Origin of the sequence: Hymenobacter elongatus (assembly GCF_004745955.1) — a bacterium.
In the GTDB taxonomy this organism is placed as follows: Bacteria; Bacteroidota; Bacteroidia; order Cytophagales; family Hymenobacteraceae; genus Hymenobacter; species Hymenobacter elongatus.
The window spans coordinates 1-57,671 of sequence record NZ_SRLD01000007.1; the positions used below are offsets into that span (position 1 = coordinate 1).

45 protein-coding genes and 1 other RNA gene (1 of these 46 running past the window's edge) are annotated in these 57,671 nt (G+C 58.5%); 18 read left to right on the forward strand and 28 right to left on the reverse strand.

The genetic code is table 11. The features are described 5' to 3' along the window. Positions 1–416 precede the first annotated feature (416 nt). From aroF to E5J99_RS05100, 9 genes are all read right to left on the reverse strand, one after another. Entirely contained in the window at positions 417–1,433 is a 1,017-nt protein-coding gene (aroF, locus tag E5J99_RS05060; RefSeq protein ID WP_135496638.1) for a 3-deoxy-7-phosphoheptulonate synthase, read from the reverse strand. Between the two features lie 73 nt (positions 1,434–1,506). Then, positions 1,507–2,289, reverse strand: a complete 783-nt coding sequence (trpA, locus tag E5J99_RS05065; protein ID WP_135496639.1) for a tryptophan synthase subunit alpha — start codon at positions 2,287–2,289, stop codon at positions 1,507–1,509. A gap of 14 nt (positions 2,290–2,303) precedes the next feature. Next, positions 2,304–3,524 carry a tryptophan synthase subunit beta gene (gene trpB / locus E5J99_RS05070; protein ID WP_135496640.1) on the reverse strand — a complete coding sequence of 407 codons (1,221 nt, stop codon included), beginning with the start codon at positions 3,522–3,524 and terminating at the stop codon, positions 2,304–2,306. 33 nt (positions 3,525–3,557) lie between these two features. Beyond that, positions 3,558–4,259 (reverse strand): phosphoribosylanthranilate isomerase, encoded by a 702-nt coding sequence (locus E5J99_RS05075; RefSeq protein ID WP_135496641.1) that lies wholly within the window; start codon positions 4,257–4,259, stop codon positions 3,558–3,560. Positions 4,260–4,270: 11 nt separating this feature from the next. After that, positions 4,271–5,104 carry an indole-3-glycerol phosphate synthase TrpC gene (trpC, locus tag E5J99_RS05080; protein WP_135496642.1) on the reverse strand — a complete coding sequence of 278 codons (834 nt, stop codon included), beginning with the start codon at positions 5,102–5,104 and terminating at the stop codon, positions 4,271–4,273. A gap of 192 nt (positions 5,105–5,296) precedes the next feature. Next, entirely contained in the window at positions 5,297–6,286 is a 990-nt protein-coding gene (trpD, locus tag E5J99_RS05085) for an anthranilate phosphoribosyltransferase (RefSeq protein ID WP_135496643.1), read from the reverse strand. A 117-nt stretch (positions 6,287–6,403) separates the two neighbouring features. After that, positions 6,404–6,982, reverse strand: coding sequence for an anthranilate synthase component II (locus E5J99_RS05090; RefSeq protein ID WP_135496644.1), 579 nt, complete (start codon positions 6,980–6,982; stop codon positions 6,404–6,406). 205 nt (positions 6,983–7,187) lie between these two features. Beyond that, a complete protein-coding gene (locus E5J99_RS05095) occupies positions 7,188–8,627 on the reverse strand; it encodes an anthranilate synthase component I family protein (RefSeq protein ID WP_135496645.1) in 1,440 nt (479 codons plus the stop codon). Between the two features lie 386 nt (positions 8,628–9,013). Next, the gene (locus E5J99_RS05100; protein ID WP_135496646.1) at positions 9,014–10,423 is read right to left on the reverse strand and encodes an alpha/beta hydrolase-fold protein; all 1,410 of its coding nucleotides are present in this window, start codon (positions 10,421–10,423) and stop codon (positions 9,014–9,016) included. A 631-nt stretch (positions 10,424–11,054) separates the two neighbouring features. Between E5J99_RS05100 and E5J99_RS05105 the strand changes: the two genes are divergently transcribed. The 3 genes from E5J99_RS05105 (at position 11,055) to E5J99_RS05115 (ending at position 16,530) form a co-directional block, all read left to right on the forward strand. Further along, positions 11,055–14,027, forward strand: coding sequence for a SusC/RagA family TonB-linked outer membrane protein (locus E5J99_RS05105; protein ID WP_135496647.1), 2,973 nt, complete (start codon positions 11,055–11,057; stop codon positions 14,025–14,027). Positions 14,028–14,051: 24 nt separating this feature from the next. Beyond that, positions 14,052–15,665, forward strand: coding sequence for a RagB/SusD family nutrient uptake outer membrane protein (locus E5J99_RS05110; protein ID WP_135496648.1), 1,614 nt, complete (start codon positions 14,052–14,054; stop codon positions 15,663–15,665). Between the two features lie 94 nt (positions 15,666–15,759). Next, positions 15,760–16,530: a SusE domain-containing protein gene (locus tag E5J99_RS05115; RefSeq protein WP_135496649.1), complete on the forward strand. Its 771-nt coding sequence runs from the start codon at positions 15,760–15,762 to the stop codon at positions 16,528–16,530. A 514-nt stretch (positions 16,531–17,044) separates the two neighbouring features. Here E5J99_RS05115 and E5J99_RS05120 read toward each other — a convergent pair. Continuing rightward, positions 17,045–18,271: a T9SS type A sorting domain-containing protein gene (locus E5J99_RS05120; RefSeq protein ID WP_135496650.1), complete on the reverse strand. Its 1,227-nt coding sequence runs from the start codon at positions 18,269–18,271 to the stop codon at positions 17,045–17,047. 423 nt (positions 18,272–18,694) lie between these two features. On the opposite strand from E5J99_RS05120, the gene E5J99_RS05125 reads away from it, so the two are divergent. Beyond that, positions 18,695–19,540: an N-acetylglucosamine kinase gene (locus tag E5J99_RS05125; RefSeq protein WP_135496651.1), complete on the forward strand. Its 846-nt coding sequence runs from the start codon at positions 18,695–18,697 to the stop codon at positions 19,538–19,540. Between the two features lie 80 nt (positions 19,541–19,620). Here the strand turns inward: E5J99_RS05125 and E5J99_RS05130 are convergent, their stop codons facing one another. After that, a complete protein-coding gene (locus tag E5J99_RS05130; protein WP_135496652.1) occupies positions 19,621–22,446 on the reverse strand; it encodes a DUF4961 domain-containing protein in 2,826 nt (941 codons plus the stop codon). 197 nt (positions 22,447–22,643) lie between these two features. On the opposite strand from E5J99_RS05130, the gene E5J99_RS05135 reads away from it, so the two are divergent. From E5J99_RS05135 to E5J99_RS05170, 8 genes are all read left to right on the forward strand, one after another. After that, positions 22,644–23,636: a DUF2279 domain-containing protein gene (locus tag E5J99_RS05135; RefSeq protein ID WP_135496653.1), complete on the forward strand. Its 993-nt coding sequence runs from the start codon at positions 22,644–22,646 to the stop codon at positions 23,634–23,636. Between the two features lie 133 nt (positions 23,637–23,769). Continuing rightward, positions 23,770–24,882 carry a Smr/MutS family protein gene (locus E5J99_RS05140; RefSeq protein ID WP_135496654.1) on the forward strand — a complete coding sequence of 371 codons (1,113 nt, stop codon included), beginning with the start codon at positions 23,770–23,772 and terminating at the stop codon, positions 24,880–24,882. A 111-nt stretch (positions 24,883–24,993) separates the two neighbouring features. Further along, positions 24,994–25,878 carry an alpha/beta hydrolase gene (locus tag E5J99_RS05145; RefSeq protein ID WP_135496655.1) on the forward strand — a complete coding sequence of 295 codons (885 nt, stop codon included), beginning with the start codon at positions 24,994–24,996 and terminating at the stop codon, positions 25,876–25,878. 159 nt (positions 25,879–26,037) lie between these two features. Next, a complete protein-coding gene (locus E5J99_RS05150) occupies positions 26,038–27,906 on the forward strand; it encodes a M1 family metallopeptidase (protein WP_135496656.1) in 1,869 nt (622 codons plus the stop codon). 35 nt (positions 27,907–27,941) lie between these two features. Then, positions 27,942–28,355, forward strand: a complete 414-nt coding sequence (locus tag E5J99_RS05155) for a hypothetical protein (RefSeq protein ID WP_135496657.1) — start codon at positions 27,942–27,944, stop codon at positions 28,353–28,355. Positions 28,356–28,685: 330 nt separating this feature from the next. Further along, the gene (locus tag E5J99_RS05160; protein WP_167851999.1) at positions 28,686–29,360 is read left to right on the forward strand and encodes a response regulator transcription factor; all 675 of its coding nucleotides are present in this window, start codon (positions 28,686–28,688) and stop codon (positions 29,358–29,360) included. Between the two features lie 109 nt (positions 29,361–29,469). Next, positions 29,470–29,870, forward strand: an RNA gene (gene rnpB / locus E5J99_RS05165) — RNase P RNA component class A. 494 nt (positions 29,871–30,364) lie between these two features. Continuing rightward, the gene (locus tag E5J99_RS05170) at positions 30,365–31,522 is read left to right on the forward strand and encodes a sigma-54-dependent transcriptional regulator (RefSeq protein WP_135496659.1); all 1,158 of its coding nucleotides are present in this window, start codon (positions 30,365–30,367) and stop codon (positions 31,520–31,522) included. Positions 31,523–31,771: 249 nt separating this feature from the next. Here E5J99_RS05170 and E5J99_RS05175 read toward each other — a convergent pair whose 3' ends face one another. The 8 genes from E5J99_RS05175 to E5J99_RS05210 form a co-directional block, all read right to left on the reverse strand. After that, positions 31,772–32,161, reverse strand: coding sequence for a thiol-disulfide oxidoreductase DCC family protein (locus tag E5J99_RS05175; RefSeq protein WP_135496660.1), 390 nt, complete (start codon positions 32,159–32,161; stop codon positions 31,772–31,774). 105 nt (positions 32,162–32,266) lie between these two features. Then, positions 32,267–32,794 carry a hypothetical protein gene (locus E5J99_RS05180; protein ID WP_135496661.1) on the reverse strand — a complete coding sequence of 176 codons (528 nt, stop codon included), beginning with the start codon at positions 32,792–32,794 and terminating at the stop codon, positions 32,267–32,269. Beyond that, on the reverse strand, positions 32,791–33,063 hold the full coding sequence (locus tag E5J99_RS05185) for a hypothetical protein (RefSeq protein WP_135496662.1): 273 nt from the start codon (positions 33,061–33,063) through the stop codon (positions 32,791–32,793). Before E5J99_RS05185 ends, E5J99_RS05180 begins: the two co-directional genes overlap by 4 nt. 11 nt (positions 33,064–33,074) lie before the next feature. Then, entirely contained in the window at positions 33,075–34,055 is a 981-nt protein-coding gene (locus E5J99_RS05190) for an HTTM domain-containing protein (protein ID WP_135496663.1), read from the reverse strand. Then, positions 34,036–34,710 (reverse strand): DUF5819 family protein, encoded by a 675-nt coding sequence (locus E5J99_RS05195; protein WP_135496664.1) that lies wholly within the window; start codon positions 34,708–34,710, stop codon positions 34,036–34,038. The genes E5J99_RS05190 and E5J99_RS05195 overlap by 20 nt, the downstream gene beginning before the upstream one ends. A 144-nt stretch (positions 34,711–34,854) precedes the next feature. Then, a complete protein-coding gene (locus tag E5J99_RS05200; protein WP_135496665.1) occupies positions 34,855–35,166 on the reverse strand; it encodes a hypothetical protein in 312 nt (103 codons plus the stop codon). A gap of 43 nt (positions 35,167–35,209) precedes the next feature. Then, a complete protein-coding gene (locus E5J99_RS05205; RefSeq protein ID WP_135496666.1) occupies positions 35,210–35,527 on the reverse strand; it encodes a hypothetical protein in 318 nt (105 codons plus the stop codon). Between the two features lie 825 nt (positions 35,528–36,352). Beyond that, positions 36,353–37,354 carry an acyl transferase gene (locus E5J99_RS05210; RefSeq protein WP_135496667.1) on the reverse strand — a complete coding sequence of 334 codons (1,002 nt, stop codon included), beginning with the start codon at positions 37,352–37,354 and terminating at the stop codon, positions 36,353–36,355. Between the two features lie 115 nt (positions 37,355–37,469). Here E5J99_RS05210 and E5J99_RS05215 point away from each other — a divergent pair, with 115 nt between their 5' ends. Next, positions 37,470–38,045 (forward strand): hypothetical protein, encoded by a 576-nt coding sequence (locus tag E5J99_RS05215; protein ID WP_135496668.1) that lies wholly within the window; start codon positions 37,470–37,472, stop codon positions 38,043–38,045. 78 nt (positions 38,046–38,123) lie between these two features. On the opposite strand, the gene E5J99_RS05220 is transcribed toward E5J99_RS05215, so the two are convergent. Next, positions 38,124–40,538, reverse strand: coding sequence for an alpha-ketoacid dehydrogenase subunit alpha/beta (locus E5J99_RS05220; RefSeq protein WP_135496669.1), 2,415 nt, complete (start codon positions 40,536–40,538; stop codon positions 38,124–38,126). A gap of 211 nt (positions 40,539–40,749) precedes the next feature. Here E5J99_RS05220 and E5J99_RS05225 point away from each other — a divergent pair, with 211 nt between their 5' ends. The 4 genes from E5J99_RS05225 to E5J99_RS05240 all read left to right on the forward strand — a co-directional run bounded on the left by E5J99_RS05225 (position 40,750) and on the right by E5J99_RS05240 (position 45,585). After that, positions 40,750–41,532 carry a DUF1573 domain-containing protein gene (locus E5J99_RS05225; RefSeq protein ID WP_135496670.1) on the forward strand — a complete coding sequence of 261 codons (783 nt, stop codon included), beginning with the start codon at positions 40,750–40,752 and terminating at the stop codon, positions 41,530–41,532. Positions 41,533–41,868: 336 nt separating this feature from the next. Further along, positions 41,869–42,996 (forward strand): alanine dehydrogenase, encoded by a 1,128-nt coding sequence (ald, locus tag E5J99_RS05230; protein WP_135496671.1) that lies wholly within the window; start codon positions 41,869–41,871, stop codon positions 42,994–42,996. Between the two features lie 67 nt (positions 42,997–43,063). Then, positions 43,064–43,666: an SMI1/KNR4 family protein gene (locus E5J99_RS05235; protein WP_135496672.1), complete on the forward strand. Its 603-nt coding sequence runs from the start codon at positions 43,064–43,066 to the stop codon at positions 43,664–43,666. Between the two features lie 14 nt (positions 43,667–43,680). Beyond that, positions 43,681–45,585 (forward strand): LTA synthase family protein, encoded by a 1,905-nt coding sequence (locus tag E5J99_RS05240; RefSeq protein ID WP_135496673.1) that lies wholly within the window; start codon positions 43,681–43,683, stop codon positions 45,583–45,585. Between the two features lie 285 nt (positions 45,586–45,870). Here E5J99_RS05240 and E5J99_RS05245 read toward each other — a convergent pair whose 3' ends face one another. From E5J99_RS05245 to E5J99_RS05280, 8 genes are all read right to left on the reverse strand, one after another. After that, positions 45,871–46,953 carry a tartrate dehydrogenase gene (locus E5J99_RS05245; protein ID WP_135496674.1) on the reverse strand — a complete coding sequence of 361 codons (1,083 nt, stop codon included), beginning with the start codon at positions 46,951–46,953 and terminating at the stop codon, positions 45,871–45,873. Between the two features lie 51 nt (positions 46,954–47,004). Then, positions 47,005–48,303 (reverse strand): cation:dicarboxylate symporter family transporter, encoded by a 1,299-nt coding sequence (locus E5J99_RS05250; RefSeq protein ID WP_135496675.1) that lies wholly within the window; start codon positions 48,301–48,303, stop codon positions 47,005–47,007. Between the two features lie 120 nt (positions 48,304–48,423). After that, positions 48,424–49,335 (reverse strand): AEC family transporter, encoded by a 912-nt coding sequence (locus E5J99_RS05255; protein ID WP_135496676.1) that lies wholly within the window; start codon positions 49,333–49,335, stop codon positions 48,424–48,426. A 140-nt stretch (positions 49,336–49,475) separates the two neighbouring features. Then, positions 49,476–52,364, reverse strand: a complete 2,889-nt coding sequence (locus E5J99_RS05260; RefSeq protein WP_135496677.1) for a TonB-dependent receptor — start codon at positions 52,362–52,364, stop codon at positions 49,476–49,478. A 93-nt stretch (positions 52,365–52,457) separates the two neighbouring features. Continuing rightward, positions 52,458–53,858, reverse strand: a complete 1,401-nt coding sequence (locus tag E5J99_RS05265; protein WP_245318717.1) for an MFS transporter — start codon at positions 53,856–53,858, stop codon at positions 52,458–52,460. 175 nt (positions 53,859–54,033) lie between these two features. After that, complete coding sequence (locus tag E5J99_RS05270) at positions 54,034–55,305, reverse strand: sensor histidine kinase (RefSeq protein ID WP_135496678.1); 1,272 nt, start codon at positions 55,303–55,305, stop codon at positions 54,034–54,036. Continuing rightward, positions 55,305–55,985: a response regulator transcription factor gene (locus E5J99_RS05275; RefSeq protein ID WP_135496679.1), complete on the reverse strand. Its 681-nt coding sequence runs from the start codon at positions 55,983–55,985 to the stop codon at positions 55,305–55,307. The genes E5J99_RS05270 and E5J99_RS05275 overlap by 1 nt, the downstream gene beginning before the upstream one ends. Positions 55,986–56,596: 611 nt before the next feature. Next, the gene (locus E5J99_RS05280; protein ID WP_135496680.1) at positions 56,597–57,055 is read right to left on the reverse strand and encodes a type I restriction enzyme HsdR N-terminal domain-containing protein; all 459 of its coding nucleotides are present in this window, start codon (positions 57,053–57,055) and stop codon (positions 56,597–56,599) included. Positions 57,056–57,244: 189 nt separating this feature from the next. Between E5J99_RS05280 and E5J99_RS05285 the strand changes: the two genes are divergently transcribed. Continuing rightward, a protein-coding gene (locus E5J99_RS05285) for an AMP nucleosidase (RefSeq protein WP_135496681.1) crosses the window boundary here: on the forward strand, positions 57,245–57,671 show its 5' portion. The gene runs 347 nt beyond the window's last position; only the first 427 of its 774 coding nucleotides appear in the window; it begins with the start codon at positions 57,245–57,247; the stop codon falls past the right edge of the window.

Here is a 57,671-nt window from a genome sequence, read left to right on the forward strand (position 1 = left end):
CTTTGCGCAGGCCGACGCGCTGGTGGTGCGGGCCTACAACCAGCTGCGCCCGCATGGCAGCTGCGACTTTCTGACGCCGAACCAGGCCCACGAGCAGGAAGGGCCGCTGGTGCGGCGCTGGAAAAATCACTATCAGCCGGCCGCTATCCCGGCCCCCACTTGACACCTGACCCCAGCGGCGGAAGAAAAACCGCTGCCTATCTTGTCTGCCTGTAAAGTCCAATCCGGATTACCAACCCGGCCTGTAAAGCGCAGGCCGGATTACTCCCTCCACCTGTATAGCTATAGCCGGACGAGACAGAGCGAAGTCGAAGCATCTCTACCGCAATGGTACTTACTTGACAATGCAACGACGCAGTAGAGATGCTTCGACAAGCTCAGCATGACCGCCTTGTGTAGCCTATTCGGATAAGCACTTAGTATTCCAGCTCCTGCCGCAGGGCGTATACCTTGCGCAAGTTGTGGATCAGGCGGGCCGACTCGGTGAAATTCAGCGTCTGCTGCCCATCGGAGGCAGCTTCTTCGGGTTTCTCGTGCGCTTCGTAGATGATGCCGTCGGCTCCGGCCATTACGCCGGCCAGCGCCATGGGCATCACGTACTCCCGAATGCCGATGCCGTGCGACGGATCGACGACGACGGGCAGGTGGGTTTTTTCCTTCAGAATAGGTACTGCATTGAGGTCGAGCGTATTGCGGCTGGCCGTTTCGAAAGTCCTAATTCCTCTTTCGCAGAGAATCAGCTTCTCATTGCCCCCCGAAAACACATACTCTGCCGACGACAGCAGCTCCTCTATCGTGCCCGAAATGCCGCGCTTAATCATTACCGGCTTATCGACCCCGCCCAGCGCGTCGAGCAGGTTGAAGTTCTGGGTATTGCGGGCACCCACCTGAAATACGTCCACGTAGTCGTGCATTTCCTCCACCTGCGACACCTGCATTACCTCCGTCACGATCTTGATGCCGCGGGCGCGGGCCATCTGGTGAAACAGCTTCAGGCCATCCATTCCCAGCCCGCGAAACGAGTAGGGCGACGAGCGGGGTTTGAATACGCCCCCGCGCATCAGGCGCACGTCGTTATCGACGAGGTGCTGCATGATTTTTTCCATCTGCGCTTCGCTCTCAATGCTGCACGGGCCGGCGGAAATGCTCAACGAGCCTTCCCCGATGCGCACCCCGTCGCCGAGGTCGAGCACGGTAGGGCGCACGCGCCACTTGCGGCTCACCAGCTTGTACTCATCCGACACGCGGTGAATGTCCAGTATGCCCGGCAACTGGCCCAGCGTGCGCAGGTCCACATCGGCCTTGCCAGTGCCCACCAGGTAGTTGGCGCGTTGGGTATCCACTTCCGTCACTTTGAACTTGGCTTCCTGGACGTGGGCAATGATATCGGCTTTTTGCTCAGCCGAAATGTTCTTTTCGAGTTGAATAATCATGGTGTATTGTGTATTCGTAAGTATCAGCCGCAGCACTGCTTGGGCCGACAGGCGGGAGCCTAAGCGGAAATGACTAGTGGAGAATGGACGAAACGAACTGCTTGGCGGCGGCCGGCGCATCGGGCGCGTCTTCCAGCGCCCGAATAAAGGCCGAGCCGATAATGGCTCCGTTGGCGTAGTGCGAGGCGTGGTCAAACGAGGCTTTGTCACCGATGCCAAAGCCGATCAGGCGCGGGTTGCGCAGGTTCATACCGGCGATTCGCTCGAAGTATGCCTCCTGAGTGCCAGCGGCCTGCGTGTTGGCGCTGCCCGTTGTGCCGGGCCCCGATACCAGGTACAGGAAAGCATTGGTGAGCGTATCCATATGGCGAATTCGCTCGGGCGCGGTTTGGGGCGTAATCAGAAACACGGGCTGCAAGCCGTACTTCTCAAAAATAACCTGGTATTCATCCTCGTACTCCAGTAGCGGCAAGTCGGGCAAAATCACGCCATCGACTCCGGCGGCGGCGGCTTCGCGGCAGAAGTTCTCCATGCCGAACTGCATAATCGGGTTCAGGTAGCCCATCAGCAGCACCGGCGTGTCGGGCACCGTGGCCCTGATTTCCTTCAGCTGCTCAAACAGCACATACAGATTCATGCCGTTGGCCAGCGCCACCGAGCTGCTTTGCTGAATCACCGGTCCGTCGGCCAGCGGGTCCGAAAACGGCATCCCGATTTCAATTAGGTCGGCCCCAGCTTCGGTGAGGGCCTGCAACAAGGGCACGGTATCGTGCAGCTTGGGGTAGCCGGCAGTAAAATATATGTTGAGCAGGCGGTCCTGCTTCCGGTCGAAGGTCCGGCTAATGCGGTTTTCCATAGTCTGAGGGAGCATTACGCGTAGGAGTTCAGCGCTTCCGCGTATTTCATGTAGGTGTCCAGGTCTTTGTCGCCCCGACCGGAGAGGTTGATGACGACCACCTCCTCGGGTCCCGCGCCAAGCTGGCCCAGGGCCGCCAGCGCGTGGGCCGTTTCCAGGGCCGGAATAATACCTTCCAACCGGCTTAGCTCGGCTACCGCCCGCAGCGCGTCCTCGTCTTCTATACTAATAAAGCGTGCCCGGCCCGAAGAGCCCAAATGAGCGTGCAATGGCCCAATACCCGGGTAGTCGAGGCCCGCCGACAATGAATATGGCTCCGTAATTTGGCCATGCTCATCCTGCATCAGCAGCGTGCGGCTACCATGAATAACGCCGGGCGTGCCCAGCACGGAGGTGGCCGCTGAGTGGCCGGAGTTGATGCCTTTGCCCGCCGCCTCCACGGCTACCAGCTGCACCGAGGGCTCATCCAGAAAGTGGTAAAACGCGCCAGCCGCATTAGAGCCTCCGCCCACGCAGGCCACCACGTAGTCGGGCAGCTCGCGGCCGATTTTTTCCTGCAACTGCGTGCGCATCTCCTCACTTATAATCGATTGGAGGCGCGCCACCAGGTCGGGGTACGGGTGCGGCCCTACCACCGAGCCGATGATGTAATGCGTATCCACGGGGTTGCTGATCCAGTCGCGAATGGCCTCGTTGGTGGCATCTTTCAGCGTTTGGCTGCCACTAGTCACGGCTACTACTTTGGCACCCAGCAGGCGCATGCGCTCCACGTTGGGGCGCTGCCGCTCGGTGTCGGTTTTGCCCATGTATACGATGCACTCCATCCCCATCAGGGCGCACACGGTGGCCGTGGCCACGCCGTGCTGGCCCGCCCCGGTTTCGGCAATAATACGGGTTTTGCCCAGGCGCCGCGCCAGCAGAATCTGACCGACCGTGTTGTTTACCTTGTGGGCCCCGGTGTGGCAGAGGTCTTCACGCTTCAGAAAAATGCGCGTGCCATACTTCGCCGACAGCCGCTTGGCCTCGAAAAGCGGCGTCGGGCGGCCTACATAGTCGCGCAACAGCGCCTGCTGCTCGGCCTGAAACGCCGGATCGGCTAGAATCTGGATGTATTGGTCGCGCAGCTCTTCCACGTTGGGGTAGAGCATTTCCGGGATAAAGGCGCCGCCAAATTCACCGTAGTAGCCACGGGCGCTGGGCGCGTAGGCCGAAGGAGTGCTTGAAATAGTTGCCATGAGAGTAGTTTTCAGAAAAAACAAAAAAGGCGCTCAACTGGCTGGCTGTTGAGTTAAATCAGGGGTTTGCCGGCGCAGCTGGCGCACCATGGGCCGCAGCCGCTCCACCGATTTCACCGCCGCCGCCGTTTCGAAGCGGCTGTTCAAATCGACGCCGTACAGGCCGGGCAAGTCCAGCGCCAGCAGCGAGGCGGCGCTTTCCAGGTTGAGGCCGCCGGCCAGCAGGTAGGGCACGGGTAGGGAGTAGTCGCGCAGCAGCTCCCAGTCGAAAGTGGTGCCGTTGCCACCGGGCTGGGGACCCTTAGTATCAAACAAAAAGTAGGCGCAATAAGGCGCATAAGCCGACAGCTGCGCCAACGAAAACGTGCTACCAACGCCGAAAGCCTTGATAACGGGCACGCCCGCCGCCTGCACCGCCGCGCACTGCTCGGGCGTTTCGTGGCCGTGTAGCTGCGCCAGGCTCAGGCCGTAGCGGGCCACTTGCCGGGTTATGTAGTCCAGCGGCGCATCCACGAATACCCCCACCTTTTTCAGCTCCGGTGGCAGGCGTTGCAGCAGGGTTTCATCCAGCTCCTCCCCCACGAAGCGCGAGGAGCCGGCGTGAAAGATGAAGCCCATAAAATCCGGTTCGAGGCCCGCCACATCGGCAATGTTACCGGCATACTTCATCCCGCACACCTTGATGCGTAAGGAAGCAGCGGCCTGGGGCGGAGCGGCGGGAATATGGGGCAGCATAGCGGGCATGGCTAAATCAGCGTGATGGGTTCGGTGGCGTGCAGCTCCTGTACCAGTACCGAGCAGGCTTTTTCGGGCCGACCGTTGCGCATGAAGGCCTCCCCGATCAAGAAGCCCCGGTAGCCGGCATCGCGCAGCATGCCGATGCTCGCTGCAGAGTTCAGGCCACTTTCCGTCACTTTCACGAAGTCCGCCGGAATCTGGTCGACCAGGGTCAGGGATGTGTCGAGGCTCAGGCTGAAGTCGTGCAGGTTGCGGTTGTTCACGCCTACCAGGCTCACCGCGTCGGGGTGCAGCGTGCGGGCCAGCTCCTCGGCGTTGTGCACTTCCAGCAGCACTTCCATTCCCAGCGAGCGGGCCAGCTGGCCGAAGCGCAGCACTTCCTCGGCCGTCAGAATGGCGGCAATCAGCAGCACCACATCGGCCCCAATGCTCTTGGCTTCCAGAATCTGGTACTCATCTATTACGAAGTCTTTGCGCAGGATGGGGCAATAGTTGAAGCGCCGGGCAATGGTCAGGTCTTCGTTCTTACCGCCGAAGAACTCCGCGTCCGTCAGCACCGACAGGCCCGAGGCCCCGGCCTGCATGTAGCCCAGCGTGGTGCGCTCCACCGGCGCGTGCTGGTTGATCCAGCCCTTGGATGGCGACTTGCGCTTGAACTCGGCGATGATGCCGTTCAAATCGTCGCGCAGCAGATATTTGCGCAACGACAGCGGCTGGTTATGAAAATACAGGCTGCGCTCCAGCAGCTTGGCGGGCACCAGGCTCTGCCGCTCGGCTACCTCGCGGCGCTTGTGGGCCACAATTTTGTCGAGAATGGTACCGGTAGTAAGGGAAGTTGTCATAAGAAAGGGGCGGCGAAACTATGCGCCATGAAGGAATGAGGGAGGCAGTTGTTGAACCTCGTAATAGAGAAAAAAGATACCAGCTACAGTGTTTTAAGCAGATCGGCTCCCGAGACACAACAGGGCAGGGAGCAGCACAGGCCCATCAGAAGCAGCCGTTTGCTGTACTGTGGGAGCCCACGAAAAAGGATATCAGCGGGCCAGCAGCTTGCCAAAGGCCTGCCGCGCCCGGCCCGAATCTAGGGATTCGCGGGCCTGGCCCAGCGCTTCGGCAAACGACAGCTCCGGCACCACACACCGCAGCCCTAGCGCGGCATTGGCCGTCACCACGTCGCGCTGGGCCGGGGTAGCCTGGCCGTCGAGCACCCCCAGAAACAGGGCCGCCGACTCAGCTACAGTGGTGCCGCCCGCAAGCTGCTGGGGCGCATACGTGGTCAGGCCGATATCCTCGGCGCTGAAAAATTCCTCGCCCCGCGCCGACATTACCTTCGCCGCGCCGGTGAGCGAAAGCTCATCGTAGCCATCCAGGGCGTGCACCACGGCGTAGCGCGTGGTGGTTTGCTGAAACAAATAGTTGTAGAGCCGCAGCAGCTCCAGACTAAACACGCCCGCCAGCTGCGCCGCAGGTCGCGCGGGATTTACGAGCGGCCCCAGAATATTGAAGAACGTGCGCACGCCCAGCTCCCGGCGCACGGGGCCTGCGTGGCGCATGGCCGGGTGAAAGGCCGGCGCGTGCAGGAAGCAGATATTAGCCTCATCCAGCTGCCACCGCAGCGTATCGGAGGACGCCTCGAAGTCGTAGCCGAAGTGGGCCAGAATGTTGGACGAGCCGCAGATAGACGACACGCCAATGTTGCCGTGCTTGGCCACCTTATAGCCCGCGCCGGCCACTACAAAGCAAGCCAGCGTGGAGATATTAAACGTGTCTTTGCCGTCGCCACCGGTGCCCACAATGTCCAGCACGTCGTGGGTGCCCAGCTGCGGGTCGCGGCACAGGTCGAGCAGCGCGTCGCGGAAGCCGGCCAGCTCGGGTACCGTAATGGGCCGCATACGGTACACGGTCATGAAGGCGGCCGTTTCGGCGGGGTTGACCGCGCCCTGCCCCAACTGCGACAAGGCTTCGTGCGCTTCGTCCCGGGTTAGGGTTTGCTGCTCGAAAAGGGTGGTGAGAAACTTTTTCAACGGGATAAATTGGGAAATAAGTCGTTGTAATTGCCCTCCTCAGATGCTGTTGCATATCACGCAAGCGGGAGACGCGGGACCATCCTTTTTGCAGAAGGGCGGGGAAGTATTATTCTGCTACTGGTCGCCTTCCAGCCAGTTTTTCAGCATCTGATGGCCGTGCTCCGTCAGGATGGACTCGGGGTGAAACTGCACGCCGCGCACGTCGTATGTTCGGTGGCGTAGGGCCAGAATCTGGCCGTTGGCGTCGCGGGCAGTTACTTCCAGCTCGGCCGGGAAGCTTTCCGGCGTCACCACCCAGGAGTGGTAGCGACCCACTTTGAACCGCGTCGGCAGCCCTTGAAACAGCCGTTCGTCGGTGGCCACGAGTTCGGCGTCGGTAGCAATGCCGTGCAGCACGGCGGGCAGATTATACAGCTCGCCACCGAAGGCTTCGGCAATGCCCTGGTGGCCCAGGCACACGCCTAGCATACGCTTGGTAGGCGCGTAGCGGCGAATCACCTCGGGCATCAGTCCCGCTTCCGAAGGCACGCCGGGCCCCGGCGACAGCATAATAGCATCGTACTGCTCGATGTCGTCCAAGTCAATTTTGTCGTTGCGGACCACCGTAGTCGTTGCCCCGTAGCCTAGCTCGCGCAACAGCTGCACGAGGTTATAGGTGAAAGAGTCGTAATTATCGAGAACTAGAATTTTCATGGCGTTTATCTTTTGTTGTATCGGGTACTCGTCATGCTGAGCCTATCGAAGCATCGCGCGTGCTGATGTTGTTGAGAAAAGAGCGTCATGTCGAACAGAGTGAGGTATCTCGCGAGCTGTCGTTGCAATGCCATTGATTAGCGGTGCACGCGAGAGTCCTCGGCTGCGCTCGGAATGACGGTCTACTACACGACGTTCTTTATTTCTAAACCGTCACTGTCAGCTTCTCTCCCACTAGCTCGGCAGCTTCCAGCGCTTTGCGCAGCGCGGCCAGCTTATGATGCACCTCATTCAGCTCCGAGTTGATATCGGAAGCAGCCACCACGCCAGCTCCGGCCTGATAGTAGAGCTGATTGCCGGTGCTCAGAAACGAGCGAATCATGATGGCGTGGTTGAAGTCGCCGTTGAAGCCCAGGTGGCCCAGGCAGCCGCCGTAGTAGCCTCGGCCGGTGGGCTCCAGCTCGTCGATGAGCTGCATGGCACGGTGCTTGGGTGCCCCCGACAGCGTGCCGGCCGGGAACGTATCGGCCACCACCTGCAGCGAAGCGGCTTCGGGGGCCAGCGTTGCATTTACCTCACTCACCAAGTGAATGACGTGGGAATAGAACTGAATTTCACGGAAGGTCTTGACGCGCACGTTGTCGCCGTGGCGGGCCAGGTCGTTGCGGGCCAAGTCGACCAGCATTACGTGCTCGGCGTTTTCCTTGGGGTCGGCAGCCAGTTGCTGAGCCAGCTCGGCATCCTGGGCATCGTGGCCGGTGCGGCGGAAGGTGCCGGCAATAGGAAACAGGCTGGCCTCGCGACCTTTGATCAGCAGCTGTGTTTCGGGCGAGGAACCAAATATTTTGAAGGTGCCGTAGTCGAAATAGAACAGGTAAGGCGACGGATTGACTGAGCGCAGGGCCCGGTACACGTTGAACTCGTCGCCGACAAACCCCTGCTGAAAGCGGCGCGACAGCACAATCTGGAAAACGTCGCCGCGGCGGCAGTGCTGCTGTCCGGCGGCCAGCGCGCTCAGGAATTCGGCGTCGGTCTGGTTGGTTTGCTCCTCGCCTACCGCCGCGAAGCCAAACTCAGGCAAGCTCGGGTTCCGGATCAGGTTGACCAGCCGCGTGAGGCCGTCGTGGTCGGTGGGCTCGTCGGTGGGCGTGTGCTCAAACACAAACAGCTCGTTGCGGAAGTGGTTGATGGCAATGACGTAGCGGTAGGTGCCGTACATAATATCCGGAATCTGACCCGCTGCTACTTTATCAGCATTCAGCGTGAGGTCCTCAAAATACTGCACGCCCTCGTAGCCGATGTACCCGAACAAGCCGCCGGTAATAAAGTCAAACTCCGATTTCTCCGTCCGAAAGCTGTCGGCAAACTCCTGTAGGCGCGTCAGGGCCAGGCGGGGCACCGCCGGGGTTTCGGTGGTTACGGTACCGTCTACCTGGGTTTGGCGCAGCTCGCCCCGGCTCACCTCGAAGCGGGCCAGCGGCTCAAAAGCCAGGTAGCTGAAGGCGTTCTGCTGGCCGTGGTAGTCGGAGCTTTCCAGCAGCAGGCAGTTGGTATACTGGTCGCGCAGGCGCAGGTAGAGTCCCACAGGCGTCACGGTATCGGCGAGCAGACGAACGTGGCGGGTTTTGAGGTGAACTTGTTTCATCAGCGTTGCCCGCAGGCAGCGGGCGGCAGGTTAGAAGGAAGGAGGAGAATAGGAGCGCCTAACGCGGCCGGAAATAAAAAAAGCCTGGCTGGTGGCCGGGCTCTCCTTTATGTGTTGAATGCGAGGTTCTGAATAAACAATGACCTTACCGCACGCACAGGCTTTCCCGTCCGGAGTTTCGGAGAGACCACCACCATGCTTGCTGCGTTACCTGAAGAGTCATTGAGAGTTGTTTATGCTGTTTTATTGTGCGGCGCTAACGCTGCAAATATAGACGGCGTTTTTAGGTTCGCCAACACCTTTTTGCTTTTTCTGCTGAAGAATCCGCAAGCCGGGCACGATCCGGGCACGGATTCCGCAGGCAAACCAGTGGCTTCTTGCGAAGTCTACTCCTTGATAAGCGTTTGGCTGCCCGCGAGCTTACCCGCCGTCAGGCGCATGAAATAAGCGCCCTTGGGCAAGGTGCTCACATCCACGGCCTGGCCAGTGCGCACCTTGCTTTTCAGCACGAGGCGGCCCGTCGAGTCCAGCACTTCCAGCCGGGCTTCTTTCACGCTCTCGGGCAGCTGCACGGTCACGGCATCTTTGGCCGGCACCGGATAAGCGCTGAAGGCCAGGGCCAGCTGCGAGTTCTTCGTAGCCGTGGGCGTAGCGGCCATCAGCCACCGGTAAGCAGCCCCAAACTCCCGCTTCCAGAACGATTCGCTGTGCTGACCATCGGCAATCGAATTGAAGCTCAGGTTCGTGGCCGGCACACCGCCGGTTTGCAGAGCGTCGCGCATGCGCTGCATCAGCGGCACCATGGTTTGGCTTTCCTGCGTACCGCTCACGAAGTAAAAGCGTGTGTTGGGATTAGCCGGATGCTCTTGCACGTACTGAAACAGCGGTTGCTCGGCAAACCAGAAAGCGGGCGAAAACACCCCCACCTTGCTATACACATTCGGATACTTCAGAGCCGCGTACACCGAAATCAGGCCGCCCATGCTGGAGCCAGCAATGCTGGTGTACTCGCGGCCCGTGAGGGTGCGGTAGTTGGTATCGATATAAGGCTTCAGCGTCTGGGCCAAAAAGTCGACGTACTGGTCGCCCTGGCCGCCGCCGTACTGCGGGTTGTTCCAGGGAGAATACTCGTTCAGGCGCTGGGCCCCGTCGTTGTCGACGGCCACCACGATGCAGCCCGTGGGGTCGAGGCCCTGCTGCTGCAGCTGGCTCAAGGTTTCATCGACGCCCCACTCGCCCGAAAAGCTGGTGCATTTATCAAATACGTTCTGCCCGTCGTGCATATACAGCACGGGGTAGCGCTTGGTGCTGGTAGCATAGTCGGCGGGCAGATAGAGCCACACGCGCCGCGTGCGGTTGAGCTGCGGAATCGGGAAGGCAGTGCTCATCACCCGCACGCTGGCCAAGGCCGACGACTGGCAGCTGCCCCCGCCCCCGGCCAGGTCCTCCCAGTTCAGCACTGTGTGCGTCACCGTGGCCGGCGCGGTGCCGAAGGTGTAGCTGCGGTTGGGTACCGAGCCATTGGTGGCGCTGGTTTCTACCGCGCTCCAGGCACCACGCGTAAATTTATACTCAATCGTGCCGGTGGTCTGGGGCAGGGTTATCTGGTAGGTGCCGTCGGCATTTTTGGTGAGCGTGTGCGCCGCGCTGCCCGGGTTCCAGTTATTGAAAGTCCCCGCCATGTACAGCGTAGCAGTAGCTGGCGTATTGGCCGGTACGCTGGTCAGTTTGAAGGTCACCTGGGCCTGAGCCGCAGCCGCGACCAGCAGCAGAAGGAAAGCGAAGCAGTGTTTCATACTCCAAAGTACTGGAATAAACGCTTCAAACCGGGTATTCAGGCGGGTACGACGGGCTTTTTTTACTGTAAGGTGCTAACGCCCTTATCAGTAGAACAAACTTTTATCCGGCAGAAACTTTCGCACGGCGGAATTGCATTCACCCCTTAGTCATTCCTTTTGCTTACATGCAGCCAGCCTGCCAGCCGCAACGAGTGGGTGAGGATTATTACGGCATATGAAAAATTCAAGATGAGTGACTTAATACTAAGCAGTAGGCACTGAGTAGTAGGTGACTGCGCACTCACTTTTCACTGTGTTTTTTTACTCTGCCCTCAAAATGAATTACCCCGATTTTTCGTAGCTTCTGGCCCGACAACTTCTTGCAAAGATGGATTTTGTGAACCAAGCGGCGGCTGGCCTGAAAATAGGCCAAAAACTATTTACTGCGGGATTCTACTCCGCCTTGTATTTGTGGTTTTCAAAACTTTATCTTGCGTAGTTTATTAACAAAAACGGCGATGTTGCGCAGGGGTGAAAGTAGACTAAATCGGGTTCAACTGGTTCCGACTTTGGTTTGCTTATCGTTGCGCGGCGGCCTCCCATCCCTGGCCTAGCCAGACACCAAATTCCCTCTCCTAACCCATTTTCAATGAAACACACTTACCTAGCGAAACTACTGTTTCTGCTACTGTTCGTCTGCACCGGATTTACTGGTGCATTCGCCCAAACCGGAGCCGTGAGTGGCCGAGTGCTGGACGAAAAGAGCCAAGGGGTACCGGGTGCGACCGTGCTGATTGAAGGCACTTCGCTGGGTAGCTCGACCAATGCCGATGGCACGTACCTGATTCAGAACGTGCCGGCTGGCTCGCAGACGCTGGTTAGCTCGTTCGTGGGCTACAACGCCAAGCGCCAGATCGTCACTATCACCGCCGGGCAGACGACTTCCCTGGGCGACATCTCGCTGGCCGAAAACACGACTCTGCTCAGCGAGGCCGTAGTAGTAGGTTACGGCACGCAGCGCCGGCAGGACATCACGGGCTCCATTGCCACGGTATCGGAAAAGCAGTTTGTGCAAGGCCAGGTAACCAACCCCGAGCAGCTCATTCAGGGCAAAGTAGCCGGGGTGCAGATTACGTCGGGCGGTGGTGCGCCGGGGGCTTCCTCCCAGATCCGCATCCGGGGCGGCTCTTCGCTAAACGCCAACAACGACCCGCTGATCGTAATTGACGGCGTACCAGTCGATAACTCCGAAAACAAAGGTGTTTCTAACCCACTCACGCTGGTAAACCCCAACGACATCGAAACCTTCACTGTGCTGAAGGATGCCTCGGCTACCGCCATCTACGGTTCGCGCGCTTCGAACGGCGTTATTCTGATTACAACCAAAAAGGGCCTGTCGGGTGAGAAACTCCGGGTAACGGTGAACTCCCAGGCCTCTATTTCGGAGAAGACCAAGACCATCAAGGTACTTTCGGCCGATGAGTTCCGTGACCTGGTGAACACTCGGGGCACAGAGTCGCAGCAGAATCTGCTCGGCACGGGCAACACCAACTGGCAGGAAGAAATCTTCCGCAAGGCGTCTACCTTCGACAACAACGTGAGCCTGATCGGCTCAGTAGGGACGCTGCCATTCCGCGCCTCGCTGGGCAACACCAAGCAGCAGGGCATTCTGATGACCAACAAGCTGGAGCGGAACACGGCTTCGCTGAGCCTCACGCCCAGCCTGCTCGACAACCACCTGCGGATCGACATCAATGCCAAAGGCAGCTGGGTCGATAACAACTTCGCCTCGGCCGATGCTATCGGCAACGCGGCTCGCTTCGACCCAACCCAGAACATCTTCAGCGGCGACGACACCCGTTTCGGCGGCTACTACGAATGGCTGAACGGCGACAACACGCTGAACACCAACGCAACGCGCAACCCCGTGGCGTTCCTGAACCAGAAACGTGACCGGAGCACCGCCAAGCGTGGCATCGGTAACATTCAGTTCGACTACAAATTCCACTTCCTGCCCGAGCTGCGGGCCAACCTGAACCTGGGCTACGACATGCTGCGCAGCAACGGTACGACCTTCGTACCCGCTATTGCCGCCCAGAACTTCTCCGACAAAGGGGCCAACAACTTCTTCGAGCAGAAGAAGGACAACAAGCTCCTCGACTTCTACCTGGAGTATGCCAAGCAGATTGCCGACCACCGCTTCACCATCCTGGGCGGCTATTCGTACCAGGACTTCATTCGCGACCAGCCGCTTGACTCCTACCAGGCTTCGGCTGATGGCACCAACATCAGGCCCGCGTTCCGGTTTAAGACCCAGAACACACTGGTATCGTTCTTTGCCCGTACTACCTACAACTTCAAAGACCGCTATTCGCTGACGGCAACAGGTCGTAATGATGGCTCCTCGCGCTTCCCGACAGGCAATAAGTTCGGCTTTTTCCCCTCTATCGGTACCGCCTGGCGCCTGAAGGAAGAGAGCTTCCTGAAAGATGTTACGGTTCTCTCCGAGCTGAAGCTGCGTTTGGGCGCCGGCATCACGGGTCAGCAGGACATCGAAGGGGCCGCCGGCAACTATCCTTTCCTGGCCCGCTACACTTTGGGCGAAGAATCTGCCTCGTACCAGTTCGGCGACCAGTTCATCCAGACGCTGCGTTCGGAAGGCTACAACACGGCGTTGAAGTGGGAAGAAACCACGACCTATAACGCGGGTCTGGACTACGGCTTCCTTGATGGCCGCATTAGCGGTGCCGTCGATGTGTACCTGCGTCAGACGAATGATCTGCTGGCCAAAGTTGCTCCCGCTGGCCTGACCAACCTGACCAACGAGATTATCACCAACATCGGTAGCCTGGAAAACCGGGGTGTCGAGTTCTCGCTGAACACGAATCCCGTTCGGAACAACGATATCAACTGGAACCTGAACTTCAACGTGGCCTACAACGAAAACAAGATCACCGACCTTGGTGCCACCTTGCCGACGTTCACGGGCTACGCGGTAGGCGGTATCAGCGGTGGGGTTGGCAGCAACATCCAGGTTAACTCGGTAGGCTTCCCTGCCAACTCCTTCTTCGTGCAGAAGCAGGTATATGATTCGAACGGCCGGCCAATTGAAGGTCTGTATACCGACGTAAACAACAGCGGCACCAGCAACATCGATGACCGCTACCGCTACAAGTCGGCGGCTCCGACCACGACGCTGGGCCTGAGCTCCAACGCCTCGTACCGCAAGCTCGACCTGGCGTTCAGCATGCGTGCCAACCTGGGCAACTACGTCTACAACAACGTGAATTCGCAGGCGGCCGCTCTGGCCAGCCTTTCGACCAACGGCTTCCTGCAGAACGTGACGCCGAACATCTACGACACCAATTTCCAGGGCTTCCAGTACTTCTCCGACTACTACGTCGAGAATGCTTCGTTCCTGCGGATGGACAACGTGACGCTGGGCTACAACCTGCGCACGTTTGCCGAAAACAAATCGAACATCCGGGTAACGTTGGCGGTTCAGAATGTGTTCGTTGTAACGAAGTACACGGGTCTTGATCCGGAGATTTCGAACGGCATCGACAACAACTTCTACCCACGACCGCGCACGGTGACGCTGGGGCTAAATCTAGGTTTCTAAATCGTACGTATGTACCAGCAAAAAATGAAAAAGTCGTTTGTAAGAGGCTTTGCTACCGTATCGGTGGCCGCTTCTCTACTCGCCGTTGCGACGTCCTGCGTAGGAGACCTCGACCGTGAGCCGTTCAATGAAGTTACCTCGGAGGTAGTCTATTCCGACCCGGCCAACTACAAGCCCATTCTGGCCAAGCTCTACGCGGGCCTGGCCCTGAGCGGCCAGACCGGCCCGTCCGGTAAGCCCGACTTGTCGGGGGTCGATGAAGGCTTCTCGAACTACGTGCGCCAGTACTGGTCGATTCAGGAGCTGCCCACCGACGAGGCGGTTATCGCCTGGGGCGACGACGGCCTCCAGGATTACCACCGCATGAACTGGACGTCGAACAACCCCTTCATCCGGGCCATGTACAACCGCATTTCCTACCAGATTGCGGCGTGCAACGAATACATCCGGGAGACGAAGGACGACAAGCTGAGCGGCCGTAACATCACGGGCACCAACCTGGAGAACATCAAGAAGTACCGGGCTGAAGCTCGCTTCCTGCGGGCGCTGAGCTACTTCCACTCCCTGGATTTGTTCGGTAACCCTCCTTTCGCCGACGAAAACGACCAGGTTGGCTCATTCCAGCCCCGCCAGATTTCGCGCGCCGAGCTGTTCTCGTACGTCGAGTCGGAGCTGAAAGCCATTGAAACGGAGCTGGTAGGTGCCAAGCAAAACGAATACGCCCGGGTTGACCAGGCAGCCGCCTGGACGCTTTTGGCTAAGCTGTATCTGAACGCGGAAGTGTACACGGGTACTGCCCGCAACACAGAGGCTATTACCTACTGCAAAAAGGTAATCGGCGCGGGCTACAGCCTGCAAAATACTCCTACGGCCAAGTTTTCGGCCTACGGTCGCAACTTCCTGGCCGACAACCACACGTCGCCCGAAGTTATCTTCCCGGTAACCTTCGACGGTAATTTCACCAAAGGCTACGGCGGCACCACCTTCATCATTCACGCCAGCGTGGGTGATAGTATTTCGGCGGCTGCCTATGGTATCGATGGCGGCTGGGGCGGCACCCGTACCACGAAGGCCTTGTTCAACCTCTTCCCCGACACGGCCGCTGACCGACGCGGACGTTTCCAGACGAAGGGCCAAAAGCTGGAGATTGACAATCTGACGGAGTACAAGTACGGCTATGCCGTGTTCAAATTCAGAAACATCGGATCGGATGGCAAAGTCGGCAAAAACATCACCTTCCCGGACACGGACTTCCCGATGTTCCGCCTGGCTGATGTGTACCTGATGTACGCCGAGGCCGTTCTGCGTGGTGGCACTGGTGGCGACCTGGGCCAGGCCCTCACCTACGTAAACCAGCTGCGGACCCGCGCCTTCAGCGGCACCAACGCTGGCAACATCACCGCCTCGCAGCTCAACCTGAATTTCATTCTGGACGAGCGCGCTCGTGAACTGCATTGGGAAGGCCACCGTCGGATGGACCTTATTCGTTTCAAAAAGTTCACTACTGCTGCCTATCTGTGGCCGTGGAAAGGTGGGCTGAAAGAAGGCCGGTCGGTTTCGGATAATCTGAATCTGTTCCCCATTCCGTCGACGGACTTGGTGGCCAACCCGAACCTGAAGCAGAACCCTGGCTATTAATCTCACTGGCGGAGGCAGCTACTCCGATGACGGCTCTGCTGTGACCACGCCGAGTAGCTGCCCCGCTTATTTACCCACCCACAAAAAAATTCCCATGAAAAACTGGTTTACCCGCACCGTCGGGATTTGTGCAGCCGTGATGCTCATGTCTTCGTGCGAGAAGGATGAGGTAAAAGTTACGGCCGAGCCCAGCGCTGCGCCTGCTCTGACCACGTCGGTTACGGCAGTTGATCTGAAAAAGGACAACGCAGACAAGGTTGCCGTTACGTATTCCTGGACGCCTATCAGCCTGACGTTCAGCGAGGGAGGATTTCCAGTGCCTGCTACCTACACGCTGCAGTTTGCAAAAAAAGGGACCGACTTCGCTAAAATGAAGGAAGTAGACGTCAGCAACGTCGTGCAGAAGTCATTCACCATTGGTGAAGTCAACACACTCTTCAATGATCTGGAGTTGCCAGTAGGCCAGGCTTCGCAGCTTGACGTACGCCTGAAGTCTTCTTACTCCCCCAACGTAGCGCCTTACACAAGTGGCACTATGTCGCTCGCCGGTACTCCGTACGAATCGCGCGACCTGCCGACGCTGGTATGGGGCCTAATCGGCCCAGCCGGTGTTAGCTGGAATGATGACGTGGTGATGCAGTACAACTTCGATAAGAAGATCTGGACGCTGACCAAAGATCTGAAAGCTGACGAGTTCAAGTTCCGCGCCAATAAGGCCTGGGGCGTGAATTTGGGTGCTGACGGAGCCGGTGGTACGCTAAAGCAGGATGGCGACAACCTGAAGATAACAGAGGCGGGCAACTACACGCTCACGCTGGACTACAACGCCAAGCCGAAGCCGCTTTACACGATCAAAAAGAACTAGTCTGTCCTGCAAAAGGCAAACTGCTTCGTAAAAGGAGACGCTGAAATTCAGCGGCTCCTTTTCTTTTATAACTATCAGCGAAGCCAGATGCCACAGCGCTACCCATTACCGGAGCAAGCCAAGCTGTGTGGACAGTAGGTAGAAAGAACCTCATGTCGAGCAGCGCGAGACATGACGTCCGAAGAAAGCGGAGCACCCAAAAAGCGCTATTCTGATTACCAGTGCCCGCGAGATGCTTCGACCAGCGGACGCCAGATGAAGCATGACGTTCTATTTGATTTCAGCGACTTCCTAGACATACTATTATCGCTAAGGCAATCTGCTTACCATGGCACGCGGGATGATTCGACACTTCTCATCAGGGCTGCCAGTCAACAGTGGGCCAGATGCTATACGAGCAGTATTACGCGGACACTACCGCCCCGGCAACAGAACGGGCTTAGCTGTGGCGCACAAACCAAACAAAAAAAGGCCGCTCCCGATGGGAGCGGCCTTTTTTGTGGCGTTGGAAAGGCTATTGAAGCACAACCTTACGCGTGTCAACTTTGTCGCCTACCTGCACCCGCACCAAGTAGGTGCCAGCAGCCAGGTTGGCGGTGCTTACCGTCGTGGATTGCATACCAGCAGCGCGCTGGCTGTTTTCCAGCACCCGCACCTGACGACCAACTAGGTCAGTCAGGACGATGTTGACGTTATCAGCGCGGCTGCCTACGTTGTAAGAAACAGTAGCGACACCTTTAGCGGGGTTAGGATAGACACCCATAGCTACGGCCGCGGCATCAGCCGATTTGGACGACAGCACCGTTACACCCGTTGAGGCACCGATGGTGAGGGTAGCCGACTGCGTGCCGGGAATGAGGCGGAAATCGGGGTTGGTGCCCAGGTTGGGCGCGTTGGTGAACGAAGCGGGCAGTGGACCCGAGTTCTGCGGGATGAAGTCGCTCGATACGAAGCCACCATCTTGGTTGTTGTGCAGGGCAAGGATGCGCACCGCGCCACCAGCAGCGGGCAAACCGATAGAAGCGCGGCTCACGGAAATTTCCAGGCCAAAGGCAGGCACAGCACCCGCACCGTTGACACCAAAGCCAGGGTTGCTGTTCAGGTTGACAGCCGTACGGTACGACACCCGAGCGCCATTGAACACAGCCAGGTTGCCGGTCTGGCCAGCAATTGTGGCAGCTACTGCGCCGGTAGCGGGCAGGCCGGTAGTGCCGCTGATGACGGCGGCGGCGGCGGAAGGGGTTGTGCCACCGGTGTAGACGATACCATCAACCTGAACCTGAGCGGCTACGTCGTTGCCTTTGATGCCAATGCCTATGTCGCCGGGCTGGTCGAGGAAGGGAGCGAAGTTTTGGAAGGCAGTATTGACAGCAGGTGCGGTAGCAGCAGCGGGCTTGGGCAGGGCCGTTCCTACGGGCACGCCAGCTACACCCGGACGGGCGATAAGCAACTGCAGGGCATTTGAAATCTTGGAGGGCGGCGTACCATCGTTTTGCAGCGTGCCGACCAGGAAGAAGTACAGATTGGTAGCATCAGCGGCAGCGTACAGGGCAATCAGGCCGGCGTCGTTGGTGGCCGATGGGGCGAAGCCACGCGGGCCTGTATCGCGGCCAACCAGCGTGTAGCCAGTCGTGCTTACCTCGGTGGTCGTCAGTTGACCGTCAATCGTAATCTGGGCTTGGGCTTCGAAAGCGCCGGCGGAAAGCAGCCCTAAGGTTGCGAGCGTAAAGATTTTCTTCATGGGTGTTGATGAGAATGTGGGAGAGGTGACTAAAAAATGCAGTTGGGCTACCCTGATCGGCTAGAAGCGCCAGGTTTGGGAAGTAAATATACTGCGCAAATTATAAAATAAAACTGTCGTGAGTTATTACTTACTATTTGTAGCTCAGCGGGGACAATTTCCTTCTTTACAGGCTTTAAATGCACTATTTTAGTTTGTAAAGCGGCTCTCACCAAGTGGGTAAGTCCGCCGATCCGCTACAAAGTCTGGCAGCTGTTATACTTCGTTTCGGCGAACCTGCTAGCTTCGCAATCCAATAGCTGGGCTTGGGGCAGACCACTCGCCAAAATAGACCTGGCTGGCCCGAAACCGTGGTTAAGGGCGCCAAGCAGCTCTGCCTGGTAGTTTCCAGCTTCTCACTTCACTACCTTAACTCCGTACCGTATGATTCTCATTGCCGACGGCGGCTCGACCAAAAGCAGCTGGTGCCAGCTCGACGAAACCAGCAACCGGGTATACTTCAACACTGAAGGCTACAACCCCGACTTCATGAACACGGCCGCCATTGCCGTCTCGCTCGACAAAAACCTGCCGGAAACGCTGGTGCGCGATGAAGTACGCGAGGTGCATTACTACGGCGCGGGCGTGTCGTCGGCGAAAAAAGCGGACGTAATTGCCCAGGCGATGCGGCAGATTTTCCCCCAGGCCAATGTGACCGTCGACCACGACCTACTGGCGTCGGCGCGGGCACTGCTGGGGCGCAAGCCGGGTTTTGCCGCCATTCTGGGTACAGGCACCAACTCTTGCCTGTATGACGGCGAGAAAATAACCTACAACGTTGACTCTCTGGGCTACTTCCTGGGCGACGAAGGCAGCGGCTCCTTCATCGGTAAGCGCCTGATGCGCGACTACCTGCGCGGCCTGCTCCCCGACGGCTTGCAGGATATCTTCCTGGCAGAATTTAACCTCACCCGTGAGGATATTTTTGACCGCCTCTACAACCAGCCGCTGCCCAACCGCTTCCTGGCCAGCTTCGGCAAGTTTGCCTACGACCACAACAACATCAGCTACTGCCGCGAAATCGTGCTGCAGGGTTTTGAGACGTTCTTCCAGAACATCGTGCTGCACTACCCCAACTACCAGGACTACACGTTCAACTGCGTGGGCTCGGTGGCTTACAACTTCCGCGACGCCCTGGCCCAGGTGGCCCGCAACCACAATATGGAAGTCGGCAAGATTATCCGCTCCCCCATCGACGACCTGGTGAGCTACCACGAAGAGACGCTGTAGCTCTTTGCGCACCTACAAGAAAAAGGCCGGCTCCCACTGTGGGAGCCGGCCTTTTTCATACATCTCTTGAGAAGCTGCGACTAGTGCTGCACTACCAGACGGGTGGTCTGGGTCAGCGCGCCGGTGCTCAGGCGAATGAGGTAAACACCATTGGCCAGATCCTGCACGGGGAGCTGCACCTGGTAGCTGCCAGCGGGCTGCTTAGTGCCCGACTTCACGGTGCGCACCGTGGCTCCGAGCAGGTTTTGCACGGTTACCGTTACGGTAGCCGGAGCAGTCAGCTCGTAGCGGAGCTGGGCGCTGCTGCTGGTTGGGTTGGGCGCGGCCGTGAGGCGTAGGGCATCTGTGGCACGGGCCTTAGTGCTCAGCACCGTAGCTTTCTTAATGAGCCGCGAGGTGTAGACAGCGTATTGGCCGGGCTGCAGCGTGAGAGGAGCCGTGGCGCTGGTTACCGTGATACTGTCGCCGGTGAGGTAGTTGTACCACTTGCCGGCGCGCTGGAACTCCGGATTGATGGGCTGCTCCGTCACGTCGAAGTTGCCGACTACCGTCACGCTCAGGTTGGCGTCGGTGAGGTGAATGGACTTGGTAGCACCGCTCAGCTGTTGCGTATACGTGCCGGTTTTGAAAGCCGACTGAGTTTTCTTCAGGGCAATCAGCTCGCGGTATACATTATAGAGCTTGCGGCGGTTGGCGTTCTGATAGTACTCCCAACGAATCGGCTTGTTGCCTACGCGGCCATTTTCGTCGATGCTGACATCGTAGCCTACTTCGCCAAACTGCCAGATCATCTTGGGGCCGGGCACGGTGAAGAAGAAAGCCGCTGCTGCTTCGTTGCGGGCCAGAGCTATGTTCAGGTTGCGCACGTCGTGGGCTGGGTTGGCTTGGTTGCCATAGGTGATGTTTTTGAACATCAGACGCTCCTCATCGTGGCTTTCCATGTAGGTAATCAAGTTCGGGTTGAGCCAGTTACGGGCGCCGAAGTAGCCACCGCTGAAATCGGAGGTGCTCACGTAGCCCATGGTGGCTTCGTTGTAGCCGTGGCTCATATTGCCCCACAGCATCATGCCGTAGTCGGCCAGCACTTTCTCCTCGGAGTTGTCGGCGAAGTGCTCCAGAATGCAATACACGTTCGGATCCACGCCCTTCATGAAGTCGTAATAGTCTTTCCAGATATCGATGCGCGACTGGTCGTAGCGGCCCCAGGCTCCTACGTCGTTGGCATTGTTGCGCTGGGTAAAGCCTTTCGACAAGTCGAAGCGGTAGCCGTCGACTTTGTACTCCTGCAGCCAGAACTCCATTACGCGCTTCGAGAAGTACTTGGTGAAAGCACTTTCATGGTTGAAATCGTAGCCCACATTGAAGGGGTGCGTGGCATCGGGGTTAAACCACGGGCTGTTGGCGGCGGGCTTATCACCCTGAAAGTACATCTGCACCATCGGCGACTGGCCGAAGGAGTGGTTCAGTACCATATCCAGCACCACAGCCATGCCGCGGCGGTGGCATTCGTCGATGAGGCGCTTCAGTTCGGCTTTGGTGCCGTAGTATTTGTCGGGCGCGAAGTAGAACGACGGGTTGTAGCCCCAGCTCTCATTGCCTTCAAACTCGTTGACGGGCATCAGCTCCACGGTATTAATGCCCAGCCGCTGCAGGTAGTTCAGCGTATCGCGCAGGGTCTGGTAGTCGTGGCGGGCCAGGAAGTCGCGCAGGTGCAGCTCATACACCACCATATCGGTGCGAGCCGGGCGGTTGAACGTCGTCGTCTGCCACTGGTAGGGCGTCTGGTTGGTTTGCAGTACCGACACGATACCCGTCGTCGAGCCCGTCGGATACACCTTCAGGTTCGGGTACGTCACGCTGGGAATGAACCGGTCGTTGTTGGGGTCGAGCACTTTTTCCGAGTACGGATCAGCGACGCGCAACGTGCCGTCTACCAGGTACTGGTAAGCATACTCCTGACCAGCGGTGAGGCCGTTGATCTGAATCCACCAGTTGTTGCCGTTGGGCGTCTTGTTCAGGTAGCCCGCGTTCTGGACCTGCCAGTTGTTGAACTCGCCCAGCACGTACACGAACTCCTTGCCGGGAGCCGTCAGGTTCAGAATAACCGAGGTGCCGCCGTTGAGGTACGTAATACCGTCTTTGGCCCCAGCGGGCAGCGCGGCCACGTTCACCGTGGGCCGGATCATAAATACAATAGAGTCGGCAACCGTGGTGGTGCCGCTGGTAGCGGTGAGGCGAATCACGTTGCGGCCCGGCTGGGTAGCCGTTACCGAGCCGGTCAGCGTGGTTGTGTTGGCTTGCTGCGTTACCAGCGTCTTGTTCAGATACAGGGCCAGCGTGGAAGCTGCCGAAGAAGTGCCGCTCACGCTGATCTGGGCGTTGGCATTCACGAACAGCGGATTGCCGTTGGTAGACGCTACCGGGGCCGTGATGCGCACCGACAGGCCGGAGCCCTGGTTTACATCCACGAAAATGTCGGCACCACCCGTACCACGACCCACCAGAGAGCCGTCGCCATTCTTGAAAATCATGGCCAGCTTCAGGATCTGGTCGGCAGCGGGCACACCGTAGAACGTGCGGGGCACGAAGGTGATGCTATACAGGTTCGGATTGGTGGTGCTGCGCGTGAGCTGCGCGGCTGGATCAGGTTGGTTAAACGACGGGCTTTTGACATACTTCCAGTCGGAAGGCGACATGCTTTTGTCGGTAATCACGCCGCTCCAGATATAGACCGGGCCAGTGAAGCCAGCCAGGGCACTGTTGCCTTGCGCGGCATCGAAGGTGAGCGTCACTTGGTCGGTGTCGCGGAAGAAGGTCGGCTGCGCCGTTACCACCTGGGCCTGAGCCGCTGTGATACCGCCGGTCAGGAGCAGAATAAGCCCCAGTAATAGTCGAAGTATTTTCATTGAAGACGAGGGAATTGATGGAAAATGGAGTGCCGTGAAAGACGAAAATATTACGCAAGATAAACACGATACCGCCTCGGTCAAAGCGCTTTAAAATTATACTTCCGTCCCTCTTCGGAGAAGGCCAAAAAAGTCCGGGCGCGGCTTTTGTTCGTAGCTTTGACGTCCTGTTTCTTCTTATCGGCCCGCTTTCCCGCATGACGTTTTCTTTCCGTCTGTTATCTACTGCCGCCCAGCGGGCCTTGCTTGGGCTCGGCTTGGTGCTGAGCGCGGAGAACATAGCCCGGGCCCAAAGCACGCCGCCCACCACCACAGACACCACGCAAGCCGCCGTTTCCTTTCCGCCAGCTTCCCTCCCGCTCACTGCTCCCCCCGACTCGGCCCGGCCGACCCACCGCCTGCCGGTGCTGGCCGGCGGCTTGGCCGTGACCTACACCGGACTCCTGTATTTGCTCGACCAGGGCTGGTACACCGGGGAGCGGAGCAAGCTGCATTGGTTCAACGATGCGCGGGAGTGGAAGCAGATGGACAAGGTTGGACACTTCTGGGGCGCTTTTCACGAAAGCCGCGGCGCCGTGGATATGCTGCGGTGGGCTGGTATTCCCGACCGCTCCGCTACTTGGTACGGCGGCTTCGTAGGCGTTTTACTGCAAAGCCCCATCGAGCTGCTCGACGGCCGCGACCCGGCCTACGGAGCCTCGGCCACCGACCTGGCCGCCAACTTCCTGGGCTCCGCCGCGCTCATCGGCCAGCAGCTCGTCTGGAACGAGGTGCGGCTTACGCCCAAGTACTCGTTTCATACTACCTCCTACGCCCGACAGCGCCCCAATGTGCTGGGCAAATCCTTGGCGGAGCAGCACCTGAAAGACTACAACGGCCAGACCTATTGGCTCTGTGCTGATGTGGCGGCCTGGCTGAAGCCCGAAAGCAAGTGGCCCCGCTGGCTGCAGCCCGCCGTGGGGTATGGGGCTCAGGAGATGGTCTTTAACGACCCCACTGCCAACGCCGCACTGGGTCTGCGCCCCTACCGTCAGTATTATCTGTCGCTGGATGTGAACCTGATGCGCATTCCGACGCGTAGTAAGCTTCTGCGGCGGGTACTGTATGTAGCCAGCATTTTTCATCTCCCCGCCCCGGCACTGGAGTACAGCTCGCGGCGCGGTTTCGTGCTGCACGGCTTCTACTACTAGACCCGGCTTGGGCGTTTTCCTTGCCGCGGACACTATGACCAGTCGGCCAGCGTAGTGGGTGCTCGGAGCGCCGCCAACCGGCGTTGCGCTACCTTTGCCGTATTCTCAATTTGCATTTACTTACCCCCACCATATGAACGTAGGAGACCGGGTCCGTTTACTTACCGGCCGCGAAGAAGGCATCATCACCCGCCTGCTCGACAACGACCTCGTGGAGGTGGCCATTGATAACGACTTCACCATTCCGGTGCTGCGCCGCGAGGTGGTGGTAGTAGCCGCCGAAGAAACCAAAGCCTTCGGCCTGAGTGCCAGCGCCGTAGCAGCCGAGAAAAAAGCAGCTTCCAATAATGCTTCCCGCGCGGCCAAAGCCGCCGGGGCCGCTGCCCCGGCTACACCCGCTACCAAGAAACCCGAAGGCCCCGAAACACCGGTAGCGCCCAAAGCCGCGCCGGTTCAGAAAGGACTGTACCTGGCCCTGACGCACCAGTCGCCGGAGCTGCTCTCGCTGCACGTCATCAACCACACCGACCGGGATGTGCTGTTTACTTACGGCGAGGAGCTGGCGGGCAAGTACCGGGCCCTGGCGGCCGAGAAGCTGAGCGCCAAATCGGTGAGCCAGCCGCTGGGCCACTGGCACCTGAAGGATTTCGACAAATGGCCGGCTTCCGTAGTGCAGCTGCTCCCCCACCTGCTGAACGACACCACGGCCTACGAGCTACTGATCAAGCGGGTGCAGTTTCGGGCCAATAGCTTCTATACCAGCCGGCAAGCCAACGTGCCGGTGTTGCAGCGCGAAGCGTACCTGTTTCAGCTGGATGAAAAGCCGGCCGCTCCCATCGTCATTGCGCCCGAAAAGCTCGCCGAAACGCTTCAGCAGCAGCTCACCGGCAACGCCCCGGCCAAACCGGCGGCTGTGGCACCGGTGCCCGAGCCCGCCAAAATCCTCGTAGCGCCCTCGCACGAGGTCGACCTGCACCTGGAAGCACTGCACCCCGAAGCCGCCACCGAGGAGCCGCCGCTTAGCAACACGGCTATTCTGAAGCTGCAGCTGGAGGCTTTCGAGGACACCTTGAGTCGGGCGCTGGCTACCAACATGCACGAAATCGTGTTTATCCACGGCTCGGGCAACGGTACGCTCCGCAAAGAGCTGCATAAGCTGTTGAGCCGCAATAAGGATATCAAGTTTTTCGAAGATGCCCAGAAGGAAAAGTTTGGCTACGGAGCCACGCTGGTGCGGCTGAAATAGGACGGCACCTACTACTGATCCACCACCACGACAAACGGCTATCATCCTGCGCTTCGCGCGGGATGATAGCCGTTTATGGATGTCACTATTGTTTAAGCCTATCACTCTGCTATGCCCGCCGTTTTTGCCCAGGCCGTCCTCGTCACTCTGCCCGACCAGCGCCAGCTGGAGCTGATCCGGTACGGGGACCCGGCGCATCCGGCGGTGTTGTTTCATCACGGGTACGCGTCCTCGGGCCTGAGCATTCCGCACCGGCACGACCTGCTGGATCAGCTGGGCCTGCAGATTCTGGCTCCCAACCGACCCGGCTCCGGGCAGTCGGATGTGCACGCGGCCATGACGCTGGAGTCGTTTGCGGCCGACGTGTTTTTTGCCGTCGATGCGCTGGGCATTACGGGCAAGCTGGGCCTGCTGGGCTGGTCGGCGGGCGGCCTGTATGCGCAGGCCCAGGCCGCCCTGTTTCCGGCGCGGGTGGCTACGCTGCACTTACTGAACACCTGCCTGCCACTGGGCGAGCCCGAAACCTACCAGGCCCTGCCGCTGCGCTGGAAAACCATTAAGTTTCTCAACGACAACGGCTCCTGGCTCAGCATGCTGATGGCCCGCCGCCTGAGCCGCCAATGGACCCGGGAGCCCGACCGGATGATTGACCGGTTTATGAACATGCTTGGCCCTGCCGAGCAGGAAGAAGCCAATAACCCCGTTTCGCGCACGCTGCTGCGCGACGCGGCCCAGCATGCGTTTACCCACCAGGGCCAGGGCGTGTATTACGATGGTCGGGCCCTGTGCCGCCCGCCCGGTTTTCAGCTGGCCGCCATTCAGGCACCCACCACGCTCTGGCACGGCACCGACGACTTCATCTGGCACCCCGCGCCTATCGAGTACCTGGCCCAGCGCCTACCGCGCGCGGAGCTGCGCATGTTGCGGGGCGAGGGCCACATGTTGTTTCTGAAGTACTGGAGCGACATTCTGGAACGGGTTCGAACGGAGCTGTAGGCTTTTTCTGCCCACTCTCGGCCCCATCTTCTTCTGTCTGTTCCCGAGCCTGGCACCCGAGACGGCACGCCGAATGACTGACAAAAACGGGCCAGTACTGCCTTTGCCACGCAGCCACGTTTCGAACCTTGTTACTTTGCGGAAATCCTCTCTTCCTGTATGCTCCCCAAACTTCCCAAGTTCTTCGCCACGCTTTGCCTGTTTCTGCTTTGCACGGTGGCCTCGGCACAGCAGTCATTACCTATTCCGCTCACCATTCAGCGCACGTATGGCCAGGGCACCCGCGCCGAAAATGGCCAGCCCGGCCCGAAATACTGGCAGAACACCGCCGATTATGATATCAAGGTCAGCTTCGACCCCAAGAGCCGCCTGGTGGCGGGCACCGTCAACATCAGCTATGTAAACAACAGCCCCGACTCGCTGCGCCAGATCCTGTTCAAGCTCTACCCTAACCTCTACCAGAAAGGAGCCGAGCGCAGCTCCACCTTCAAGCCCGAGGATATCAACGACGGGGTAAAAATTTCGACCCTGAGCATCAACGACCAGCCGCTGGACGTGAGCAGGCTGCGCATCACGGCTACCAATATGCCGGTGCCCATCAAGGGATTGGGGCCTCAGCAAACGGCCCGCGTGGCCATCACCTACTCCTACACCCTGAACAAAGGCTCGCACCAGCGGACCGGCGAAATCGAGGAAGGGGCGGCATTTGTGGCCTATTTCTTCCCGCGCATTGCCGTCTACGACGACATTGATGGCTGGAACCGATTCGCCTACAACGGCTCCCAGGAGTTCTACAACGATTTCTGCACCTTCAGAGCCTCCGTCACCGTGCCGCGCAACTTCGTGGTATGGGCTACCGGCGACCTGAAAAACGCCGATCAGGTGCTCACGAAAAAGTACGCTAAGCGCCTCGCCGACGCCGAAAAGAAGGATGCCGTGGTCAGCATCATCGACGAGGCCGACCTGAAGCGCCGGGATATTACGGCCGCCAATGCCCAGAACACCTGGCAGTTTGAGGCCCGAAATGTGACGGACTTCGTCTTTGCCACCGCCGACCATTACGTGTGGCAAGCCACCAGCCTCGTGGTCGACCCCGCCACCAAGCGCCGCACCCGCGTCGATGCCGTGTATAACACCAAGCACGCCGACTACAAGGAGGTCATTCACTTTGCCCGCAAAACGGTGGAGGCTATGAGCTACACCTTCCCCAAGTGGCCCTTCCCCTACGCCCACGAAACCATTTTCGACGGCCTCGACCAGATGGAGTACCCGATGATGGTGAACGACAACCCCACCGAAACCCGTGAGGATGCCATTACCCTCACCGACCACGAGATTTTCCACACGATGTTCCCGTTCTACATGGGCATCAACGAAACCAAGTACGCCTGGATGGACGAAGGCTGGGCCACCATCGGCGAATGGATCATCAGCAACATCATCGACCCCAAGCTGCTGGACGACTACGGTGTGGAGCCCTACGCCCGCGCCGCCGCCACCGAAAACGACCTGCCCATCACCACGCTCACCACCCAGCAAAACGGCACGCCCTTCTTCCTCAACTCCTACCCCAAGCCCGCCATGGGCTACCTCTACGTGCGCGACTTACTCGGCGACGAGCTGTTTACTAAGGCCCTGCACACCTACATCCGCAATTGGAACGGCAAGCACCCTATGCCCTACGACTTCTTCAACTCGATGAACGAGGGCGCGGGCCAAAACATGAACTGGTTCTGGCAGCGCTGGTTTTTCGACGGCGGCTACCCCGATCAGGCCATCCAGAGCGTCACGCCGCAAAGCATCACCGTGGAAGCCAAGGGCAGCAAGCCCATGCCCGTCGATTTGCTCATTACCTTCGCCGACAACTCCACCCAGAAGCTGCACCGTACCATCGCCGTGTGGCAGGACGGCAGCAAGACCGTAACGGTACCGCTGGATGGCAGCAAAGCGCTGAGGAAAGTGGTACTGGGTAGTACCTACACGCCGGATAATGATAAGGCGAATAACGTGTGGAAGGCGAAGGAATGAACTCGGTTTTTATAGCACCCGGCCTTTCCTTGATTATGGCACTGACTGCTTACGAGCCAGCAGGTACTACGTGCCTACGCACAGCTCCCCGCGACCTGAAGCACCAAGTTAAATCCGCAGCCCTGATTTTTTCCGGCCGGTTGGTGAGCCTGCGTACGACGACGGAAGAAATTCCCTCATTTGGTCCTCACAAGGTTATTACCTACGCGTTTTTGCCCGACAAAATCTGGCGAGGGGCCAGCAGAGACACTATTTACCTAAAAGCCCTGCCCCAGTATGATGATATGTCAATGATGGCTTTAGGGAAAAACTACCTCTTTTTGCTGGGCGGCTACTTGCCCTACATGACTCAGTGCGACCCTATTTCTAAAGACTTCGGCAGCTTCTCCCAAGAGTTAGACAGGCTCTTTAAAAAGAAGCGTTTCCAAAATCTTCCATCTGTGAAATAGTGCCTTTTCTCCAGTGATGGAGCACCCCACTGCGGCAAGGCACGAAAGTCCGGGCAACACGGAGCACCCTGCTTCCTAACGGGTAAACCGCAGGGGCTGAAAAACCAAATAGGCTCGTACGTCAGCTTTGCCAGCCCGATGCGGCCCGCACTCTACCTACACACTGGCCCCGAGGGCATCCCCGTCTGGGGCCGTGAAAGCCTGGGAAAGGCTCCGTACGCCCCAGATTTTCCCCATGTTCGAAAATGCGCGAGTCGCATACATTTTAAATTGTTACTATTATATTTCTATTTCCATTTTGTTTCTGCATCTCACCGCCTTTTACTTCTTATGCTCAACGATGAAGAGGAACTCATCAAACAAAAAATAGCCGAAATAGCGGCTACTGCTGACCAGTATCCGGCCGTGGTAATTATTCATCATGTGCCGACCCAAACGGTGCGCTATTTGTCTGCGTGGGGTCTGCAGCTGCTGGGCGCGACTCTCGAAGAGCTGATGGCCCTGGGCCCGAACTTCTCTCCTACCTACTTTAATGCCGTCGAGTCGGAGGAATATATGGCGCGTGTGTTTCAACTTATGTATGAAAAGGAGGCACCGGAAGTACATACTTTTTACCAGGAGGTGCGCACCACCGAACGCGTGGGCTGGAGCTATTACCTTACCTCCATGCGCCGCTTGCTGGTCAATAGCCAAGGCGCGCCGCTGCTGGTTATGGGCTTAGCTGTTCCCTTGCACCCCGACAACCATTTCGCCACGAAAGTGCAGCGCCTGATTGAAGAAAATCAATTTCTGCGGCAGCATAGCTCGCTATTTTCTACCCTTTCCAAGCGGGAGCGGTATGTGCTGCGGCTGCTGGCCCTCGGCCACAGCGCCCCCGAAATAGCCGAAGAACTGTGTATTTCGGAGCATACTGCCGCTACCCACCGCCGCAATCTGCGCCAAAAGCTGGGCGCCAGCACCACATTTGAGTTAGGATTGTATGCTCGGGCCTTCGATTTGATCTGAGGCCGGCTGCCGCTGCGGCCACGATGCCGCTGGGACTACACACCAAGTCAAATCGGTGGCAAAGGATGGCCACCACCGATTATGGCAGCAATCCTGTACCTTTGCCCCAGTGATGGGTCGCCCCACCGCGGCAAGGGAGGCAACTCCGGCGACGAGGAAAGTCCGGGCAACGCAGAGCACCCTGCTTCCTAACGGGAAGGACTGGCAAGCGTAACGTGAACCAGGACAGCCAGTGCCACAGAAAACTACCGCCTACGTCGCCTTCGGGGGGCCGGTAAGGGTGAAAAGGTGCGGTAAGAGCGCACCAGCGGCCGGGCAACCGTGTCGGCTGGGTAAACCTCAGGGGTTGAAAGACCAAATAAGCTGGTACGCGGGCCGCAAGGCCCGCACCGGGCGGCTCGTCCGGCGCCAGCGGGTAGGTTGATGGAGCCTTTCCGCGAGGACTGGCCTAGATAAATGGTGGGGCCGTGGCAACACGGACAAAACCCGGCTTACAGACTCATCACCGGCTTCAAACGGCCGCCACAGCTTCGGGTGCGGCGGCCGTTTTGGTGTGGGACGGTCCATACCCACACCGGAAACTGCTTAGCGGTGGGCACGCAGGACTTACTTCGGCAGGAAGTTGCCTGTACGTATTTGTATAGAGAAGCTATTTAGAAAGTCGCTGAAAGTCCAATGAACGTCATGCTTCGACAAGCTCAGCATGAAGTTCATTGGACTTTCTAAACAGCTTCGCAAGCTCCTTCCGTGGGAAGTCGGCCTCATGCAAATGTGTACTACCGACTTCCTGCGGAAGGAGAGCAAAACCATTTGCGGGAAGGCATTTTCGATGAAAAAGCACTCAAACTGAGGTACGGGAGCGCACTTCCCTATCGACGAACCTTGCCTTCGTTCCCGAAAAGCATCTGGACGGCCGGTGCGCTGCCCTAGCATTTTTCGCGTATGCCTACACTGCGCGGCTCACTCTTTTCGTTACATTCGCTCCCCATACCTTTTGCAACCTTATGCCCAGAATCCTGATAATTGACGACGAAAAGGCTATTCGGAACACTCTGAAAGAGATTCTGGAATACGAGAGCTACACCGTCGACCAGGCCGAGGACGGCCCCACCGGCCTCGACATGCTCATCAAGACCAAGTACGACGTAGTGCTCTGCGACATCAAGATGCCCAAAATGGACGGCATCGAGGTGCTGGAGCGCGCCCAGATTGCGGCACCCGACGCGGCCTTTATTATGGTATCGGCCCACGGCAACATCGATACGGCCGTGGATGCCACCAAGAAAGGCGCGTTCGACTTCATTCAGAAGCCCCCGGATCTGAACCGTTTGCTCGTAACGGTGCGCAACGCCCTGGACCGCACCAAGCTGGTAACCGAAACCAAAACACTCAAAAAGAAGATTGCCAAAAGCTCCGAAATGGTGGGTGCCTCGCCCGAGCTGGAAGCCGTGCGCAAGCAGATTGCCAAAGTAGCTCCCACCGATGCCCGGGTGCTCATTACGGGCCCCAACGGCGCGGGCAAGGAAATGGTGGCCCGCCAGCTGCACGAGCTCAGCAACCGCGCCGGCGGCCCCATGATTGAGGTTAACTGTGCCGCTATTCCCTCCGAGCTGATCGAGTCGGAGCTGTTCGGGCACGAGAAAGGCTCGTTCACGTCGGCCGTGAAGCAGCGCATCGGCAAGTTTGAGCAGGCCGACGGCGGCACGCTGTTTCTGGACGAAATCGGCGACATGAGCCTTTCGGCCCAGGCCAAGGTGTTGCGGGCGCTGCAGGAAAGCAAAATCACGCGTGTGGGTGGCGAGAAGGAAATTTCGGTGAACGTGCGCGTCATTGCCGCCACCAACAAGGACCTGCAGCAGGAAATAGCCGAGCGCAACTTCCGCGAAGACCTCTACCACCGCCTCTCCGTTATCCTGATCAAAGTGCCGGCCCTCAACGACCGTCGCGATGATATTTCCGACCTCGTGCAGCGCTTCCTGCAGGATATTGCCCGCGACTACGGCGACAAGCCCAAAATCATGGACGCCAAAGCCCTGGACTACCTCAAAGCCCTCGACTGGCGTGGCAACATCCGGGAGTTGCGCAACGTGGTCGAGCGTCTCATCATCATGAGCGACGACACGATTACGGAAGCCGACGCCAAGGCATTTGCGGGGAAGTAAGTTCTCGTTATGGCGAGACGTTAGCCGAAGCAAGGACCACCGCCAGCGGTACAGCAGAAAGCCCTTTCCCATTGCTACGGGAAAGGGCTTTCTGCTGTACCGCGAAGTTTTCCTTCGCGACTCGCTGTGCCGTACCAAACGACTATCGTTCAACGCTTCGCGAAGTGGAACTTCGCGGTACATAGCCGTCAGCGCATTTCAGGGGGCCGGGTTAGCTGTGCTGTGAGTAAGGACCGCATTACGCCGGAGTTATTTTATGAATTTCTTCGCCAGCTCGGGCGTCATGAGCCAGCACTCGTTGGTGTGCCCAAACATGCGGTACCGATTAGTAGCAACGAGGGTGTAAGCAGCATCCCGCAGCACCCGCGGCAGCACCGCGGTGAGCCTCGCCAGCTTCCAGGGATATCCCAGAGCCCAGCAGATGCGCAGGACGGCATCAGACTTGGTCCAGGCGTGGTGGTCGTCTACCAGCACGATGCTGGACAGCGCGGCGGCATCTAACCCATGCTCGCGCAGCAGCCGCTGGCCGGTATCTGACTGCAAGGTGGCAAACGTGAAACGGTTGGCCGCGTCGTGGTTGATGACGAACTGAATGAACCCGTTGCAGAGGTTACAAACCCCGTCGAAGAGGATAATCATAGTCGAATTAATAAGAGCCGGGATAAAAATTCAGGGCGGTTCAGGAGTTCAGCCACTTGGCTTCCACCCGCGACCGAAGCGGCCGCAAATGGAAGCCAAGCCGGGCTACTGAAGCTCCAGAACGGGCTTTTTAGTGGTATACTTTGCTACGGCTACGGCCAGGGAGTTAGCAATCAGAATGAAGAGGGCAATGGTTACGCCGTTCTGCATCAGGAAGGGTAGCGCCGCAAAGGCTTTGATGGTCGATTCCTTCATGGCGCTGCTGCTCTGGTCGAAGGTGCCAAGCGCCTCCGCATAGCTGCTCGACAGCGTGTTGTCGGCTACGTAGAAGAAGGCGGCATCGATGGCTATCATAAACACCGTGACCAGGAAGGAGGTGCCCAGGAGCAGCTGCCACCATTTGGCCGGTACGATGTCGCGGGTGCGGCAATCCTTCAGGTATTTGGAGAGGCAGATGCTGATCAGCGTCAGCGAAATAGTGAAGGTGATGAGCCCGGGCAGAACCGCCAGCCAGATTACCTCGGCCTGATCGAAGCCATCGGAGCTCCAGCTGTAGGCCAGCGTGTAGATAGTAAGCAGGCAGGCTATGGCGCTAAGGAGCGAGAACTCCAGAATAGGACGATAGTTTTTCATTTTTTACCAGATAAAGTCTGTTGGATAAATTCTAAAATCTCCTTGCGGATGAGCACCATGTAGAGGTGCGGCAGCAACAGGACCATGCTACTGTATTCGGGCCGCACGTGCAGGAGCCGGCATAGTACTTCACTCAGCAGGTAGGGCACCATAACGTGCGTAACCAGACTGGTGAGGTAAATCAGGACCAGGCTTCCGCCGGTGAGGGCTTTAGACCGCAGTGGCGGGCGGCTGAATCTGGTGCGAACCAGATAGAACAGCAGCGCCATAGCGATATGAATTACGAGTGCCATGCGGTGATGCGCTCTTGAACGGCAGAGGGCAGCGGCAGCAGCGTGGCGGCCTTCACGAATAGCTCACGCGTCCGGTCCAGCAGCATGCGGTATTCGCCGTTGGTGATGAATACGAAGTACGTGCCGAGCATGATCCAGGAGAAGTTATCGATGCGCATGAACAGCCAGATGCCCACGTGCAGCAGGACGCCGCAGAGCAGCACATAATACTTGGTTTTGCGGAACCACACCAGGAAGGCAAACGCCTGCTCCCAGAAGAGGGTGAAGTAGGTAGAAAGCACCACAAAGAAGTAGTTGGCCGTGAGCGGCACGTTCCATTCGGTGGCCCGGAACTCCTCCACCCGCATGGTGTAGTAGGTGGCCGTTCCATTGAGCCAGAGCTTGCCCTGGGCTTTTTCCATGCCGGTGAAGAAGTATACGTAGCACACCTGAATCAGGAGTCCGTAGGCGGCCAGCGTGGCTACTGGCTGGTACCACGTGGCCCACCTGCTCGGCGTAGTGCCGGCCTTGCGGTCCGAATACCGGAAGTGCTCGTAGGAGTCGGCCAGCAGCAGAAACGGCATGGTCACCTGAATCACGTTGTCGGAACCATCCAGAATAAGCTCATTGCGCGCCTTGAGAATAAGGATCAGCAGGTACAGGATCAGGCCCACCCCGCGCCCACCGATGGCCAGAATAAACAGGGCGGAGAAAATCGTCATGATCAGCAGGTAGGCCTGCGGGGCAAAAGGAGCCTGAAACGGGAAGATGAGCCAGTGCATCAAGCTGCTGTTCATGTCCTTTAGGTAGAGGCCATAGTCGTAGATGGCGTTTTGGCCAAACAGCGCATCGGCCATGGGGAAGTAGAAGATGCAGTTTTTTAGCACCAACACCCCTAAAATAACCCGGAAGATGGAGAGCCCCAGGGTACGCGCTTGGCTCAACGGGCTGCCTTGCAGATCGGCTGAGTTAGAGAATTCTGTATTCATGAGTCCGGATTTGAGAATATTTGTAGTTGTTTAGATCAAAGTGGTCGAGGTCTCTTTTCGAGAAGCGGGGAAACTTGGATTCAATAACCCGGTATATCACAAAGGATGAATCGGGCGAAATCTTGTTTGCACCCATGTAATTATTGTGGGCAAATCGGGAGTAGCTCAGAATAGCTTTGTGTCCCGCCGATATCTCAATGGCTTGTCTGACAATCCTGGCTGATTTCAGGCTGTCTTTTGCCGTAAATTCCTTACTAACGTATTCATAAGCCTTTGAGCGGTTTTCCAATAAGTTCATAACTGAACCGCTGAAGGTTTTCAATATCCTTTGCGAAGGCGACCAGAAATTATTCCGCCGTTCGTCAATTAGCGGCTTGCAGATATCCAGCCACTGCGAAGATGCTGCTTTGCCATTTTTATAATCTTGAAATTGAATCATGATAGACAAATTGCTATTAACAGGGTTAGGAGCAAAAAGCTTCCATGATTGACCGAAGTACGGGTATACATACCCCCTAATTTGATCAGCATATTGATGCTTGATCGGGTTATCAGGCATTAAGTGGAGCCCGATGATTGCAAAGTGCACTGCTAGTCCAGCAATCAACACGAGCCGAAATAACTTGAGCCCTAAGTTTTTAGTATTATTGTCCATATCTATTTCGAGTTCAAGGTGATTAAACTATCAGAACGTGTGCATGTTTATGCGGAATAAAAGCCGCCAGCGTGGTAAGAAAAGAAACGGCTATCATGACAACAGCCATTTCTTTTCTTACGCTCACACTCTCGCTACGCTGGCTTAAATGTCAAAAGACGAAAAGTCGCTGCGGTTTTGCGGGGTGCCGTAGGAAAGCTCCAGCTCGCTGTTGCCGGCCGCCGACTGACGCTCGTAATAGCCGTTGACAGCGCCGATAACGAAAGCCCCAACCAGAATAGCACCGTAGGCAAGAGCCGGGAAAGCGGCTTCAACTTCCATCTGGTTAGTAGTGTTGGGCGGGGTCGTCGTCCGGTAAGAACCCAGGGCCGAAGCGTTGGTGTGGGCTGCCGACATGAAGAAAATCACCAGCAGGCTCAGGGAAAACGCTTTGAGATGTTTACGAAGTACGTTCATGATATAAAGTATTAAAGAATTGAAGAATTGAAGAATTAAAGAATTAAATATCGAATTTCGAAAAGTCATCAGCATTCTCGGTGCTGATGATATTAGCCATTTCCAGCTGATCTTGGCCAGAATGGGAAATGTTGTAGATAAACTCACCAACGGCTCTACCAATTGCGTAGGCCCCGGCAACACCAGCCGCCAGAATACCAACGGTTGTCGTAGGGTCAAGCATCATCGTGTCGCTGTATTGCTCTATTTTATTAGTTTCAGCCTCGTATTTGCCAATGGATGTAGCATTGGTCAATGAGGTTGTGAAAAGCATGGCTACCATTGCCGATAGCACGAACGGTTTAGAGAATTTCTTTTTCATAAAATGGGTTTAAAATAAAGTGTGAATGTTAGAAAATTATGAGAGTGAGTAATACTTGTCAGGAATTTAATATATAAATACAAGATTCCTGTTTGTGGATCGATAATTCGTTTGGCGAGCACTATTTTTTCAGCTTGGGTTTTACCATGTTTTTAAATTACAGGTGCTTATTTTTTTTCGAAGCATCAAACAATTATGTCTCACCAAAACATCAATATATATTTTTGCCGTTCTATTCAGAAATCAGCCGTTGAAAAGATGTAGGTGGCGTTTATTTGCTTTGCTTGAAACAAGGATACGCTACTACATATCTAAATCATAGAATATTACACCAATCAGTATTTTGTAGGGACAAATCCTTGGATTAGGGCACATAACCGGAATGATTACTAAGTACTTCCAGGACATCATCCCGGAATGCCAGCCATGCGTCAGTCGCATGCCCGCCCACTCTCTTCCGCCACCATTACTACTGCGGGAGAGATGCTTCGACTGCACTCAGCGGACGGAATCGACTTTTTCAAAAATTCTTCAACACACTCTTATAGCGGTTTCGCGAACCGTGGCCACCCGATGCAGAGACGCGTATTCGCGTCTCATCGTTGAACGAAACCGGGCAGGCGGCGCGGGCGACGAGACGCGAATACGCGTCTCTACAGCAGCCGGGTTGCACCGTTCACGAAACCTCTGTAAGCTGGAAACAGAGGAATTCCGGTTTTCCGACAGCTTATCCAAAGCGGCACCTCCGTGCACCAGGATGCTCGTTGTGACGCTATTGTTCTCTCATTTTCAGGAGCATACGGCGCTACCTGCGGGCAACATCTGCTAGGCCATTTGGTTGCAGCCCCGCACATCCGAGTTGTCCATGCGCCCGAGCACCTCAAATGAGCCGTCGGGGTATTGCCGGGCCAGGTCTTTGGTTTCAATGAAAGCGCAGGAGTCGATGTTGGCTAAGTCAATGACATTAATGGCTCCGTCGGGGCGTGCTGCGGATACCGAGAACGGGTCGGCGGGGTCGCGCAGCAGAATGCGCAGTGGCGCGGGGCAGTGGAAGCGGCCGTCGCCGAGGCTGTAGGCCTGGGAGAGCAGCTCCGTCATGCCGTACTCCGAGTGGATGCCGGCCGGCCCAAAAGCGTGTTGCAGCTGTGCGTGTAGCTCCTCCCGAATCATTTCGCGGCGGCGGCCTTTCATGCCGCCGGTTTCGAGTACGGTCAGGTTCTGCAGCTCTGGGGCCGGACCGTATTCGGCTACTACGTCCAGCAGCGCATACGACACACCCAGGAGCATGACGCGGCGCGTGGCATCCTGCTTGGCCTCGGCCAGGGCGTGCAGCAGCGCGGCGTGGTCGTGCAGAAAAAAGGCAGGCTGCGTCTGGCCCGATTCCCGGGCAAAGAAATCGACCATCGCCACCAGCGACGACTGTCCTTGCTCCAGATACGAAGGCAGCAGCGCCAAAAAAGTCCAGCCTGTGAGCGGACCATAGATCTGCTCGAAAATATGGGCCGCGTTGCGACGGTACAGCAGCGGGTCGCGCACCAAGTGGCGGCTGCGCTGCTGCTGGGTGGTGCCGCTGCTCAGAAATACTTCCTGCGGCTGCCAGCTGGCCGGTTCGGTGCGCACCTCATGCGTTTTGAAAAACTCGATGGGCAGAAAAGGAATATCCGTCAGCTGCCGGACGGCCTCGGGTGAGCGGCCCAGATGGTGCAGCCACTGCTGGTAGGGAGGGCAATGGCGCGCCTGATACTGAAACAAGCGCAAAGCCAGCGGCTCGAAGGTAGCGGCAGAAACGGCGGAAAGCTCCGACAGAAAGGCGTCGCGGAAACTCATTATAGGGCGGCTTGGTTAGCGAGGTAGTATAACAAAGGCGGCAGCACTTCGTTGAGAAGTTGTACCTTCCGCTGTTGGGTGCGGCCCTTGCTTCTGTCCTTTATTGCTGTTTTTTATGACCACATCTAGTACTCTTACGCTTGGCACCACCGCCCTGTTAGCCGGTGTGGCCACGCTGCTGACGTCCTGCCTGGAGGCCCCCAATTATCCGACCACGCCGCGCATTGATTTCAAGGAGCTGAAGGTGGACCGCTATAATTTTGGCGGCGGCCAGACCCCCATCGACACCGTGCGCGTCACCATCGACTTCACCGACGGCGATGGTGACCTGGGCCTCGACGTCATCGGCGACAAGGAGCCGCCCTACAACCCGACCAAGCCCGATGGTACCTACAACCGCACCACACACAACTACTTTATCACGCCATACCGCCGCAAGACTCCCACCGCCGAATTTGAGGCAGTAGTTGAGAATGATATGGGTGGCAAAAACAGTCGTTTCCCACCTCTCTATAGCCCCGATGCCAAACCCGGCCCGCTGAAAGGCACCCTAACGCTGGATATTCCTTATGACTTGGGGGTACCGTTCCGGCCGGGCGAAGAGGTTCGATTCGAGGTGAGCATCATGGACCGGGCGCTCAACGAGAGCAACACGATTACGACGCCCAGCTATATCGTGCAGAAGCCTTAGCCCCCGTAGCTATGAGACAACCAAAAGCCGGCCGGATGTTCTGCATCCGGCCGGCTTTTGGTTTGTGGGGGGGGGGCGTTAGTAAATGGCCGGGAAGCGCTTGGGGTCGGCTTCCTGCATCAGCTCATACACCGCGTCGAATACGTCTTCGGCGTTGGGCTTGGAGAAGTAGTCGCCATCGGAGCCGTAGGGCGGGCGGTGAGGCTGGGCGGCCAGGCAGCGGGGCTGCGAGTCGAGGAAGCGGTAGGCTTGCTGCTCGTCGAGCACATGCTGCAGCATGTAAGCGGTGGCCCCGCCGGGTACGTCCTCATCGGCGAAGAGCACGCGGCTGGTTTTGCGCAGGCTGTCGGCAATAAGGTGCTGCACGTCGAAAGGCAACAAGGACTGCACGTCAATCACTTCTACCGAAATACCTACCTCCGCCAGCTGGCGGGCCGCATCCTGCACGATGCGACACATCGAGCCGTAGGTAACCACCGTAATATCGGTGCCTTCCTGCAGAATTTCGGGCACGCCCAGCGGTAGCGTGAACTCGCCCACGTTCTGCGGAATCCGCTCTTTCAGGCGGTAGCCATTCAGGCACTCAATCACCAACGCGGGCTCATCGGAGCGCAACAGCGTGTTGTAGAAGCCCGCCGCCTGCGTCATGTCGCGCGGCACCAGCACGTGCATACCCCGGATGCTGCTCAGAATCATGCCAATGGGTGAGCCCGAATGCCAGACGCCTTCCAGCCGGTGGCCGCGCGTACGCACGATAAGTGGTGCCTTCTGCCCGCCTTTGGTGCGGTACTGGAGGCACGCCACGTCATCCGACAAAATCTGGATGGCATAGAGCAGATAATCCAGGTACTGAATTTCGGTGATGGGGCGCAGGCCGCGCAAGGCGGCCCCGATGCCCTGCCCCACAATGGTGCACTCCCGGATACCGGTATCGGTCACCCGCAGCTCCCCGAACTTGTCCTGCAAGCCGGCAAACGCCTGGTTTACGTCCCCGATCCGGCCGACGTCCTCGCCGATGGCAAAGATGGTGGGGTCGCGCCGGAAGTTGGCTTCGAAACAAGCCTGCAGCACTTCCCGGCCATCGACCTGGGGTGCGTTGGGGGCAAACTCAGCGGGTACTTCGGCAATGTTCAGCGCAGCTTGCTCGCTTTGGCTGTAGAGGTAGGAGTTGTAGCGGTCGGCGTTTTCGGCCAGTACTTGCTCCAGGTAGTTCTGTAGGTTGCGGCGGGCCCCACTGCGCGTTTCGCGCACGAAGCGCAACGCCCGCCGCACGGTCCGCACGATGTCGGCCCGAATAGGCGTGGGGTTGTGACGCAGGTGCTCCACCATGTCGTGCAGGGCGTTTTCCTGCCCGGTTTCAGCCACCAGCTTTTCCAGCAGCGTCACGGCCTCGTCGCGCTCCTCTTTGATGGGGTTGAAGAAGGCATCCCAGGCGGCCACGCGGGCTTTCTTCACCACGTCCTTCGTCTCACTCTCAATCTGGTCGAGCTCTTCGGCGCTGGCGTGGCCTTCGCTGAGCAGCCACTCGCGCATCTTGCGCAGGCAGTCGTGCTCTTCCTCCCACGAGAGGCGTTCTTTGCTCTTGTAGCGCTCGTGCGAGCCCGAGGTAGAGTGCCCCTGGGGCTGGGTGACTTCCGTGACGTGCACCAACACCGGCACATGCTCGCGGCGGCACACCTCAGCGGCCCGCAGATACGTATCGACCAAGGCAGGATAGTCCCAGCCTTTCACCACGAAAATCTCGAAGCCCTGCTCGCCCGGCGCGTTGCGCTGGAAGCCGGCCAGGATTTCGCTGATGCTCTGTTTGGTCGTCTGATATTCGGCGGGCACCGAAATGCCGTAGTGGTCGTCCCACACCGAAACCAGCATCGGAATCTGAAGCACACCAGCGGCATTGATGGCTTCGAAAAACATGCCCTCCGACGTACTGGCGTTGCCAATAGTGCCGAATGCTACTTCGTTGCCATTCACCGAAAACTGCTTCAGCTCGCTCAGCTCCGGATTGTTGCGGTAGAGCTTGGAAGCGTAGGCCAGCCCCACGAGGCGCGGCATCTGCGAGGCCGTGGGCGAAACGTCGGCCGAGGAGTTTTTCAGTTCCGCCAGGTTGCGGAAGTTGCCGTCCTCATCGAGCAGGCGGGTGGCAAAGTGGCCATTCATGGCGCGGCCGGCGGTGGCGGGCTCGGCCTCGGCATCGGGGTGGGCGTAGAGCTGGGCAAAATACTGCTGCAGGCTCAGCTCGCCGGCGGCAAACATGAAGGTCTGGTCGCGGTAGTAGCCGGAGCGAAAGTCGCCGGGCTGGAAGGCGCGGGCCATAGCCAGCTGGGGCAGCTCTTTGCCGTCGCCGAAGATGCCGAACTTGGCTTTGCCCATGAATACTTCCTTGCGGCCCGCTAAGGAAGCCTGCCGGCTTTCCCAGCCCAGGCGGTAGTCACGGAGCAACTCTTCTTTGCTAAGGGCGGCAGCGGCCGCTACGAGGGGTTCAGCAGTGGGCATATCAACGGGAAGTAGGCGGGAAGTATGGGGCAAAAAAATCGGAGTGGGAAAGCCTGCCGCAGTAGCAGGCTCCCAAAAGTACGGATTTGGGCGCGAGCTTTCACGAGGCAGCTTCCCCGCACCCCTACGAAGGAGGGTGGTTTTTGTCTATCTTTGAATTACGGAGCCCGCTAGAAAGCTCTGCTACAGTCCCGACTATTCCTTCCCCTACATGAAAAACTTCGTCTCGCTTTTCCTGGCCCTGTGCTTCAGCCTGGCCCAACTCGGGGCCCGCGCCCAGGGCACCATGACGTTTGAAAAAGACCTCCATGACTTCGGCAGCGTGGCCGAAGGCACCATGGCGACCTACGAGTTCAAGTTCAAGAATACCGGCACTCAGCCCATCATCATTGCCAACGTGCAGGCCTCCTGCGGCTGCACCACGCCCGACTGGACCAAGACGCCGGTGCTGCCCGGCAAAAGCGGCATCATCAAGGCCATGTACAGCAGTGCCGGCCGGCCCGGGGTTTTCAACAAAACCGTGACCGTAACCAGCAACGCCAGCACGCCGAGCACAGTGCTCACCATCAAAGGCAGCGTCCTGAACAAGGATGAGGTGAAGGCCACTCTGACGCCTGCCCAGCTGGCGCAGTCGCCCCGCCTGGTGCTGGACCGCACCGCCCACGATTTCGGCAAGATGGAAGCCGGCCAGCAGCCCACCGCCCGCTTCACGGTGAAGAACGGAGGCAAGCAGGACCTGGTGCTGGGCATGCTCTCGTCGGCCTGCAACTGCGTGGGCTACAAGGCCACTCCTACTCCCATCAAGCCGGGTCAGAGCAGCACGGTAGAGCTGATTTACGGCCAGCGCCAACTCGGCAAGATGGCTGATGTGGTGACCATCAGCTCCAACGACATGAGCGGTGACACTAAACTGACGCTGAAAGCCAACGTGGTGCGCGACCTGAATGCGGCCAGCATGGTGAAGGAAAGCGGCGTTGCGGTACCGTTTAAGTAATACTTGGCTATCCTGTTTCCTCTGGCGGCTGCCTGCAAAGCACCTGTCTCACCTGCGTGGCAAACGCCGCTCAACCTGCAAAGCCTCTTACCCGCGCCGGTAAGGGGCTTTGTGCTTGTAATAAGCTGTTGTAGGAATAAAGAGGCCGGTGCTTTGCAGGCAGCCGCCAGAGGAAACAGGACAGCTCTGACCAGGGTCAGTTTATTTCAAATGCAACCCAGCGGAACCTTCCTGGTCAATATCCGCATTTTACACCCATTGAAGCCGGCTTAATTCGTATCTTTGCGGCCGTTTTCAGCTAGTATTTTCCCCACCACCCCACTCTTAGTTTCTGCCATGCTAATCGGCGTACCGAAAGAAATCAAAAACAACGAAAACCGTGTCGGCCTCACCCCTGCTGGCGTAGCCGAATTCCGCAAGCACGGCCACGAGGTATACGTGCAAGCTACTGCCGGCTTGGGCAGCGGTTTTCAGGACGCTGAGTATGAGCAGGCTGGCGCTACTATTTTGGCTACCATTGCCGAAGTATATGGCAAGGCAGAAATGATTGTGAAGGTAAAAGAGCCCATTCAGGAGGAGTACAGCCTCATTAAGGAAGGCCAGCTGCTATTTACTTATTTCCACTTCGCCAGCGGCGAAGAGCTGACCCACGCCATGATTGAGCGCAAGGCGGTGTGCCTGGCGTACGAAACCGTGGAGCTGCCCAACCGGGCGCTGCCCCTGCTCATTCCGATGAGCGAAGTGGCGGGCCGGATGGCTCCGCAGGAAGGTGCCAAGTATTTGGAGAAACCCCTGAAAGGCCGTGGTATTCTGCTCGGTGGCGTGCCCGGTGTGAAGCCCGCCCAAGTGCTGGTACTCGGTGGCGGCGTAGTGGGTACGCAGGCGGCCAAAATCGCGGCTGGTCTGGGTGCTCAGGTGACCATTATGGACATCAGCCTGAATCGCCTGCGCGAGCTGGACGACTTCATGCCTAAGAACGTGGTGACGCAGTATTCCAACGAGTACAACATTCGCGAAGCCATCAAAACTGCCGACCTCATCGTGGGTGCCGTACTCATTCCGGGTGCTAAGGCTCCGCACCTCATCACGCGCGACATGCTCAAGACCATGCGCGCCGGTACTGTGGTAGTGGACGTAGCCGTGGATCAGGGTGGCTGCATTGAAACCTGCCGCCCTACGACGCACGAAAACCCCACCTTCATCATCGACGACGTAGTGCATTACTGCGTGGCCAACATGCCCGGTGCCGTGCCGTACACCTCTACGCTGGCGCTGACCAACGCTACGCTGCCCTATGCAGTGAAGCTGGCCAACCTGGGCTGGCAGGAAGCGTGCCGCCGCGACGCGGCGCTGCGCCTGGGCCTGAACGTGGTGCATGGTGAGGTAGTATACCAAGGCGTGGCCGATGCCTGGAACCTGCCGATGGTCAACGTGGAGACCGTGCTGGAAACAGCGTACGCCTAAGCACTTTTTTCTCTGAGAAAAGCCTTCCCGATTTAATCGTCGGGGAGGCTTTTTTGTAACGGATTCTATGAAAGGAATACTCTATACCGGCGGCGAGCTGACGGACCTTGTGCACTTTGCCCGCCTTCCCTCCTACCTGCAGGCATTTCTGCGCGAGCAGAACGGCGTGGTGGCGTACTTCGGCGGGCTGCACATCCGGGGCTGCGTGAGCGAGCCGACCTGGCACGCGCTACACACGGCCTGGCAGGGCGAAATGGCCTTCTGGCGCACGTACGCCGAGGTGCAGGAAACCGATATTCCCTTCGCCCAGGACTGCGTGGGCAACCAGTTTCTGCTGCGCGGCGACGCAGTGCTGTTTCTGGACACCGAAACCGGCGAGCTGGCCGATCTGGAAGTGGACTTCAAGCACTTCCTGTTTGGGGTCGAGAAATTTCCGCTCGATGCGTTGGGCATGGAGCCGCTGCGCGGCTTCCAGCAGCACGGCGGCGCGCTGCAGCCCGGCGAGCTACTGAGCCTGTATCCGCCGGTCTGCATTGCTTCGGCAGAACGCAAACCCAAGATTAACATCCAGCCGGCCGCCGACCGCTTGGCCTGGCTGGCCGATTTTCACCGCCAGATCAAAGATTTGCCCAGCGGCCAGCGCATTCACCTCAAGCCCAGCCAGGACTAACGCCTTCCGCCCGCATGCTGCTCCCTCCGTTACTGCGTTTGCTGCTGCGCCGCTTGCTCCTGCTGATGGGCGCTTATCTGGTGCTGCGGCTGGGTTTTTATGTGGCCAACCGCCCAGCCTTTCTGGAGGCGAGCAGTAGTCAGCTGGTGCTGGCATTCTGGCACGGCTTTCGGTTCGATGTTTCGGCGGTGCTGCTGCAGAGCGTGCCCTTCTTGCTGCTGTCGTTGGTGCCGGCGTTTGGCAGGGGCTGGCAGCAGTTGTTGCGCGGACTGTACCTGGTGCTGCACGCCCCGGCGCTGGCCGTCAATATTATCGACAGCGAGTATTTCAAATTCATTGGTCGGCGCACCAGCAACGAGCTGTTTACCATCACGGGCGATATTCAGCGGCAGGCCGGGCAGCTGGCGGGGCACTACTGGTTTCTGCTGATTCCGTTCACCGTGCTACTGGGGCTGCTGTGGTATTTCTATCCTATGCCCACGGCCCAGGACGCAGAATACTACGCTCGGGAGCCCCGCTCCATTCGGCGTTTTGCCCGCTACGTGCTGGAAGTTGCGGGCCTGGCCTTGGGCACGGTATTAGGCATTCGGGGTGGTCTGCAGCTCAAGCCCTTGCGCACCGGCCACGCCTTTATGCAAACGCTGCCGGTACTGGGCCACGTGGTGCTCAATAGTACATTCACCTTTCAGAAAAGCGTGGGCTACGTTCCGGTGGAGCGGCGCACCTACTTCACTGATCCGGCTGCGCTGCACAAGGCCCTGGCAATTCATAAGCCCGGCCCGCGCCCCAACGCGCCCCGCGACAACGTGGTTATTCTGCTGGTCGAGAGCTTTGCTTCCGAATACACGGGCATCGAGAACGAGGGCCAGGGCTACACGCCCTTCTTCGATTCGTTGGCTACGAAAGGACTGTTGTTTCGGGAGCACTACGCCAACGGCCGACGCTCCATCGATGCCCTGCCGGCCGTGCTGGCCGGGTTGCCGGGCCTGATGGAAGGCTCCTTTATCACCTCCAACTTCCAGACCGACGAGCTGCACGGACTAGGCGAGCTACTGGACCGGCACGGCTACACTACTTCCGTCTTTCATGGGGCCACCAATGGCACAATGGGTTTCAATACCTTCGCTGGCATGGCCGGTATTCAGCGCTATTATGGCCTGAATGAGTACCCTGGCGGCGCGAAAAGCCCGGATTTTGACGGCCACTGGGGCATTTTTGATGAGCCCTACCTACAGTACTTTGCCCGCGAGCTTGGCAAGCAGCCCGAGCCGTTTCTCTCCACGGTGTTCACGCTGACCTCACACGAGCCGTTCCCGGTTCCGGCCCGGTACGCGGGCAAGTTCGCGCCCGGCGAGCTGCCGATTCACGCTTCCATCGGCTACACCGATTTTTCGCTGCGGCAGTTTTTCAAAGCCGCCGCCACCCAGCCCTGGTATAGTCGTACGCTGTTCATTCTGCTGGCCGACCACACGTCCCAGTCGCAGCGGCCCGACTACCAGAATGTGCTGGGCAGCTTCAAAACGCCGCTATTGCTGTTTCATCCGGGCCGCGCCCTGCCAGCGGCCGATGTGCACCGTATCACCCAGCAGGCCGACGTGACGGCCACTGTAGTCGACTATTTAGGCGTTGGAAATGCGGCCCAGCTCCTGCCCTTTGGCTACTCCGTGTTCGACTCTACCACTACCGGCCGGGCCCTGTTTCTGCGCGACAATTCCCACTACCTGGTTCACCAGGACTTCGTAACCGAATTGACGGCTACCAACCAAGTGCGGCTCTATCCTTACCGGACGCACAATATGCCCGCCGAGCCGCTCCCCAATCCTGACCCGCAGAAGCTGAAGCAGTACGGCGACGAGCTCAAGGCCTGTCTGCAGCTGTTCACCGACGGATTGCTGGACAATACGCTCTACAAGCACTAACCGGAGTCAGGCTACCAGCGCCGGGCGTGGGGTATGCTTGCTCCAGAACGTGTTTAGGATTTTACTTTTCGTGTCATGCTCATCTGGCGTCCGCTTGTCGAAGCATCCCTCCCGCAGTAGTAATTGACTTTACCAGTGCGGGAGAGATGCTTCGACTGCGCGGACGCCAGATCAGGCATGACGGAATCGACTTTTTTGAAAATCCCCAAATACGCTCTTATACCACTTGCGAATGATCGACTCGATTTCCTTGGCTGTCGCACTGCTGACGCTTCCTAGGTGTAATTAGCGGGCAGCGGTTTCGAGCGCCTGGCACACGGCCTTGGTCATTTCGGTGGTCGAGCTGGTGCCGCCCAAATCCCGGGTCCGGACGCACTGCTCCCGCAGCACGGTTTCGATGGCGTGCATGAGCTGGGCCGCGAGTTGCGTCTCCCCCAAAAATGCGAGCATCATCTGCACCGACCAGATGCTGGCAATAGGATTGGCCACATTCTTTCCCACTAGGCTGAAGGCCGAGCCATGAATGGCCTGAAACAGGCTGGGGTACTGACGCTCAGGATTTAGATTGGCACTCGGGGCCAGCCCCATACTCCCCGTCAAGGCCGCGCCAAGGTCGCTGAGGATGTCGCCGAAGAGGTTGGAGGCCACAAATACGTCCACGGTTTCGGGTTGGCTCACCATGCGGGCGGTCATGGAATCGACCAGCTGCTGGTCGGTAGCCACCGTAGGGTATTGGGCGGCTACCTGCTGAAATACTTCATCCCAGAATACCATGTTGTGCTGCATGCTGTTGGACTTGGTCACGTTGGTGACCAGCCGGTGGCCGTGCTGCTGGGCATAGTCGAAGGCAAAGCGCATCACCCGCTCCGTGGCGCTGCGGGTAAAGACTATCGACTGAATGGCGACTTCCCACGCCTTGCCCTGGTGTAGCCGCCCGCCCACACCGGCATACTCACCTTCGGAGTTTTCCCGGATGCACACCATGTTGATGGGGTGCTGCCCGGGGTTGCGCAAGGGTGTGGCCACGCCCGTCAGCAGGCGCATGGGCCGCAGGTTCACGTACTGGTCGAAACCCTGCCGAATCGTGAGCAGCAAGCCCCACAAGGTGATGTGGTCGGGAATAGCCGGGCTGCCCACGGGGCCCATCAGCAGCGCATCGAACCCACCCGCCTCCAGCTGTTGCAGCCCATCGGCGGGCATCATGGCCCCGGTTTTGTGGTAGTAGGCCGAGCTCCAGTCGAACTCCCGGCACGCAAAGCGCACACCACCATGCAGCTGCTCCAGCTTGCGGAGCACCTGCTGGCTGGCGGCAATAACTTCGGGACCAATACCATCGGCGGGAAAAACAGCGAGATTGAAATGCTTCATACGGTACGAAATAAGGAGCCCGCCCGACGCACAAGGCCATGGGAGGCCGACCTAGCGCTCCGGCACGCCCTCACGCGGCTCTACCGGTAGGTTGGGCAGGGAAGGGTTGTACTGCTCAAGTGCCTCGGCAACCGTCGATACCGTCGTCTTACCGCCTAGCATCCTCGCCACCTGAGCGTGGTCGAGGGCTCCTTCGTTGTGGGCCAAAAAGATGGTAGCCACGCCGTTGCCGATAAAGTTGGTGATGGAGCGGGCCTCCGACATGAACCGATCCACGCCCAGCAGCAACGCCAGCCCTTCGACGGGAATCACCTTGACGGCCGTGAGCGTACTGGCCAGCACGACAAATCCGGAGCCCGTGACGCCGGCCGCGCCTTTGCTGGTCACCATCAGAATGCCGATGATGGTCAGCATCTGGGAACCGGTCAGCTCCACGTTAAAAACCTGGGCCAGAAAGATGGTCGCCAACGACAGATAGATGGTAGTGCCGTCGAGGTTGAACGAGTAGCCGGCCGGAACTACCAGGCCCACCACGGGCTTGGCGCAGCCCAGGCGCTCCAGCTTTTCCATGAGGCCTGGCAGGCCGGCTTCCGAGGAGGAAGTGCCCAGCACAATCAGCAGCTCTTCCTTAATGTAGCTTAGAAACGCGAGGATGCTCACGCGGCAGTAGCGCAAAATGGAGCCCAGCACCAGAAACACAAACAAGGCCATGGTGGTGTACACGGTGAGCATGAGCTTGGCCAGCGGCAGCAGCGTGGCAATACCGTATTTGCCGATGGTGAAGGCCATGCCGCCAAAGGCCCCGATGGGCGCAAATATCATGACCAGGTGCAGGCCCTTGAACACGTATTTCGAAGCCCAGTTGAGGCGGTCGATGATGGGCTGGCGGCCGGTGTAGCGGCTCAGCACCATGCCTAGCACGATAGACAAGAGCAGAACCTGCAGCGTCAGGTTGTCGGCCAGAAAGTGCAGCCAGGAAAACTCGCCGGCCCGCTGCGTGAACTCCCCTACTGCCTGCCCGTTGAGCTTGCCCGTGGCTACGCCGGCCCCCGGCCGGATGACGTAGGCCACACCGATACCGATAAGCAAGGCCAGGGTAGTCACGATTTCAAAGTACAGCAGCGCCTTGCCGCCAATGCGCCCCACCTTCTTCAGGTCGCCCATGCTGCTGATGCCCAGCGTGATGGTCAGGAAGATGATAGGGTTGATAAAGAGCTTGACGACGTTGATAAACGCCTTGCCCAGCACATCCATCCTGACGGCAGTTTCGGGGGCAAAGTGCCCCAGCAGCGCCCCCGCCACAATGGCAGTCAGCACCCAGAACGTAAGATTGGTGACGATTTTTTTCATAAAATCAAGGGCTAAGCCCGGATGCGGGGACGGAAAAAGAGGAACTCAGACCAGCAGAAACCAATGCCTCGGTCTGCTGGTGTTGGGCAAGAGGCTAGTGCCGCGCAAGCTACTAACGCCCTAGCTTCGGGTGAGCCACCAGCCCAGCAAAGCCAGCAACGGCAAGGAGAGCGGGATGCCCAGGCCCACCATTTGGGCGGCCAGCGGCGGATTGAGCCCATACCGCTCGGCCACCACGGCGGCGGTGTTCATCGGCCCAATAGCGGCCCCCAGCACGCAGAGGTCTACCACGCGGCCGTGCTGCTGGGCCAAGACGTGGTACAGGCCATAAATCAGCAGCGGGGCCAGCACCAGCTTGTAAGACAAGCCCAGCAGCAGCGCCCGGCCGTGGTGCCGGGGCACCGACAGGTTCATCTGCAGACCCACTGAAAGCAGGGCAATAACGGAGAAGGGCGCGCTCAGCTTTTCCAACACGCCGCGCACCAGAGCCGGGTGCTCGTAGCCCGCGGCATTGGCCCCCATAGCCAGCACAAAGGCCAGAAACGGCGGAAACCGCAGCACATTGCCCAGCATGGCACGCCACGAGGGTTCGGCGGCTCCGTACCAGGAAGCCACGGCAACGCCCAGCGTGACGCCAATCAGAAACGAGCCGGCCTGGCTCATCATGATGCCCAGCTCCAGGCCTTCGTGCCCATAGAGCAGCTCAAAAATCGGGAAGCCGACAAAAGAGGTGCTGCTGATGCCGGCCGTCAGAATCAGGGCGCCAGTGGTGCCGCGCCCGAGCTGCAGGTGCCGGCCTACGGCTGTGAAGAAAAGGAAGCTGGCCCCGAACAGGAGCCACGGGGCCAGCACCGGCAGCAGAAAGTGCCGGTCGAGCGTAGCATCAGCCAGGTGTAGAAACGTGAGGGCCGGCATGAAAACCAGGACCAGCAGCTGGTTGAGCACTGCCGCAGTACCCGCCGGCACGGCCTGCCGCCACCGCAACACCGCCCCCAGACCCAGACACACGAGCAGCAGGACCAGGTTTGTCATGGGCAATACCACGTAGAAAAGCAGCCCATTCGGGCGAGTTAAGCCGAAGCACTCCTACTACTCCGTTGCAGCGAAAGGCACCGGACGCGCCCGGTAACAGTACCTCGGCCCGACTTGGTCCGACTACTTGCTTTTCGGATTTAGAAAGTAAACGTCAGGTTGGTGTAGTAATACGACCCGTTGAAGCCAAACTGCGCCACGTTGCGGGAATAGGGAATTTCGCCGTTTGAGTAGCTGGCAAAGCGGTTGGCGTCCACCTTATCCGGGTAGACATTGGTGATGTTGTTGGCGCCCACCGTCACCGACACTACTTTGGCCGGAGTATACACTAGGGCTAAGTCGAAGAGTGTCTTGCCGTCGAACTCCTGGCTGATATGCCGTGGGTTGGGAATGGCGGTAGTAGCCGTTGGCTTTTCGTAGGCCGTAACGGCCCCGAAGTACGAGGCGCGGGGCGTGATACTGAACTTGCCTACCTGGTAGGTGGCCGACAGCAGAATCTTCTGGCGCGGCTGCGCGCGCTCAATCAGACCAATGCTCACCGTATCGATCAGCAGAATTTTATTCGCAGTGCCTGCTTGCAGAGCCGCGGGCGTGTCGCGGGTATCGCTAATGTTGGTGGCATTGAACGTCAGGGCCAGGCTGGCCGTGAGGCGGCTGCTTTCGGTGAACTCCGTTTTGTAGGTCGTCACCAAATCGATGCCGCGGGTTTGGGTATTGATGGCGTTGGTGAAGAAGCGAATTTCGCTGATGCCATCGAAGGCGGGCGTTTGCAGGGCCTTAATCCCCGTAGCAGCCGAGCCTTTAATCAGCCGTTCGCTATTGATAATCCGGTCGGTGATGTCAATCTGGTAGGCATCCAGGGTGAAGAGCAGGTTTTCGCCGAGCTTGGCGGCCACGCCCAGGCTGTAGTTCCAGGAAGTTTCGGCTTTGGGAGCCTTTATGCCCAGCGGCACCAGGCGCGCGTCATCGTTGCGCAGCTGCTTGGTTTGCACAATGGCGCCGGACTGCACCGTGGAAGTACTCACGCTGTTGAAGGTTTGCTGCAGCGACGGAGCCCGGAAGCCGCGGTTGATGGAGCCCCGGAGCGAGATGCCCTCCGTCACCTTGAAGCGCGAAGCAAACTTGCCCGACACGTTGCTGCCAAAGTCAGAATACCGCTCGTAGCGCAGCGCCGTGGTCAGCAGCAGGCGTTCGGTAAGGTCACTTTCCACATCCACGTACACGCCCACGTTGGAGCGGGTGGTATTGGTTTCGTCGTCGGGAGCAATGCCCGGCCGGCCGCTCGAGCCGGGTGCCTTGGCCGTGCGGGGCGGAGTAGCCGTAGGCGCTGCCAGCGCAAACGGCCCCACGAAGTAAGACTCGGGGCTGCCGCGCTCCAGAATGAACTGGTCGACCCGAAACTGGCTACCCAGGGCCAGGTTAAACGACTTGGTGCCAAAGAGCCCCGCAAAATTGCGCGACACGTTCACCTCACTCGTGCTCTGGCCAAAGGCGCTGCGACCCACGTAGAAATCGGTGGGAGAATCAGCGCCCATTGATGGATTGGAGGTGTTGTTGGCGTTCAGGTCGAGGTAGTTGTAGCCGTAGCCGGTGCTGAAGTCGAGGTTCCAGCCCCCGGCCAGCTTGCGGCTCACACCCACCACGCCGGAGTAGTCGTCGCTGCGGCCGGGCAGCTCAGGCAGGTAGCCATCGGGGTGAATGGGGCTGTAGTTGACGTTGGCAGGCTGGGCATTGCGGAAAAAGCCGTAGGCCAGAATATTCTTGCGGGAAAAGCCGCCGAAGCTGTACACCGACCAGCCACTGCCACCCACGGGCATGCCCAGGTTGAAAAAGCCCTGGTAGATATCCGCCTGGTTGCTGCCATACACGCCTACTTTGAACGGCTGCCCTACCTGCGGATAGATGTTGCCCCGCTCGGTGCGCTTGGCGTTTTCGCTCGCAACCTGGGCAGCCGTGGGCTGGCCCGGCAGCGCCGGAAAAGCCGTGTAGATGCCGCCCACGTAGTTGTCGGAGCGGTTGGTTTGCTCCTGTCGCTGGTACTGCAAGGTCAGATTCAGGTAGCCCGGATTCGTTTTGCCCAGCTTCAGCCCGTAGTTGGCACCGGCCAGGTACTGGGCTCCGTCGCCTTCCCTGGTAATACCAAACTGCGTTTTGACGGTGGCTATTCCCGTGCTTTTGTTCAGACCCAGGTTGATAACGCCGGCAATGGCATCGGAGCCGTATTGGGCCGCAGCGCCGTCGCGCAATACTTCGATGCGCTCGATGGCCAGGGAGGGAATGGCGTTCAAATCCGTTACTACGGTACCTGCCCCCACGGTTACATTCAGGTTCAGGGCCGAAAACTGGTGGCGGCGCTTGCCATCCACGAGCACCAGCACCTGGTCGGGCGAGAGGCCGCGCAGGGAAGCCGGGTCGGCGTAGTTGGCCACGCCATTGACCCCAGTTTTGGCCGAGTTGAATGAAGGCGAGTTGAACTGCACCTGCTGGCCCAGATCCGTTTGCCCGGTCAGCTGCAGCTCCTTGGCATTCAGCACATCCACCGGGGAAGGGCGCTCTACGTCGGTGCGGGGCAAGCCGCGGGAACCCACTACGGTAACTTCGCTCAGGTCAGTGGTACTCGTTTCCAGGCGCACTTCCAGCGTGGTCCGGTCCCCAACGGTAAGTTGCTGGCTCTTGAAGCCAATGGCCGATACCACCAGAGAAGCGCCCGGCTTTACGGTGAGCGAAAAGCGACCGTCGGCATCGGTACTGGTGCCATTGGTGGTACCCTGCTCCACTACCGTAGCGCCCGGAATAGCCTCCCCGCCCGCACCCGTAATTCGCCCCGAAACGGACTGGTCGGCGGTGAAACTCCCGGTGCGGAGCAGGATGTTTTCCGGCTTCTTTATTAGGCGGAACATTGCCTCCGGCATGGCAGGCACGCTGGTCCGGTGGGCTACCGCAGCGCCCGGCAAGGCCAGCAGCAGAAAAAGAACCTGCCCGGGCAGCAGCGGCCGACGGTAGGAAGAGAAGAGTAAAGGAGTCTTCATGTGGTGGGATTGGGGGCTGAGAAGGTGCGAGAACGAAGAAAAAAGCACTACCCAGCCAGAAAAGGCTGAGGGAAAATGGTCGAGAAATGCGGATCAACTCTCTGGCAGCACGGGCCGGACGCCGGCAAATTCTGGCAGGTCAGCTTCGCTGCCGTCCGTGTCGTGGAGGGAAGTAAGCCGGGTTTCGTCCATCATCAGGCTCACCAGCAGGGAAATAGCAATGCAGCCCGAAACGTACCAGTAGAAGTACGACTCGTGACCGATGCCCTTGCACCACAGGGCTATGTATTCGGCGGTGCCGCCAAACACGGCCACACTCAGGGCATGCGGTAAGCCAATACCCAAGGCCCGAATTTCAACCGGAAACAGCTCCGATTTGACCACCGCGCTGATGCTGGTGTAGCCACTTACCGCCACGGAGGCCAGCAGCAGCAGTAGCAAGGTGACCCACGGCACGGTGGGGCGACTCAGGGCCGTTAGCAGCGGCACGCTGCCCAGCGCGCCCAGCACGCCGAAGCCGATGAGCAGGGGCCGGCGGCCAATTCGGTCGGACAAGCTGCCAAATACCGGCTGCATGGCCGCAAAGCCCAGCAACGCCAGAAAGCAGATGTTGGTAGCAGTGCCTTTGGTCATATGGCCCGTGTTCACCAAAAACTTGGGCATGTAGGTCGTCAGCGTGTAAAAGGCCAGCGTGCCGCCCAGCGTCAGGCCCACTACTTTCAGCACGGAGCGCGGGTAGTGCCACAGCACTTTCAGGCTGCCGCGCAATTCTTCGGGCTTGACTTTCTGGGAAGTGAAGGCGGCAGTTTCATCCAGATTTTGCCGCAGGTAGAGCGCCACGATGGACAGCACCGCGCCAATCACAAAGGGAATGCGCCAGCCCCAGGCCATCATTTCGGCTTCGGTGAGCAATACCTTCAGCAGCACCAGCTGAATACCCAGGGCCAGCAATTGGGCTCCAATCAGGGTGAAATACAGGAAGCTGGAGTAGAAGCCACGCCGGCTCCGGGTGGCCATTTCGCTCAGATACGTAGCCGAAACGCCGTATTCGCCGCCCACGCTCAGCCCTTGTAGCAGCCGGGCGGTAAGCAGCAGAATGGGCGCCACGATGCCCACGGTTTGGTAGGTTGGCGTGAGGGCAATGAGCAAGGACCCCAGCGACATGAGCAAGACCGAGAGCGTCATGGACTGCTTGCGGCCCATTTTGTCGGCAATGCGGCCGAACATCCAGCCGCCGATAGGCCGCATCAGAAAGCCCAGGGCAAAGATGCCGGCCGTCTGGAGCAGTTGGGCCGTGGTGTCGCCGGAAGGAAAGAAGGAAGCGGAGAAGTACAGGGAAAAAGCCGAAAAGGCGTACCAGTCGTACCATTCCACCAGGTTGCCCACCGAGCCGCTGAAAATAGCTTTCAGCCGCCGCCGCGAAATCTTTTCCCCGTTGGCGTGCTCCACCGGAGAAAAATCAGGGACTGGAGCTACGGAGGTGAGGACGGCCACGGAGCAAATGAATCGGGTGAGGTAGTTTGGCCTGACCCGCTGAGTGCGTGGTTACTTACCCAGCAGCGCCTAACAAATAAGCACCTCGATTTTGAGGAATTTTCATAGAAATGTTAAGGTTACCATGAAATTTTGCCCCCCTTCCTCCACCACCCATCCGGCAGTTGCTGGCACCCTAGGCTGGCGGCGCGAAGACGACCCGAATGCGGTGCCAGCCAGCCGCGTAGGTATACTCTATACGGTGACTATACAGCTCGCTGATGCGCTTGACGATAGCCAAGCCGATACCGATGGAATCCAGCGCGGCATTGCCTTTCTTGAAGCGCCCAAACAGTTCACTCACCGGAGCGGAGGGTTGTTGGCCGGTATTCTCCAGCAGCAGCTCCGTGGCGGAAAGCACCACATGAATTTCCCCACTGGATAGATTGTGGCGGATAGCGTTGCTGAACAGGTTGTTGAGCAGCAGCCGGGCCAGCGACTCGTCGAGCGGCACCAGCACGCCGGGCGCAATGTGCTGCGTGGTGCGCAGGCCTTTCATTTCGGCCAGGTCGGCGAAGGCAGCCTCGGTGCTCAGCACCAGCTGGCTTAGGTCAGTAAGGGGCGCGGGGGCCGACTCGAAGTGCTCCAGCTTGGCCAGCAGCGTCAGCGACTGGTTGATTTTGGCCAGCCGCTCCAGCTCGTCGTGCATGGCCGTGAGCATGAGCAGCTGCTTTTCGGTCAGCTCCGAGTCCATGAGCAGCTCAATCTTGGCTTTCATGCTGGCAATGGGCGTTTGCAGCTCGTGGGAGGCGTTTTCCGAAAACTCCTTCAGGCCCTGATAGTCGCTCTGGGCCCGGCTGGTCATCTTCATCAGGAAGTCGTTGAGCACATTGAACTCCATCGTACGACTGGGCTGCAGGGCAATGGTGGTTTTCTGGCTGAGCTCAAACCGCTCGATACCCTGCAGAATGGCGTTGAAGGGCTTGAGAATGTACCAGGAAATCACCTCGCTGAGAATCACCACCAACGCCAGCAGAAACACGAACGTCCAGGCAAAGACCAGCACGATGCCCGTCAGGTACTCGTCGCTGGGCATCACCACCACGGCCTTACTGGTAATATCGTAGCGCAGCCCCCGGATGCGCGGGTAGGTCGTCAGCCGCACCACGCTCACGCTTGCCTGCAGGCTCGGCTCCCACTCCTGGCGCACCTGCACCAGCTGGGCCTGGCGGGCCGTGTCGGCCGTACTCGCCCGGCCGATACGGACGTTGGCGCGGGCCGGGTGGCCCGTATAGTCCCGGCCGCTGGCCAGTTGGGCGGCAATGATGTCGTTTAGGTGCTGCAGCTTGCCAATGGTGCTCTGGGTGACGCTGCGCGACATGGCCCCGTACACGATGGCAAAGCCCACCGACAGCACAAACAGCGTGATAACCGCGTAGGCGATGGTGTAGCGGTAGTTGAGCTTCACTACTCGGCGGCGTTTAGCTTGTAGCCCAGCCCATACACGGTGCTGATGTAGTCGGTGCCGCCCGCATCGGTAATTTTCTTGCGCAGGTTTTTCACGTGCTGGTACACGAAGTCCACGCTGTCGAGGTTGTCGGTATAGTCGCCCCAGAGGTGGGCCGCAATGGCCTGGCGGGTCAGCATGCGGCCTTTGTTGTTGATGAAGTACAGCAGCAGGTTGGTTTCCTTGCGCGTGAGGTGCAGCAGCCGGCCCTGCACCCGGCACTCCATCGACTCCAGGTCGGCGGTGAGGTCGAGGAAAGTCAGCACGTTGTTTTTGTGGGGGTTGCGCCGGCGCATAATGGCCTTGATGCGGGCATGCAGCTCAGGCAGCGGAAACGGCTTGGTGATGTAGTCGTCGGCACCTTCGCTCAGGCCGGTGAGCTTGAAATCCAGGGCATTCTGGGCCGAAATGATAATCACGCTGCTCTCCACCCCGTCTTTGCGCAACAGCTTCAGCAAGTTGATGCCGTTGCCGTCGGGCAGCATAATATCCAGCAGCACACAGTCGTAGGTGAACAATATCAGTTTTTCGCGGGCCTCGTCAAACGTGGTGGCTACCTCGCAGAGATAGTGCTCCTGGGTGAGGTAGCTGGCAATGCTTTTGGACAGTTCGAGGTGGTCTTCTACTAATAGAATCTTCATGGAAAGCAGAGCGAAGGTGGGCAGCCTGCTAAATGTACTTAAACCCCCGCTAGATACTCTGAAGCTGTTTAGAAAGTCGCTGAAAGTCAAATGAACGTCATGCTGAGCTTGTCGAAGCATCTCTACCGCAGTAGTATATGATTGCTATTGCACGCGAGATGCTTCGACAAGCTCAGCATGACGCTCATTTGACTTTCAGCGACTTTCTAAACAGCTTCTCTACCAACCTGGCAGTGCTCCACCACGAGTGGGCAGTACCTCGTAAGAGCGTGTTTTGGGATTGTAATTTTCGCGTCATGCTTCATCTGACGTCCGTTTGTCGAAGCATCTCTATTGCGCAGTTAGCCGCTTTTCACCGAAGCGGTAGAGATACTTCGGCTCCGCTCAGCATGACACAAATGGGGCTCCTGCCGATTTCCAAACACCTATTCAGCTCCTGAAAACGCGCAGTGCTGTGCCAGAAATCCGGTTTCTGGCTGGGTTCTTATGTTGGGTCCTTCGTCGATCGAACGTCCCTCCTGCCCGCAGCTGCTGAATGGTTAAAAGTAGCAGCAACCCGGCACTACAAGATGCCTCCGGCTGCTGCGCATGCTTCCCGGCCCCAGCATAGGCTAGGTTGGCAGCGCCTGCGAGTAGGGCGGGATTTCGTTGAGCCGCTCGTTGGTGCGGGCCGCAAAATCGACGCGCCAGCAGTAGTGCTGCAAGCCATTGGTGAGCAGCAGCAAGGGAGCCCCAACCGTTTGGTTGTAGGTGGCCGCCTGGTGGGCGGTAGCCGCCGTAATGGGCACCGAGGGCGCTTTGCACTCCACCAGCAGCAAAGGCCGCCCCGCGGCATCGAAGGCGCAGAGGTCGGTGCGCTTCTGGCGCTGGTTGTAGGCGTGGCCGCGCTCCAGACTGAGCAAGCCCTTGGGGTAGCCCAAGTGGCCGATCAGGTAGTGAACTACGTGCTGGCGCACCCACTCCTCGGGCGTGAGCACCACGGCCTTGCGGCGCAGTATATCCCAGATTAGCAAATTTTCGCCGGATTGGGTAAGTTTGTGGGCGAAAGGCGGCAGGTTCAGTTCTTGCATCACCTACAAAGGTACGGCCCGGAGCCTCTGCTACTGCTTTTCATCCGGGTACCGTCGTTCATGTGTGCGACGGTTTTTTTGTACCCGGAAGGTGAGATGGTGCAATAGCGAAATGGTGAGTTTCCTATTGCACGCCCGCATTCCGACCCACAACCTATCATCTCACCGCTTCACCATTTCACCTCTCCTATGAAAACCAAAGCCGACATTGTCGAGAACTGGCTGCCCCGCTACACGGGCGTACCGCTCAAAGAGTTCGGGCAGTACATTCTGCTCACGAACTTCATCAACTACGTGACCATGTTCGCCGAGCAGTTCGGGGTCGAAATCCGGGGCATCGACAAGCCGATGCAAACGGCGACGGCCAATAACATTACCATCATCAACTTTGGTATGGGCTCCCCGATGGCCGCCACGGTGATGGACCTGCTGAGCGCCGTGAAGCCGAAAGCAGCCTTGTTTTTGGGCAAATGCGGCGGGTTGAAGAACAAAACCAAGCTCGGCGACCTGATTCTGCCCATCGCTGCCATTCGCGGCGAAGGTACTTCCGACGACTACCTGCCGGCCGAAATTCCGGCCTTGCCCTCGTTCCGCCTGCAGCGGGCCGTGTCGTCGA

What these genes read in the sequence shown, in the direction of transcription:
- E5J99_RS05275 (WP_135496679.1), bottom strand. Translation starts at nt 55,985, where the DNA reads ATGAAGATTCTATTAGTAGAAGACCACCTCGAACTGTCCAAAAGCATT.
- E5J99_RS05150 (WP_135496656.1), top strand. Translation starts at nt 26,038, where the DNA reads ATGCTCCCCAAACTTCCCAAGTTCTTCGCCACGCTTTGCCTGTTTCTG.
- E5J99_RS05260 (WP_135496677.1), bottom strand. Translation starts at nt 52,364, where the DNA reads ATGAAGACTCCTTTACTCTTCTCTTCCTACCGTCGGCCGCTGCTGCCC.
- E5J99_RS05125 (WP_135496651.1), top strand. Translation starts at nt 18,695, where the DNA reads ATGATTCTCATTGCCGACGGCGGCTCGACCAAAAGCAGCTGGTGCCAG.
- trpC (WP_135496642.1), bottom strand. Translation starts at nt 5,104, where the DNA reads ATGACAACTTCCCTTACTACCGGTACCATTCTCGACAAAATTGTGGCC.
- E5J99_RS05255 (WP_135496676.1), bottom strand. Translation starts at nt 49,335, where the DNA reads ATGACAAACCTGGTCCTGCTGCTCGTGTGTCTGGGTCTGGGGGCGGTG.
- E5J99_RS05120 (WP_135496650.1), bottom strand. Translation starts at nt 18,271, where the DNA reads ATGAAGAAAATCTTTACGCTCGCAACCTTAGGGCTGCTTTCCGCCGGC.
- E5J99_RS05175 (WP_135496660.1), bottom strand. Translation starts at nt 32,161, where the DNA reads ATGATTATCCTCTTCGACGGGGTTTGTAACCTCTGCAACGGGTTCATT.
- E5J99_RS05280 (WP_135496680.1), bottom strand. Translation starts at nt 57,055, where the DNA reads ATGCAAGAACTGAACCTGCCGCCTTTCGCCCACAAACTTACCCAATCC.
- E5J99_RS05215 (WP_135496668.1), top strand. Translation starts at nt 37,470, where the DNA reads ATGACCACATCTAGTACTCTTACGCTTGGCACCACCGCCCTGTTAGCC.
- E5J99_RS05110 (WP_135496648.1), top strand. Translation starts at nt 14,052, where the DNA reads ATGAAAAAGTCGTTTGTAAGAGGCTTTGCTACCGTATCGGTGGCCGCT.
- E5J99_RS05200 (WP_135496665.1), bottom strand. Translation starts at nt 35,166, where the DNA reads ATGAACGTACTTCGTAAACATCTCAAAGCGTTTTCCCTGAGCCTGCTG.
- E5J99_RS05135 (WP_135496653.1), top strand. Translation starts at nt 22,644, where the DNA reads ATGACGTTTTCTTTCCGTCTGTTATCTACTGCCGCCCAGCGGGCCTTG.
- E5J99_RS05095 (WP_135496645.1), bottom strand. Translation starts at nt 8,627, where the DNA reads ATGAAACAAGTTCACCTCAAAACCCGCCACGTTCGTCTGCTCGCCGAT.
- ald (WP_135496671.1), top strand. Translation starts at nt 41,869, where the DNA reads ATGCTAATCGGCGTACCGAAAGAAATCAAAAACAACGAAAACCGTGTC.
- E5J99_RS05245 (WP_135496674.1), bottom strand. Translation starts at nt 46,953, where the DNA reads ATGAAGCATTTCAATCTCGCTGTTTTTCCCGCCGATGGTATTGGTCCC.
- E5J99_RS05205 (WP_135496666.1), bottom strand. Translation starts at nt 35,527, where the DNA reads ATGAAAAAGAAATTCTCTAAACCGTTCGTGCTATCGGCAATGGTAGCC.
- E5J99_RS05075 (WP_135496641.1), bottom strand. Translation starts at nt 4,259, where the DNA reads ATGCTGCCCCATATTCCCGCCGCTCCGCCCCAGGCCGCTGCTTCCTTA.
- E5J99_RS05250 (WP_135496675.1), bottom strand. Translation starts at nt 48,303, where the DNA reads ATGAAAAAAATCGTCACCAATCTTACGTTCTGGGTGCTGACTGCCATT.
- E5J99_RS05235 (WP_135496672.1), top strand. Translation starts at nt 43,064, where the DNA reads ATGAAAGGAATACTCTATACCGGCGGCGAGCTGACGGACCTTGTGCAC.
- E5J99_RS05220 (WP_135496669.1), bottom strand. Translation starts at nt 40,538, where the DNA reads ATGCCCACTGCTGAACCCCTCGTAGCGGCCGCTGCCGCCCTTAGCAAA.
- E5J99_RS05140 (WP_135496654.1), top strand. Translation starts at nt 23,770, where the DNA reads ATGAACGTAGGAGACCGGGTCCGTTTACTTACCGGCCGCGAAGAAGGC.
- E5J99_RS05170 (WP_135496659.1), top strand. Translation starts at nt 30,365, where the DNA reads ATGCCCAGAATCCTGATAATTGACGACGAAAAGGCTATTCGGAACACT.
- E5J99_RS05225 (WP_135496670.1), top strand. Translation starts at nt 40,750, where the DNA reads ATGAAAAACTTCGTCTCGCTTTTCCTGGCCCTGTGCTTCAGCCTGGCC.
- E5J99_RS05130 (WP_135496652.1), bottom strand. Translation starts at nt 22,446, where the DNA reads ATGAAAATACTTCGACTATTACTGGGGCTTATTCTGCTCCTGACCGGC.
- E5J99_RS05190 (WP_135496663.1), bottom strand. Translation starts at nt 34,055, where the DNA reads ATGAATACAGAATTCTCTAACTCAGCCGATCTGCAAGGCAGCCCGTTG.
- E5J99_RS05090 (WP_135496644.1), bottom strand. Translation starts at nt 6,982, where the DNA reads ATGAAAATTCTAGTTCTCGATAATTACGACTCTTTCACCTATAACCTC.
- E5J99_RS05195 (WP_135496664.1), bottom strand. Translation starts at nt 34,710, where the DNA reads ATGGACAATAATACTAAAAACTTAGGGCTCAAGTTATTTCGGCTCGTG.
- E5J99_RS05100 (WP_135496646.1), bottom strand. Translation starts at nt 10,423, where the DNA reads ATGAAACACTGCTTCGCTTTCCTTCTGCTGCTGGTCGCGGCTGCGGCT.
- E5J99_RS05105 (WP_135496647.1), top strand. Translation starts at nt 11,055, where the DNA reads ATGAAACACACTTACCTAGCGAAACTACTGTTTCTGCTACTGTTCGTC.
- E5J99_RS05240 (WP_135496673.1), top strand. Translation starts at nt 43,681, where the DNA reads ATGCTGCTCCCTCCGTTACTGCGTTTGCTGCTGCGCCGCTTGCTCCTG.
- E5J99_RS05115 (WP_135496649.1), top strand. Translation starts at nt 15,760, where the DNA reads ATGAAAAACTGGTTTACCCGCACCGTCGGGATTTGTGCAGCCGTGATG.
- E5J99_RS05155 (WP_135496657.1), top strand. Translation starts at nt 27,942, where the DNA reads ATGGCACTGACTGCTTACGAGCCAGCAGGTACTACGTGCCTACGCACA.
- E5J99_RS05160 (WP_167851999.1), top strand. Translation starts at nt 28,686, where the DNA reads ATGCTCAACGATGAAGAGGAACTCATCAAACAAAAAATAGCCGAAATA.
- E5J99_RS05185 (WP_135496662.1), bottom strand. Translation starts at nt 33,063, where the DNA reads ATGGCGCTGCTGTTCTATCTGGTTCGCACCAGATTCAGCCGCCCGCCA.
- E5J99_RS05145 (WP_135496655.1), top strand. Translation starts at nt 24,994, where the DNA reads ATGCCCGCCGTTTTTGCCCAGGCCGTCCTCGTCACTCTGCCCGACCAG.
- E5J99_RS05210 (WP_135496667.1), bottom strand. Translation starts at nt 37,354, where the DNA reads ATGAGTTTCCGCGACGCCTTTCTGTCGGAGCTTTCCGCCGTTTCTGCC.
- trpB (WP_135496640.1), bottom strand. Translation starts at nt 3,524, where the DNA reads ATGGCAACTATTTCAAGCACTCCTTCGGCCTACGCGCCCAGCGCCCGT.
- aroF (WP_135496638.1), bottom strand. Translation starts at nt 1,433, where the DNA reads ATGATTATTCAACTCGAAAAGAACATTTCGGCTGAGCAAAAAGCCGAT.
- E5J99_RS05180 (WP_135496661.1), bottom strand. Translation starts at nt 32,794, where the DNA reads ATGAAAAACTATCGTCCTATTCTGGAGTTCTCGCTCCTTAGCGCCATA.
- trpA (WP_135496639.1), bottom strand. Translation starts at nt 2,289, where the DNA reads ATGGAAAACCGCATTAGCCGGACCTTCGACCGGAAGCAGGACCGCCTG.